The organism is Faecalicoccus acidiformans (assembly GCF_014202635.1).
In the GTDB taxonomy this organism is placed as follows: Bacteria; Bacillota_I; Bacilli_A; order Erysipelotrichales; family Erysipelotrichaceae; genus Faecalicoccus; species Faecalicoccus acidiformans.
Window position 1 is genome coordinate 1 of sequence record NZ_JACHHD010000008.1, and the last position, 57,671, is coordinate 57,671.

General features: G+C 39.4%; 52 protein-coding genes and 2 pseudogenes (1 of these 54 running past the window's edge). 28 read left to right on the top strand and 26 right to left on the bottom strand.

The genetic code is table 11. The annotated features are described in order from the left end of the window. Positions 1-292: 292 nt before the first annotated feature. Both HNQ43_RS04730 and HNQ43_RS04735 read right to left on the bottom strand, forming a co-directional pair. Positions 293-466: a hypothetical protein gene (locus tag HNQ43_RS04730; RefSeq protein WP_183375452.1), complete on the bottom strand. Its 174-nt coding sequence runs from the start codon at positions 464-466 to the stop codon at positions 293-295. A 57-nt stretch (positions 467-523) separates the two neighbouring features. Then, complete coding sequence (locus HNQ43_RS04735; protein WP_183375293.1) at positions 524-1,399, bottom strand: MerR family transcriptional regulator; 876 nt, start codon at positions 1,397-1,399, stop codon at positions 524-526. Positions 1,400-1,906: 507 nt separating this feature from the next. Here HNQ43_RS04735 and HNQ43_RS04740 point away from each other — a divergent pair. Further along, positions 1,907-2,047, top strand: coding sequence for a hypothetical protein (locus HNQ43_RS04740; protein ID WP_183375295.1), 141 nt, complete (start codon positions 1,907-1,909; stop codon positions 2,045-2,047). Positions 2,048-2,223: 176 nt separating this feature from the next. Here HNQ43_RS04740 and HNQ43_RS04745 read toward each other — a convergent pair whose 3' ends face one another. The 5 genes from HNQ43_RS04745 to rpoN form a co-directional block, all read right to left on the bottom strand. Beyond that, a complete protein-coding gene (locus tag HNQ43_RS04745) occupies positions 2,224-3,117 on the bottom strand; it encodes a type II toxin-antitoxin system death-on-curing family toxin (RefSeq protein WP_244957038.1) in 894 nt (297 codons plus the stop codon). A gap of 251 nt (positions 3,118-3,368) precedes the next feature. After that, positions 3,369-3,572, bottom strand: a complete 204-nt coding sequence (locus HNQ43_RS04750) for a hypothetical protein (protein WP_183375297.1) — start codon at positions 3,570-3,572, stop codon at positions 3,369-3,371. Further along, entirely contained in the window at positions 3,572-3,844 is a 273-nt protein-coding gene (locus HNQ43_RS04755) for a DUF4314 domain-containing protein (RefSeq protein WP_183375299.1), read from the bottom strand. The genes HNQ43_RS04750 and HNQ43_RS04755 overlap by 1 nt, the downstream gene beginning before the upstream one ends. A 352-nt stretch (positions 3,845-4,196) precedes the next feature. Next, positions 4,197-4,958, bottom strand: coding sequence for an alpha/beta hydrolase (locus HNQ43_RS04760; protein ID WP_183375301.1), 762 nt, complete (start codon positions 4,956-4,958; stop codon positions 4,197-4,199). A gap of 532 nt (positions 4,959-5,490) precedes the next feature. Then, positions 5,491-6,738: an RNA polymerase factor sigma-54 gene (gene rpoN / locus HNQ43_RS04765; protein WP_183375303.1), complete on the bottom strand. Its 1,248-nt coding sequence runs from the start codon at positions 6,736-6,738 to the stop codon at positions 5,491-5,493. Between the two features lie 82 nt (positions 6,739-6,820). Here rpoN and HNQ43_RS04770 point away from each other — a divergent pair, with 82 nt between their 5' ends. From HNQ43_RS04770 to HNQ43_RS04805, 8 genes are all read left to right on the top strand, one after another. Further along, a complete protein-coding gene (locus tag HNQ43_RS04770) occupies positions 6,821-7,441 on the top strand; it encodes a YitT family protein (protein WP_183375305.1) in 621 nt (206 codons plus the stop codon). After that, entirely contained in the window at positions 7,442-8,338 is an 897-nt protein-coding gene (locus tag HNQ43_RS04775; RefSeq protein WP_183375306.1) for a sugar phosphate isomerase/epimerase family protein, read from the top strand. 25 nt (positions 8,339-8,363) lie between these two features. Beyond that, positions 8,364-11,108, top strand: a complete 2,745-nt coding sequence (locus HNQ43_RS04780; RefSeq protein ID WP_183375308.1) for a sigma 54-interacting transcriptional regulator — start codon at positions 8,364-8,366, stop codon at positions 11,106-11,108. A 182-nt stretch (positions 11,109-11,290) separates the two neighbouring features. Next, positions 11,291-11,707, top strand: a complete 417-nt coding sequence (locus tag HNQ43_RS04785) for a PTS sugar transporter subunit IIA (RefSeq protein WP_183375310.1) — start codon at positions 11,291-11,293, stop codon at positions 11,705-11,707. 1 nt (position 11,708) lies between these two features. Continuing rightward, positions 11,709-12,203: a PTS sugar transporter subunit IIB gene (locus tag HNQ43_RS04790; RefSeq protein WP_183375312.1), complete on the top strand. Its 495-nt coding sequence runs from the start codon at positions 11,709-11,711 to the stop codon at positions 12,201-12,203. Position 12,204: 1 nt separating this feature from the next. Next, complete coding sequence (locus HNQ43_RS04795; protein WP_183375314.1) at positions 12,205-12,984, top strand: PTS mannose/fructose/sorbose/N-acetylgalactosamine transporter subunit IIC; 780 nt, start codon at positions 12,205-12,207, stop codon at positions 12,982-12,984. Next, positions 12,981-13,823 (top strand): PTS system mannose/fructose/sorbose family transporter subunit IID, encoded by an 843-nt coding sequence (locus HNQ43_RS04800; protein WP_183375316.1) that lies wholly within the window; start codon positions 12,981-12,983, stop codon positions 13,821-13,823. The genes HNQ43_RS04795 and HNQ43_RS04800 overlap by 4 nt, the downstream gene beginning before the upstream one ends. A 151-nt stretch (positions 13,824-13,974) precedes the next feature. Continuing rightward, a complete protein-coding gene (locus tag HNQ43_RS04805; protein ID WP_183375318.1) occupies positions 13,975-14,490 on the top strand; it encodes a hypothetical protein in 516 nt (171 codons plus the stop codon). 226 nt (positions 14,491-14,716) lie between these two features. Here the strand turns inward: HNQ43_RS04805 and HNQ43_RS04810 are convergent, their stop codons facing one another. The 5 genes and pseudogenes from HNQ43_RS04810 to HNQ43_RS04830 all read right to left on the bottom strand — a co-directional run. Next, the gene (locus HNQ43_RS04810) at positions 14,717-15,235 is read right to left on the bottom strand and encodes a helix-turn-helix domain-containing protein (RefSeq protein ID WP_183375320.1); all 519 of its coding nucleotides are present in this window, start codon (positions 15,233-15,235) and stop codon (positions 14,717-14,719) included. Between the two features lie 114 nt (positions 15,236-15,349). Beyond that, positions 15,350-15,697, bottom strand: coding sequence for a GNAT family N-acetyltransferase (locus tag HNQ43_RS04815; protein WP_183375322.1), 348 nt, complete (start codon positions 15,695-15,697; stop codon positions 15,350-15,352). 305 nt (positions 15,698-16,002) lie between these two features. Continuing rightward, a complete protein-coding gene (locus tag HNQ43_RS04820; RefSeq protein ID WP_183375324.1) occupies positions 16,003-16,500 on the bottom strand; it encodes a ribose-5-phosphate isomerase A in 498 nt (165 codons plus the stop codon). Positions 16,501-16,517: 17 nt separating this feature from the next. Beyond that, on the bottom strand, positions 16,518-16,676 hold the full coding sequence (locus HNQ43_RS04825; protein ID WP_183375326.1) for a hypothetical protein: 159 nt from the start codon (positions 16,674-16,676) through the stop codon (positions 16,518-16,520). A 5-nt stretch (positions 16,677-16,681) separates the two neighbouring features. Continuing rightward, positions 16,682-17,611 (bottom strand): annotated as a pseudogene (locus HNQ43_RS04830) (FAD-dependent oxidoreductase); the annotation flags it as partial. Positions 17,612-18,534: 923 nt separating this feature from the next. Here HNQ43_RS04830 and HNQ43_RS04835 point away from each other — a divergent pair. The 3 genes from HNQ43_RS04835 (at position 18,535) to HNQ43_RS04845 (ending at position 20,089) form a co-directional block, all read left to right on the top strand. Further along, positions 18,535-18,786 (top strand): hypothetical protein, encoded by a 252-nt coding sequence (locus tag HNQ43_RS04835; RefSeq protein WP_183375328.1) that lies wholly within the window; start codon positions 18,535-18,537, stop codon positions 18,784-18,786. A 219-nt stretch (positions 18,787-19,005) separates the two neighbouring features. Continuing rightward, on the top strand, positions 19,006-19,743 hold the full coding sequence (locus HNQ43_RS04840) for a DUF3784 domain-containing protein (protein WP_183375330.1): 738 nt from the start codon (positions 19,006-19,008) through the stop codon (positions 19,741-19,743). A gap of 1 nt (position 19,744) precedes the next feature. Continuing rightward, positions 19,745-20,089: an SdpI family protein gene (locus HNQ43_RS04845; RefSeq protein WP_183375332.1), complete on the top strand. Its 345-nt coding sequence runs from the start codon at positions 19,745-19,747 to the stop codon at positions 20,087-20,089. A gap of 136 nt (positions 20,090-20,225) precedes the next feature. Here the strand turns inward: HNQ43_RS04845 and HNQ43_RS04850 are convergent. The 4 genes and pseudogenes from HNQ43_RS04850 to HNQ43_RS04865 all read right to left on the bottom strand — a co-directional run. Next, positions 20,226-20,549: pseudogene (locus HNQ43_RS04850) on the bottom strand (carboxymuconolactone decarboxylase family protein); the annotation flags it as partial. Between the two features lie 13 nt (positions 20,550-20,562). Next, positions 20,563-20,994, bottom strand: coding sequence for a cupin domain-containing protein (locus tag HNQ43_RS04855; protein ID WP_183375336.1), 432 nt, complete (start codon positions 20,992-20,994; stop codon positions 20,563-20,565). Between the two features lie 147 nt (positions 20,995-21,141). After that, positions 21,142-21,996, bottom strand: a complete 855-nt coding sequence (locus HNQ43_RS04860) for an aldo/keto reductase (protein ID WP_183375338.1) — start codon at positions 21,994-21,996, stop codon at positions 21,142-21,144. Position 21,997: 1 nt separating this feature from the next. Next, positions 21,998-22,465, bottom strand: coding sequence for a flavodoxin (locus tag HNQ43_RS04865; RefSeq protein WP_183375340.1), 468 nt, complete (start codon positions 22,463-22,465; stop codon positions 21,998-22,000). Positions 22,466-22,567: 102 nt separating this feature from the next. Here HNQ43_RS04865 and HNQ43_RS04870 point away from each other — a divergent pair, with 102 nt between their 5' ends. Together HNQ43_RS04870 and HNQ43_RS04875 are read left to right on the top strand one after the other, a co-directional pair. Further along, positions 22,568-23,404: a LysR family transcriptional regulator gene (locus HNQ43_RS04870; protein WP_183375342.1), complete on the top strand. Its 837-nt coding sequence runs from the start codon at positions 22,568-22,570 to the stop codon at positions 23,402-23,404. A gap of 36 nt (positions 23,405-23,440) precedes the next feature. Then, positions 23,441-24,334 carry a hypothetical protein gene (locus HNQ43_RS04875; RefSeq protein WP_183375344.1) on the top strand — a complete coding sequence of 298 codons (894 nt, stop codon included), beginning with the start codon at positions 23,441-23,443 and terminating at the stop codon, positions 24,332-24,334. 74 nt (positions 24,335-24,408) lie between these two features. Here the strand turns inward: HNQ43_RS04875 and HNQ43_RS04880 are convergent, their stop codons facing one another. From HNQ43_RS04880 to HNQ43_RS04905, 6 genes are all read right to left on the bottom strand, one after another. Further along, a complete protein-coding gene (locus HNQ43_RS04880; RefSeq protein WP_183375346.1) occupies positions 24,409-25,986 on the bottom strand; it encodes a hypothetical protein in 1,578 nt (525 codons plus the stop codon). After that, positions 25,979-26,689, bottom strand: coding sequence for an ABC transporter ATP-binding protein (locus tag HNQ43_RS04885; RefSeq protein ID WP_183375348.1), 711 nt, complete (start codon positions 26,687-26,689; stop codon positions 25,979-25,981). Before HNQ43_RS04885 ends, HNQ43_RS04880 begins: the two co-directional genes overlap by 8 nt. Before the next feature lie 141 nt (positions 26,690-26,830). After that, complete coding sequence (locus tag HNQ43_RS04890; RefSeq protein WP_183375350.1) at positions 26,831-28,237, bottom strand: CotH kinase family protein; 1,407 nt, start codon at positions 28,235-28,237, stop codon at positions 26,831-26,833. 1 nt (position 28,238) lies between these two features. Beyond that, positions 28,239-28,913 carry a DUF4956 domain-containing protein gene (locus tag HNQ43_RS04895; RefSeq protein ID WP_183375352.1) on the bottom strand — a complete coding sequence of 225 codons (675 nt, stop codon included), beginning with the start codon at positions 28,911-28,913 and terminating at the stop codon, positions 28,239-28,241. 9 nt (positions 28,914-28,922) lie between these two features. Continuing rightward, a complete protein-coding gene (locus tag HNQ43_RS04900; protein ID WP_183375353.1) occupies positions 28,923-29,588 on the bottom strand; it encodes a polyphosphate polymerase domain-containing protein in 666 nt (221 codons plus the stop codon). Then, positions 29,581-30,675: a PepSY domain-containing protein gene (locus HNQ43_RS04905; RefSeq protein ID WP_183375355.1), complete on the bottom strand. Its 1,095-nt coding sequence runs from the start codon at positions 30,673-30,675 to the stop codon at positions 29,581-29,583. The genes HNQ43_RS04900 and HNQ43_RS04905 overlap by 8 nt, the downstream gene beginning before the upstream one ends. A 464-nt stretch (positions 30,676-31,139) precedes the next feature. Between HNQ43_RS04905 and HNQ43_RS04910 the strand changes: the two genes are divergently transcribed. Continuing rightward, positions 31,140-31,427, top strand: a complete 288-nt coding sequence (locus tag HNQ43_RS04910) for a hypothetical protein (RefSeq protein WP_183375358.1) — start codon at positions 31,140-31,142, stop codon at positions 31,425-31,427. 128 nt (positions 31,428-31,555) lie between these two features. Here HNQ43_RS04910 and HNQ43_RS04915 read toward each other — a convergent pair whose 3' ends face one another. Further along, the gene (locus HNQ43_RS04915) at positions 31,556-33,184 is read right to left on the bottom strand and encodes a Na/Pi cotransporter family protein (protein ID WP_183375360.1); all 1,629 of its coding nucleotides are present in this window, start codon (positions 33,182-33,184) and stop codon (positions 31,556-31,558) included. Positions 33,185-33,381: 197 nt separating this feature from the next. Between HNQ43_RS04915 and HNQ43_RS04920 the strand changes: the two genes are divergently transcribed. Further along, positions 33,382-34,752 (top strand): polysaccharide deacetylase family protein, encoded by a 1,371-nt coding sequence (locus HNQ43_RS04920; protein WP_183375362.1) that lies wholly within the window; start codon positions 33,382-33,384, stop codon positions 34,750-34,752. A gap of 32 nt (positions 34,753-34,784) precedes the next feature. On the opposite strand, the gene HNQ43_RS04925 is transcribed toward HNQ43_RS04920, so the two are convergent. Beyond that, a complete protein-coding gene (locus HNQ43_RS04925) occupies positions 34,785-35,291 on the bottom strand; it encodes an ANTAR domain-containing response regulator (RefSeq protein WP_183375364.1) in 507 nt (168 codons plus the stop codon). A 59-nt stretch (positions 35,292-35,350) separates the two neighbouring features. Further along, positions 35,351-36,568 carry a glutamine synthetase family protein gene (locus HNQ43_RS04930; RefSeq protein ID WP_183375366.1) on the bottom strand — a complete coding sequence of 406 codons (1,218 nt, stop codon included), beginning with the start codon at positions 36,566-36,568 and terminating at the stop codon, positions 35,351-35,353. Between the two features lie 213 nt (positions 36,569-36,781). On the opposite strand from HNQ43_RS04930, the gene HNQ43_RS04935 reads away from it, so the two are divergent. The 12 genes from HNQ43_RS04935 (at position 36,782) to HNQ43_RS04990 (ending at position 57,103) form a co-directional block, all read left to right on the top strand. Next, positions 36,782-38,878 carry a glutamine synthetase III family protein gene (locus HNQ43_RS04935; protein WP_183375368.1) on the top strand — a complete coding sequence of 699 codons (2,097 nt, stop codon included), beginning with the start codon at positions 36,782-36,784 and terminating at the stop codon, positions 38,876-38,878. Positions 38,879-38,962: 84 nt separating this feature from the next. Further along, positions 38,963-40,546 carry an asparagine synthase B gene (asnB, locus tag HNQ43_RS04940; protein ID WP_183375370.1) on the top strand — a complete coding sequence of 528 codons (1,584 nt, stop codon included), beginning with the start codon at positions 38,963-38,965 and terminating at the stop codon, positions 40,544-40,546. A gap of 13 nt (positions 40,547-40,559) precedes the next feature. Then, positions 40,560-45,041, top strand: a complete 4,482-nt coding sequence (gene gltB / locus HNQ43_RS04945; protein ID WP_221247996.1) for a glutamate synthase large subunit — start codon at positions 40,560-40,562, stop codon at positions 45,039-45,041. Between the two features lie 12 nt (positions 45,042-45,053). Further along, entirely contained in the window at positions 45,054-46,508 is a 1,455-nt protein-coding gene (locus HNQ43_RS04950; protein ID WP_183375374.1) for a glutamate synthase subunit beta, read from the top strand. Positions 46,509-46,522: 14 nt separating this feature from the next. Beyond that, complete coding sequence (locus HNQ43_RS04955; protein WP_183375376.1) at positions 46,523-48,139, top strand: CTP synthase; 1,617 nt, start codon at positions 46,523-46,525, stop codon at positions 48,137-48,139. Beyond that, a complete protein-coding gene (gene purF / locus HNQ43_RS04960) occupies positions 48,139-49,569 on the top strand; it encodes an amidophosphoribosyltransferase (protein ID WP_183375378.1) in 1,431 nt (476 codons plus the stop codon). The genes HNQ43_RS04955 and purF overlap by 1 nt, the downstream gene beginning before the upstream one ends. A gap of 262 nt (positions 49,570-49,831) precedes the next feature. Beyond that, entirely contained in the window at positions 49,832-51,550 is a 1,719-nt protein-coding gene (locus tag HNQ43_RS04965) for an ammonium transporter (RefSeq protein ID WP_183375380.1), read from the top strand. Positions 51,551-51,662: 112 nt separating this feature from the next. Further along, on the top strand, positions 51,663-53,336 hold the full coding sequence (locus HNQ43_RS04970; RefSeq protein ID WP_183375382.1) for a hypothetical protein: 1,674 nt from the start codon (positions 51,663-51,665) through the stop codon (positions 53,334-53,336). A 27-nt stretch (positions 53,337-53,363) separates the two neighbouring features. Beyond that, positions 53,364-54,359: a DUF3089 domain-containing protein gene (locus HNQ43_RS04975; protein WP_183375384.1), complete on the top strand. Its 996-nt coding sequence runs from the start codon at positions 53,364-53,366 to the stop codon at positions 54,357-54,359. 119 nt (positions 54,360-54,478) lie between these two features. After that, positions 54,479-55,708 carry a nicotinamide riboside transporter PnuC gene (gene pnuC, locus HNQ43_RS04980; RefSeq protein WP_183375386.1) on the top strand — a complete coding sequence of 410 codons (1,230 nt, stop codon included), beginning with the start codon at positions 54,479-54,481 and terminating at the stop codon, positions 55,706-55,708. Positions 55,709-55,778: 70 nt separating this feature from the next. Then, positions 55,779-56,336: an elongation factor P gene (gene efp, locus HNQ43_RS04985; protein ID WP_183375388.1), complete on the top strand. Its 558-nt coding sequence runs from the start codon at positions 55,779-55,781 to the stop codon at positions 56,334-56,336. A 20-nt stretch (positions 56,337-56,356) separates the two neighbouring features. Then, a complete protein-coding gene (locus HNQ43_RS04990; RefSeq protein ID WP_183375390.1) occupies positions 56,357-57,103 on the top strand; it encodes an SDR family NAD(P)-dependent oxidoreductase in 747 nt (248 codons plus the stop codon). Here HNQ43_RS04990 and HNQ43_RS04995 read toward each other — a convergent pair. Continuing rightward, a protein-coding gene (locus HNQ43_RS04995; protein ID WP_183375392.1) for a hypothetical protein crosses the window boundary here: on the bottom strand, positions 57,100-57,671 show its 3' portion. The gene runs 535 nt beyond the window's last position; only the last 572 of its 1,107 coding nucleotides appear in the window; its start codon lies beyond the right edge, outside the window; its stop codon occupies positions 57,100-57,102. The genes HNQ43_RS04990 and HNQ43_RS04995 overlap by 4 nt on opposite strands.

The following is a 57,671-nucleotide window of genomic DNA, read 5'->3' on the forward strand; positions in this document are numbered from 1 at the left end:
ATTTCCTTTTCTCCTTCTATGATAGCATGAAGCTATAAAAAACCGTGTGAGCTGAGCCGTACGCTCTCAACTTACACGGTTTATATTACACTCTCGGGCATTTTGCACAAGTGCTATTTCAACCGTTGCAATTGTTCCCTTTGGCTAGTAGCTTGAGGATAATTTATAATATAATAACTGAGTTTCTGCATTGTATGCAGAGGCTCTTTTTTGTTCCGCTCTCATTAGATTTAAACACAAAAAATCCTCTGAATTGAAGTTCAAATATCTTCAAGACAGAGGACTGTTTCAATTAGAAAGTTACTTTCTTATATCTAAGAGATTTGATGAGAATAACATCAACGGTATCGATATATCTTCCTTGTTTGATGAAATTGTTCTTTAAATCGATCAAACAATGGATGATCGGATTGTATTCATCTTTAGTCAGATTCAAGCGATATTTCTTGCCAAAAAACATCTTCATCACTTCTTTTATGCTTACATTATAACTAGGTAATACAAGAGTGGAAAATATGCGGTTTTATAGCTTTCTGATTACGAGATTAAAGTTCGAATCATAATGGAGCCCAAGTTCTCTGCATATCCTATCATTAACGCTATCTAAAGCTCTTTTATACTCTCCATATTTTGGTGATAATATCATAAGATTAGGAATGAATATATCGTTGTATCCTTTGTTTTGATATTCCTTCATCATTTTTCTTTGGGCTACGTATGACGGATGATATTTCAAAATACCTGATTTTAATTTATCTCCTTTTAATACACCATTCTTTAATCTTTCATATTCTTCTTCACTCATATCGCGATAATAAGAGATCATTTCATCTGCTGTTCTTGTTTCTTTAACGATACCGCCGGAAAGCTTGATACCTAATTTCATCATAAACGGTGTTTTTAAAGTGGTATTCTCACAAAATTCTAATATATTTATTAAAGCTTGTTTTTGCTCCGAAGTGTTGATTCTTACATTGAGGAATGGCTTGAAATGACTGATCAAATAATCGGCCCATTCTTCCTCAGGAAGCATAGATTCTATCGCATTTTCAATGGTCTCATAATCAAGTAGCTCATTTGCTTTGTCAGGATCACCATCATCGATATATTCTTTTAATGCTTCAAGTTCAGATTCATGGATTTGTTTTTCTTGTAATTTTTGATGGTATACATCTAGAAGAATTCTCTTGTCATTAGTTTCTAAAAGCTTTTTGATATCATCGATACAAATACCTAATTTTCTATATATGGAAATCTTTTTTAATGTTTCTACATCTTCTTTCGTGTAATTACGATAACCATTATTATCTTTCTTAACAGATAATAATCCTTTTTCTTCGTAATACTTGATTGCACGTTTGGTCATGCCAACTTCTTTAACTATCTCATTTAATAACATACCAAAGAACCTCCTTACACCTAAAGCATAGGTGTGTACGTCACGTACAGGTCAATACTTGTTATCGAATTTAGCACAATATTTCTTATATTATATCATCCGTCTATAAAGTTATTTATATGTCTATCCATATATACCAGCATTAAGAAATAATTGCTTACAATATGGTGCTTTAGAGCTTGAATCGATTAAGGAGTCCGTCCTCATAATTTAAAGTATTAGATTATTACTCAATAGGAATCTATAAATATGAGGTTGTCATGACGATGAGTGTCAGGGAATTATGTGAGAAATTGCGAAACGGATATTTGTGAATCACTGGGGAACAATCTTATCCTAAGAAGAAATCAATTTGGCGTCTGATGAGTACCGAATTATGGATGGAAGCATAGATGTTGAATATCTTGGCGAATCGAAATCTCTCATTCAGTATACGCGCGAAAAAAGCAAAAACAATTTGGTGAGGTGAATGATTATAGATAGAAAAGAAACAAGATAAATGGCAATATGTATCTAGAATTAGCGACGTATGCGCCCACGATTCTAGATGAAAGAGGGGTTTGTATGATCAAACGTGATTTTTATCTCCATCAAATCATTCAAAGTATGTGGGACGGGAAGATCAAAGTCATAACCGGACTTAGATGATTATTTCGTTATGGCGAAGTTTTGATTTCATAAAAATATGGACCAACATTTCGCATGTTTTTATACCAGCATCTGACTGGATGATGGCAAAGCCTGAAAATTGTGAATAGTTGTATTAAAACTCTTTCTATAATGGGTTCGGATATGGTTATATCCACCTGTACAGAAAGGAGTTTTTATGGTGAAAAGGTACAAGGGTATTTTGTGTTAACATTCAAATTATAATTTCTGTTTGATAAGAAATTCATCACTAATTTGACCATCGTTTCCTTTTCTTCCGGTCTTGATTCAGCGATCATCAAAGTGATTGCTACTAAGGCACTGTCCGATATGGTCTGTCTTCCATCGATGATCAAATGATGGTTCTTATTTAAGAATTCCAAAAAGATCGTTGCACCAATGCGTTTAAACCCATCAACAAAAGGATGGTCTTTGATAAGAAAGTAAAGCAGATGGGCTGCTTTCTCTTCAATACTGGGATAGAGTTCTTGGCCAAAGACATTTTGATATACAGCCGCTAAAATACCATTCAATTTGCCTTCTTCTTTTTCCGCGCCAAAGACAGCAGAGTTGAATTTCATCTTATTAATGAGTTTTCGACATTCTTCATAGGTCAGACGATAAATAGAATCTGTTCCTTTTGGTTTTGATATAGAGCCATGATCATAATCATCAAGTAGCGATAGAGCATTTTGATAAGCTTCTATGACATCTAATAATTCCTTTTTATCGAGTTCATATGCCGCAGCCAGCATCCTGGATTGTATCTCTACGGTCTTATTAAGAATTTCTAATCGCTTCTTATTAACTGCATAACCCTTGATCATGTAGTCTTTTAAGATCGAGGTAGCCCATTTACGGAAGATGATACCATTTGACGATTTCACGCGATACCCCACTGCTAAAATCATGTCGAGGCTATAGATCTTATTTGAGTATTTCTGAACGCCCAAACTACCCATATGTGCGTTTTCCGCACACGTGCTCTTTTCATCCAGTTCACCATCTTTATAAGTGTTATTGATATGCCTAGTTATTCGCGTTCGATCCACATTAAAAAGTTCTGCCATTTGGCGTTGTGAAAGTCATACATTTTCACGATCTTCACTAACGGTAACTTTTAATTCAAGCTCACCATTTTTAAATATTACAATATCATTTGTCATTTTATAACCTTCTAAATTAATAGTTGTATATAGGGTTTATGCAGTGTTTCTCAGAGCTAATCACTTGTACAAAACAGGTTTCTAGGGGCATCCCAGAAGGATATTTGAATAATGGTGGGGCCATTATTTAGTGCTAGCTGCAATTTTAGACATACTCATTTTGTTTTTGTCTCTTTTTTTGTCGAAATTAAACTCGATGCTTCTGTGCTCAATTTCTCAAATTGATTTTTGAGTTTATAAAGTTCTTTCAATTTGTCAGATAACTTACTGTTTTCTTTTTCCAGCGTTTTGATATGATCTTGATTACTGGATTTCTTCTTTTCAAAGATCGAAATATTATGAATAACTTCTTTATACATCAGCGTTCCGGACCTTTCGATTTTACTCTTTTGGATTTTCCAATAATCTTGAAGCGATCTTCGCCAGGAATCAGTCCTAGACTTGATCCGTTCTCCCAAGACATGTGGATCGTACCGGCATCATCAACATAATCAACTGTGCCGATGGAACCTGGAGCAATAGCATGATAAGGACCATCCATTTTGATGCACTGAATCTTTGTTCCCGGAGGATAGAGTTCTCTTAATCTTTCTACTTGCCTTAATTCATTATCAATTGTGTATTTGTTCATATTCTAAAAATCTCCTTTATATACTTATACGTTTGAAAATAGAAAAATCTTAAAAAATTCTATTATAATAATAAAAACGGGCTGGTCATTGGATCGGACTCTACATATTTTGGCCAGGGTGACACCTGCTATATTCTATTGATGAAGATACATCCGGATATCAAATGAGAGAATTAAGAATATTTATAGATGAATTAAGTGGATTATCGTTTTTCTTTCTAAATGATTTTTCGATATGAAAAAAGCCCCCTTTCGGGTGCTGTCGCACTCTTCATAGAGTGCGTGGATTGAAATCCAAAATGGGAGAGTTTTTTTCAAAGAACGAGTGAAACTCTTGATTGAGTCGACCTTTTTATGCCTTTTTTATCCAGGCATCACGCAAAGCGTGACTGCGACATGTAAGCATAGTTTGTACAACTTTGGCTTTATGAAACAAATCAAATCCATGAAAAGTACCTTTTACTTCTTCTAATTGTACACAAACTCCAGCATTTTTAAGGCACTTGGCATATTCGATACCCTCATCATGCAGGCAATCGAATTGCTCTACTTCGATATATGCATTGGGAAGATCCGAAAGATCTGTTGATAATAAGGGGACTGCCCAGTTTGAATTTTCTTTGATGCCGTCGCGTAAATAAAACTGCCACATTTGCCTGTTGAGCAATGCATTCCAACAAGGGGTATCTTTTCCATAGCGCATAGAGTTTGTCTGCATTCGATTATCAGTAACAGGATAGATCAACATTTGAAATCGTAGTTTTATTTCCGTGCATTCTTTTACCCATTGACAACAAGAAGCTGCAAGAGCACCGCCTGCACTGTCTCCGCCCAATGCGATATTATCTTTATCTACATTAAGTTCTTCGGCATGATTCCAAACATATTTGATTGCTGAGCAAGCATCCTGAAATGGTGCAGGGAAAGGAGCTGCATCTGAAGTGCGATAGTGTACAAATACAATTTGGCAAGAGGCATTTTTGGCGTATTCCATCACATTTTTATGAATATATGGTGCATCTTCAAAACAAAATCCTCCACCATGATAATAGATCAGACAAGGTAAAGGTCCCGGGACATTTTTAGGGATATATACTGTTAATGTCAAAGGCATATCTTTGTCTGTTGAGATTAGAATTTGATGGCGAATCAGAGATGGATCAACTGGGGGCAGAGGTGTCTTTCGCAAAATGAAGTTGCCCATTTTGATGATTGATTTTGAAAGAAAAAAACCAGGGATAACGAATAATTGCAAAGGCGGAAGACCAGAGCGTAAAGGATATTTTCTATATCGTATGATTATCCATACGATGAGTACTGCCATTATCATTATTATCCAAAAGACCATGTTCAAAACTATCATCTCCCTTTCATATTTATTATAATTCATCGGGAACAGATGATGTATGGAAAACCAAATCCCGGCATGTACTTTTTAAAGCTCCAGAATTATTTTTATCTATAGACAAAAGGGCTGTAAATCAATGCAAACTTCTAAAAAGATCGTTTCGCTATGGGTTGTGATGATGTTTATAATAATAAAGACATAAATGAACAAAATTAATTAAAATATAATTAATTTTACAATTCTAATTTGATCCAACACAAAAAGATTAATCCTTTTTCAATATAGACCGGCTGATTTCTTAGTCTTTTCTTTTCCGCTTAGAAGAAGAAGGAATATTCATTTTTTCACGATATTTCGCAATGGTCCTTCTTGATATTTGATAGTCAAGCTCTGCAAGCATTTGAGATATTTTTTCGTCGCTTAATGGATGGTAAGGATCTTCTTTTCTGATTAAATCATGAATCAGCTCTTGTATCTCGATAACGCTGTCATCGGCGAGCCCTCTTGGGAAGAAGTATTTTAGTGGAATAACCTGATTATTGAAAATCATGGATTTGTCCGCCACACACCGACTAACTGTTGATTCATGGACATTACAAATATCTGCAATTTGTTTCATGGAACAAGGTTTTAAACCGGTGGAATATAGAAAATAATCCTTTTGAAAATCGCATATTGCATTTCCTACTTTAAGCAGAGTCTGGTTTCTTTTTTTGATTGCAGAAACTAAATTTGTGGCATTACGATACCATGACCGACATTCTTCGTAATCGGTCTTTGGCAATTTATTAACGTGTAATCCGTAAGTATCATTCATTAATTCTAGATGAATTTTGCTATCTTCAATAAAACAAAATAAATCAGGATACAAGTAAGATGCAGTATTTGAATACTTTGATCCCGGTTTTGGATCTAGACTTTTTATAAGATCAATTGCCTTTTGTATATTTGCTGTTGTAGTGTTGATTTGTTTTGCAAGTAAATCAATATGATTTAATGCCACTTCTTCTAAATAACCATCAGCTATTTGTTTTGCGATCTCGACAATTGTTCCTTCCATTTTAGAAAGTTGAATTATAAGACATTCAGATAAACTACGGGCAGCAACCCCGGCAGGCTCCATTGTTTGAATTATTTTTATTGTTTTTTCTACTTCTTGGATATCGTATTGTGGGAAGTATTTTAAGAGCTCTTGATTTGTATAATTTAAATATCCATTGGAATCGAGCATATCGGTAATGAAGATTGCCAGGTCTATATGTAAATCTTTGTCGTACCAACGAACCTGCTCATGCAACTCTTCACTTAATGTTTTTTCTTTTACAACATAATTGAGCAATAATTCAAAATTCGTTTCTTCTTTTTGGATATGTCCCGTTTCAAGACACATATCCTGTTCTAAAAATGGGTTGGATTCTAATTCTTTTTGAATCATCTCGTTTAGGTCCATGTTCGAAATTTCTAAAACATCCAGTTCAAAACGTTGATGATAAGACAATTGTTGTTTTTGGTAAAGTATTTGTCGAGAATCAATATTTTGTTGCATATTTTAATTTTACTCTTTAAATTACTTCCTTTCTACTAAATTGGCATATTTCTTGCGTATGAAATAAGTGAGGAGGTATTATATGAATTCTATTATAAAGATTATTCTTGGTAATATGTTGATTACTGGTGCGTATGCATTTATTACGGTTCCCAACGGGATTGTTAATGGAGGAATCACATCGTTTTCTATGATTCTTTCTTCCGTTACTGGGGTAGATATTTCGATTTATACAAATTGTATAACTATTCTTCTATTGATTTTATGTCTGATATTTCTAGGGAAGAATTATTTTGCTAAATCAATTGTTAGTAGTGTTTGTTATATGTTGTTTTTCTCTATTTTTAATGGGCTGAATATTGAATTTATCCAATTACCTATTTTAGTTGATGTGTTGTTAGCAAGTGTACTTGTTGGTATCGGATATTATTTTTGCCTTTCAGCAAAATCTTCTACGGTTGGCTTTGATGTAATCGCTTTGATATTGCATAGTAAAAACGAAAACATTCAAATTTCGAAAGTGATGCGTTATATTAATTTTATTGTTATTTTATTTGGACTGTTTTCTTATGGGATTTATTCTGTTTTATTCGGCATTCTTTTTACTTATATTCAAACAGCTGTAATCCATCTGCTTTTAGAGCAATCCAATTTTAAAGTTAATGTATATCAATTCATTAAACGATTTCGGGAGGTATTTTAAATGAGAACAGGAATCACTACTGAAGAACTAAGCTATTTGTACCCAGACGAAAAAAAGGCTATTCAAAAATATGCAGAAATTGGCTTTGATGCACTTGATTATAGTTATGATATGTATGCCTATCCAGGTTCTGTTTACACAAAAGAAGATTATTTAGAACATGCAAAGATGATAAAAGAAACAGCAGATAAAAATCACATTGTAATCAACCAATTGCATGCACCGTTATATCATCACAGGGTCGACAAAGAGATGACAGAAAGAGAAAAGAAAGAGGAAGAGTTCTTAAAAAATATGACTTTTCGAAGTTTTGAAGTTGCTCAAGTTCTAGATTGCCATTACATTGTTATGCATCCTAGAAAATATCAGCATTATAAAACATATGAAGAACATTTGGCGTTAAGGAAATACAATATTCAAATGCTGAAGGAATTCATTCCTTATGCTAAAAAGTATCATGTTCAGATTGCTTTAGAAAATATGTTCGTATTTGATGCAAAAACTCATTCAGCAACGGATACTGCCCTTCGTACTGCAGAAGAAATCGTTTCCTATATCGAGGAATTGGGAGAAGAATATTTTGTAGCATGTTTGGATACAGGACATGCCAATATCAATGGAATCGATCCGAGTCTGATGGTTAAGGTATTGGGTCGACACTTAAAAGTACTACATGTAAATGACAATTTCACACATATGGATCAACACTTGGTGTGTGGTTTAGGAACTATCGACTGGGATATATTCGTAAAGGCGTTACAAGAGATTTCGTTTGATGGTGTATTTTCTTTGGAAACAAATGGCATGGTAATGAATTTAGATGCAGAGGCATGCGAAGATTGTGTTCGATTTGAGTATCAGGTAATTAAAAAATTATTGAAAAAATTTGGCGAATAGAATAACAGTTTTCAGGAGGAAGGGTATGTTAAGAAAAGAAAAAATCAATAAGATAATCATTGATTTTAGTAAACAGTATATTGCAGACGATTTCAAGCATGAAATAGAGGGTATTACTTCCTATAAAATAGCAGAGAAACTTCATATAGCCAGAAACAATGCCAGTACAGATTTAAATGAACTTTGGGAAGAAGGAGAAATCATCAAAATTACCGGAAAGAAAAAATTTGAATTCTTTTCTCAGCCAGTTTTTTCCAATCTAACAGGTATTCATTTACAGAAGAAAACGGTTTGTTCTTCGTTGAATGATTTGGTGAAAGATAATGTTTTATCTGTGAAAGCAGACGATCCATTTGAAGAATTGATTGGTGCACACGATAGCTTGAAAAATGCAATTGTCTCTGCGAAAGCTAGTATTCTTTATCCTGGCGGCACTATGCATACATTACTTTTAGGTGAAAGTGGTGTAGGAAAAAGTCTATTCGCTAAAACAATGTATCAATTTGGGAAAAACGAAAAAGTTTTTCGAGAAGATTCTCGATTTGTGGTTTTTAATTGTGCTGATTATGCAAATAATAGCCAGTTATTGCTAAGTCAACTTTTTGGCAGTTTAAAAGGATCTTATACAGGTGCAGAGCAGACTAGAGAGGGATTGATTGCTCAGGCAAATGGTGGAGTTCTGTTTTTGGATGAAGTACACAGGCTTCCGCCGGAAGGTCAAGAAATGTTGTTTTATTTTATAGATACTGGAATGTATCGAATGTTGGGAGAATCTGGAATTGAGCATCACGCAAACGTATCTCTGATTATGGCTACTACTGAAAATCCTGATAATCATTTATTGACAACATTCATGCGTCGGATACCTATGGTAATACAAATTCCAAATTTGTCCGCAAAGAGCATTGAAGAAAAGAAAGAGTTAGTCCTTCATTTATATAATTTAGAGGCAATAGCTACACACATGCCAATAATGGTGGATAGAGAAGCTCTGATGGCCCTTGTATTGTACAATCCCCCAGGTAATATAGGACAATTAAAAAATGATATTCGATTATCAGTGGCAAGAAGTTATCTAGAACAAAAGCATAGATCGTTTGAAGAGCTTAGTATTCATGATTATTCTTTATCCCAGTTAGTACAAAGTAGTGTCAAAAGTTTAGATAGTAAAACTAAAGAGACATATACAAAACAATTGATCAAAGATGCTTACTACGTTCCTCCTTATGCATATCATTTCAAGGAAAATGATGTAATAATTCCTGTTGTCTTACCTCAGCAAAATCAGACAGATGTACAGAGCCAGTTTGAAGAATATGTACAGGAGATTGCTGCGTCACTGGAGGATTCATCTCATCCTGCATTTATTATTGATGACGAAATCCAAGAAATCATGACATTCATACATGAATGGATTTTATATCATATGAATTTATTGTTGGAAAGAAGTCAAAGTGCAGGTTTTGCTTTTTATCTAAAGAGTATAAAGGATAAGAATAAAAATAGTATTAGTTTTGTCTCCAATGAAGCTTCTGAAGGAATGGTGGAAATCAGTCGTAATTTGATCAAGGAAATTGAAACGCGATTCCATTTCCAAATTCCTGACACTCAGATAAAGACAATAGCCTCGATTCTGCAAACATTTAAAAACAATGAGCCTAGAGTATCAAAAATACATATGTTTGTGTTAGCGCATGGAGACTCTCTGGCTACAAATATTGCGGGAGTAGTCAACACTTTGTTGAATGGATCTTTTTTGACTCCAGTTGATATGTCTTTAACAAAAAATGTTAATGAAATACTAGAGGATCTGGTTGTTGCTATTCAAAAAAAATCTAAAGATGCAGATGTGATTTTGTTTGTAGATATGGGATCTTTGACAAGTATTGAGGGTGTTTTGCAACAACAGATTTCTCAACGTGTTTTCGTTGTTCCTACGATTAATACTGTGATATTACTAGAGGCAGTTCGAAAAGTTTATTATTTAAACTATACGGCTGAAGCAGTGTTGAATGATGTGGTTCGTATGACTAAAAGGCTAGATCATTCTTTAGAACATCACATCAAAGGTTATATTAAACAATATACAGAGAAGGTAATCTATACAATTTGTTATTCCGGAGAAGGAACTGCGCAATATTTAGAATTATACTTAAGGAATATTTTAGAGAAAAACAATATTTTTAATATCGATATTATTTCTCTTTCCAATGATTCACCTAAAAAGATTAGCCAAATGATTCAGGATACTTCCAAGAGGAAAGAAGTTCTCTGCATTATAGGAAATATTGATCCTAAAATTGAAGAGTACCCGTTCATATCTCTTGAAGATATCTTAGTTCGAGATGGTGTTAATAAAGTCTTTCGGCTTTTGGGCAGCGAACAGTTACTGCAAGATAAGAAAACAATCGTCAATTTTAAAAGAGATGTATTCATAGATGTTTCTTTGGAAACTGTTCAAAAGTATCTTCTTTATCTTGATGCACAGAAAATATCTCCTGTGATCTTGGACTTTATCAAGAAAATAGAAGAAGCAGATGGAAAACAATGTGATAACAATGTATTGATTCGCCTGGTTGTTCATATTTGTTGTATGATTGAACGATTAATGCTTGGGGAATATAGTGCGCCAGATGATTTGGGAGAGCAACCAACGGAGTTGTTTGAAATCATAAAAACTAATAAAAGTATTTTAGAAAACGCATTCCATATAAAGATATCTTATGGTGAGTGCAATTTTATTGCAGATATATTTCAAAATGAAAATTAAGTTTTGTGCCAAGGCGTGATTTAGATAAAGAGGCTGGTGTATAACTTTACTGATCACGCCTTTTTATGTGTCTTGCCATGTGTCTTATGCTGTCTCGATATTTATGAAAATACAATAAATATTATAAGTTTATAAAATTGGCACGCGAATTGCGAATATAAAGGTGAAAGGATGTGAATAGCGTGGATCAAAAAATTGGAATCATCATTACAAGTCATGGGAAGTATTGTTTTGGCGCAGTTGATAGCTTGAACATGATAATAGGAAGGAGTGATTACATTAAAACGGTGTCAGTGACACCAACATCTAGTGTTCAGGATATCGAGGAGCAAATGAAACATGCTTATGATGAACTTTCTCAAGACTGCAAAGAAGTTCTGATTTTTACAGATTTAATTTGCGGTACGCCGAATAATGTTGCCGTAAAGCTTATGATGGAAAAAGACAACATTACAGTTATAACAGGATATAACTTGGCAATTTTAGTGGAAATTATCAATAAACGGAATTGTGGATGTAATGATGTATCCGAGTTGTTGAGAGATGAAGAAGAACTATTTAGAAATTCAAATCGTATTTTGAAAAAGGAGGGAGAATAACATGGCTATTGAACTGGTTAGAATTGATGATCGACTCATTCATGGGCAGATTGCCACTACGTGGATCAATGATTATAACATTGAACAAGTTTTGATTATTAATGATGATGTGGTCAAAGATAAGATGCAACAATCCGTGATTTCTATGACTGCACCTGCAAATGTTAAAGTAAAGGTATTTGGCGTAGACTCTTTTATTAATATTTATCATAAAAACCCTATTAAAAGGCGTACGATGATTATTTTAACAAATTCTATTGATGCTTATAAACTCGCAAAGGGTGGAGTGAAATTTCCGTACCTAAATGTTGGAGGTATGCGTTTTATCAATGGACGCACGAAAATTGCCACGGCTGTTTCAGTAACGCCAGAAGAAAGACAAGCATTCAAAGATATTATTGGTTTAGGAATCGATGTGAAAATTCAAATGATTCCTAGAGACGATATTGTCAATATGGAAGATGTAATTGATAAGGATGTAGAAGGAGAAAGATGATATGTTAGTACAGGCTTTGTTAGTTGCTTTGTGGGCTGGGTTATGTTCTTTAGACGATGGAGGAATTCAGTTACAGATTCGAAAACCTTTATTGGCAGGTACTGTTACAGGATTGCTTTTGGGTGATCTTGAACAAGGCTTGATTATTGGTGGTACTTTGGAATTGATGTGGTTAGGAGTAAACTCTGTGGGTGCTTACAATCCGCCGGATATTACTGGAGGAGCCATTATTGGAACTGTTGCAGGAATCACTAGTGGCGGCGGAGTTTCGGTTGGTGTTGCATTTGCGGTTCCAGCTGCAACGCTTATTCTTCAATTGGTAGTTCTTTTACAAACTTATTTGTCTGTACACATTCACAGAGCTGAAGCTGTGGCAAAGACAGGCGATTTTGACAAGGTGAATCGTTGGCATTTGCTAAGTGGCGTTTTCTTGTTTTTAGTACGAGCCGTTCCTTGCTTTATAGCTGTTTTCTTAGGAAATACTGTTTTGCAAGATTTCATAGATTGGTTACCGACATTTATTACAGATGGGTTAACAGTTGCTAGCGGTATGATTCCGGCAGTTGGAATCAGTATGTTGTTAACAATGATGTTAAAGAAAAATATGTGGATGTATCTTGTTGCCGGATTCGTTTGTGCGGCTTATTTAGGTCTACCTATTTTGGGAGTTTCCTTGGTCGGATTAGTATTTGCTGGAATCCATGATTATAACTTTGTACAGAATAAGAGAATAGAAGAATCTATTAATTCTATGGAAGTTGAAGGAGGTATCGATCTATGACAACAGCTCAAAACAATCAATCAGTTCCATCAACAGAATTCCAAATGACAAATAAAATTTATCGGGAAATGTTTATTCATCATCTAACTTATCAATGGAGCTGGAACTATGAAAGACAGCAAGCGGCTGGTTGTCTTTATACAATGACACCTGTATTAAAAAGACTTTATAAAGATGCTCCAGCCGAAGTGAAAGAGAAAACGGTAAAGCGTTATCTGGAATTCTTTAATACGCATGCTACATTAGCTCCGTTATTGTTTGGCTTGCTGGCAGCTTTAGAAGTATCTACACCAGAAGAGGAAAAGGATAGTATAACTTCTATTAAAACAGGTTTAATGGGACCTATTGCAGGTTTAGGTGATGGTCTGTTTTGGTTTACGATCTGGCCAATTTGTGCCAGTATCGGCGCTTCTATGGCTGTGACAGGAAATGTATTTGGGGCAATTTTTACGTTTGTTGTTTTCAATATTATTAACCAGGGCGTGAAATGGTTCGGTTTCCGAGTTGGATATACAAAAGGTATGGATATTATCAACTCTGGAAAAAGCGATGAAATCATTCAAAGAATTTCGGGCGCAGCTACTGTTCTGGGATTATTTGTCGCCGGGTGTTTGGTATCCACGACTGTTAGTTTGACGATTCCGCTTGAATTTGCCAGTGGAGAAGGTACGATTGTTATCCAAGACTTAGTTGACCAAATTATGCCAAAATTATTATCTGTATTGTTGACGGCATTCTGCTATTGGCGATTGAAAAAGACAAATGGAAAAGAAACTGTCCTTTTGATTTTTGGTATTATGATCGTATCGATTGTTTTAACCTATTTTGGAATTCTATAAATGAAAGTTACCTTGGAGATGGCCCCAGGGTAACTTTCAACAGGTGATAGAAGTAGGAGATGGTTTTATGAATTCTGTGAGCAATACTTTACTAGTATTGATTCTATTATGCATTCTTTTTTATATCATACTTTTGTTTGTCAAAAGTTCGATGCAAAAAAAATTGGTTCTAGCAATAAAACAGAAGGATTTTCAATCTTTTGATACACTAATAAATCGTTCATTGATCCGGGCGTTATTTCCTCCTTACAATTTAGAGTATTTAAAATTAAATCGCTATCTGTTGGAAGATAATAAAGGAAAAATTGACCAACAGTTTGACTTGCTGCTACGAGCTTCAAAGAAAAGTCAAAAAGAGGATATTTTCTTAAAAGCGTTTGAATACTATGCTTTTAATCAGAATAAGAAAAAGGCAAGTAAATATTTTGAAGAGCTACAAAAGCTAAAAAATCCAAAAATCACAAAATATGTCAATCTTATCTATGATGTTTTCGTTCTAAATCAATCAAATCATATAGAGGAATTAGAAAAGGATTTTGAAAATGTGTCACAGGATCAAAAGAGATTTTATGCGCAGCTCTTATACGTGCAGTATAAGAATATAAATAATGAATTAAAACAGAATTACTATAAAGAATTCTTAAAGGCATCTTATGAACATTGTTAAATAAAAACTGGATCGTGTTAATTTGCCAGTACAGGTCTGCGCAACACGATCCTTATTTTTTTAATCAAATGAACATGATTCTTTTTACAATCGATTTGATGGAAAAAGTCTAACCATATCGAATACAGAGATGAATAGAATGTAAATTTCTTTCAGCTTCATTCTGACTGATTGATAGAAGTGCACGAAATGTATGATTACTAACAATTACAAGTATCTTGATAATCTATGATCTTCTTTTATTGGTGAGAACAATTCCTATAACTGCAGCAATAAACATAAATGGAGCTATCCTGACAAAGATCCAACTCATACCATGAAGGATAGTACCGGCAACAGCTAATTCTGGATTATTATAATTCCAAGTCATAAATTCATTGCTAGTCAGCGCTATCATAATAAATCCCAATATAATGAGTATACATATCACCATCAGTATGTAACGAATCATTCTGATCCTAGTTTCATTTCTTTTAGCTAGTTGAAGATTGATGGCTTCAAGTTTTTCTGAGAGGACTTTTAGATCCTTGTCATTTTTACTATCATCAACCAGTGTATCACCTAATAGAACACTAACGGAAGTATCCAGTTCGTTTGCTAGATGGATAAGCATGTCAGCATCGGGAACCGATAGATCTTGTTCCCATTTTGAAATCGTTTGTCTTACTACATTTAGCTTGACTGCCAGTTCTTCTTGTGAAAGACCTTTTGCTTTTCTTAGAGTTTTAATATTCTTGCTTAACATACTTTAGATCTCCTTGTTCTTACAAGTTCATTTAATATCAAAACTATCGCTGTTACAAGCAACGCAGATTAACATCGGTTCTATTATATCTCCATTTTTATCCTTTTTAGATTTTTATAATTTTAATTTCAACTGAATATTCACCCGATTATATTCCATATTGTCTATAGGAACAGGCTGGAAACCAAATTTAGTATATAGATGCATGGCAGAATCCAAGATGGTATTCGTTACGATTATGATTTTTTTCGCATGATGAATCTTTGCATAATCAAGGCATTTTTCAAAAATCAGTGAACCAGCGCCATTTCTTTCATAGTGCTCATCTGTCGCAAATTTACATATTTCCCATGTATCAGCACCTTTGGGAACGATCATGCATGTAGATATGACTTGATTTTTGTATAGGGCTACATAAATCCCAGCACCAGTTTGAATATAGTCCTCTATATGATCTAACATTTCTAAATCCTGAGGCTAAACTTCAAAATATTTTTTTATCCACGCTATATTTAGGCATATGAATTTTTCTTTATGGCTTGAATTGTAAGGGATGATTTTGATATCTTCTTTTCGCATTATATTCACCTAGTCTATATAATGAATCATTCATTTTGAAAAAGTCAAATGCATAAGAAATAAAGCTATGACGATGCGCATGTTTTCTAACACCTTAGCTTTATTATATCCATTGAAAAGTTACAGGATCCTGCCATATTGTGGCATAGTGCAAAGATTAGAAATATCCTATATATTGGATACAATCTTTATTCCTGTTTTTCTTTGGTTTTATGTACGATTTTTCCGTTGTCCATATAGACAATGTCGGTTACTTCTTTTACAAATAGGCTTACCTCAATAACACCAACAATAGATTTTAAAGAATAATAAAGAGAACAAGGATCTTGATACGTCTCGATTTTAACATCCACTAAGATATTTCCTGAATCGCTTAGAAGCAAACCATCTTTGTTTGGAGCCTTACGATAATGGTAAGAAAGCCCCATTTTTTCCAGTTGTGAGCATACAAGGGCATAGGAACTCTTGATGATCTCCAAAACAACTGGATGTTGATACGTTAATCGAGGTTGATATTTATTTAAATCCACTAACAAAACATACCGTTTCGCCATAGAACCAATAATTTTTTCTTGTGTGTGGATTCCACCTCCGCTCTTTAATGCGATAAAATTTTCGTCGATTTCATCACAGCTGTCAAAAGCAATATCAATAGAAGAAACTAACCAGGAAGGCAGAACCTTCAATCCAGCGGACTGATAAATCAGTCCGTTTCACTAGAAGGCGTAACAATAGAAATATCTTCTTTTTCAGGAAGCAAGGATGCCAAAAGTCGAATCGTTTGCCCTCCGCCCAGGCCGACAACAGATCCGTTTTCAATCAAAGATAATGCATACCTGGCGTTTTGTTTTCGTATATCCATGTTTATTAGCTCCTGTTCTTCATCTTGGCATCAATGGCAGCAGCCGCCTTTTTTCCGGCCCCCATGGCATTGATGACAGTGGCCGCTCCACTCACGGCATCCCCGCCGGCATAGATGTTCTCTCTTGATGTCATTCCTTCTTCATCACAGATAAAACATCCTTTCCGGTTGACCTCCAGACCTTCCGTCGTATGTCGGATCAGAGGATTCGGACTGGTCCCGATCGCCATGATCATACAGTCGATATCGATCGTAAAATTCGATCCCTCGATCGGTACCGGACGTCTTCTTCCGCTGGCATCCGGTTCTCCCAGTTCCATTCGGATGCATTCGATCTGCGTACACCATCCTTCTTCGTTTCCTATCACCTTCACCGGATTGCATAGCAGATCGAAAACGATCCCTTCTTCCTGTGCATGCTCGACCTCTTCTTTTCGTGCCGGAAGTTCTTCCATGCTCCGGCGATACACGATATGGACCTCTGCCCCCAGTCGTCTGGCACATCGTGCGGCATCCATGGCCACGTTCCCGCCGCCGACAACCACACATCTTTTGGGATGCTGGACCGGTGTATCGCTCTCTTCTCTATATGCCTTCATCAAATTGATCCGTGTCAAAAACTCGTTGGCTGAATAGACCCCTTTACAGTTTTCTCCCGGCAGCCCCATAAAGTTCGGCAAACCAGCCCCCGAACCGATAAATACGGCTTCATAGCCCTGTTCCATGATGGAATCGATGGAATCGCTTCGTCCCACGACAAAATTCGTTACGATCTTGACTCCCATCTCCTTTAAATGACCGATCTCTTTTTGAACGATCTCTTTAGGCAAACGGAATTCCGGGATCCCGTACATCAAGACCCCTCCCGCTACATGCAGCGCTTCGAAGATCGTGACCTCATATCCGGCCTTCGCCAGATCGCTGGCACAGGTCAATCAGGCCTTCGCCCGTTTGGCCATAAACGGTGCTTGAACGACCATTCGGATCACTGTCGGTTCCAAGTTCTCTTTTTTCTCAATTTTATACATTTTTCCCTCGTTTATACATTCGTTTTTAAGTTTGATAAGTAATATTGTTTTTCTAACTACATTGATCCATGACTTTTTTATCCTCTAAAGTCACATTACCAGTTTTCAAGCTAAAGATGTCATTCTATAAAATCTTTTTCTTGTCGAATACAGGTTCTCAAAGAAAATCCTTAAAAGAACATCATGATGTTTTATAACATTACGTGGAGCTGATAGACATGTAATGGTCATGTCTGCAGGTGCAAGGATGCTTTTTCTTTAAGGAAATATTATCCAATTCCAATCTTTTGTTTTCATACGAAACCTCCTTTGTTAACTAAAATATAGCTATATGTAATGAATATGGCAATATAAATATAGATATTATGATAATAATATGTAATGTTATTTTTGTTCGGTTGCTATTCAAGGAAATGATATAGGAAGATGGGTTTATAAAAAGAATGATTCGGGCCAGGATCAGATCAATTAGTTATCGGGTTCGATAGAGATGGAAGACAGTATAAAACGAGCCTATGAACTAAAGCAGAAAAACTTCATTTTGTCCATAGACTCGTTTTTATATCATATGGTTTTTCCAAAACTTGATTGCCTGGTTGATCCAGCCTTGGGCTGCCTTTTTCTTTGCAGCATCTTAATGCAAAGGGGGTTTAATTTTTGTAGGCCAGGCATACAATTTAATTAGAAATACAGAGAAGATGCCAAGGTATAAAGATAGTTTTAAAAGCTTTTGTATAGGAGTTGGCGCAAGCTTTTAAGATTTGGTCATGCTTGCATTCTTTTGCAGCACGATTTAGAAAGAAACATTATTTTTAAAGGGGTTATAAGCAATGAAGAAACTAATCTTGAGCATATTATTCCTAACTATAGGAATGTCTATTGCGATTTTAGTCATGTATCAAGAAGATATCGTGGTTCATTACGATGCGTTTGGGAAAGCGGATGGTTTTGCTCCTGCTTATCAAGTTATCTTCTTGCCGGTGTTTGGCGCTTTGATGCATTTTTTATTCTCTGGAATAAACAAGATTCATATAAAAAAGGCGAACCCATTCAATTGTTCCAATATCGTCTTCCTATCGTAGTAACGGATCAAAATGCAACTAGAATACAAAAAGCGGTTTCGGATTTTCTTTGGAGTATTGATTTATTCATTCAGCTCATTATGTTGTGGGTGGTTTTTATTCTTATGATCCAAAAAAACCTATGTCCCTGGATGGGGTATGTCTTTATCTTGCTCATCATAACCAGTTTGATTCGATTTATATATCGTTTATATCGGTTGCAGTAAAGGAGTTTTTTGTATGTTTAGAGTATTTTTAGTTATTGTATTTCTTGCGTTAAGTTTGGTCTTTTTTATGGGGAAGGGCAGTTTTCTGATTGCAGGGTATAATACTTCCGGAAAAGCAGAAAAAGCGAAATATGATGAGAAACGATTATGTAGATTTGTTGGGATTGCCACTTTGATGTTTTCTCTTGGTTTATTGGTTACTGTTCTAGACGAAGATTTAGCCTGGCTGGAGTTGATTTTATTCTTTGGCGGAATCACAACCGCAATCATAGGAGGGAATTTTTTCTCTAAGAAAAAAACAATGAATGCAGATGAGCCAGAGATTGGGCAAGAGGATGACAGAACTTCTAAAATTATCAAGAGGGGCAGTTTGATTTTTACGCTTATTGTTTTGGCTGGTATTGGCGGACTTCTTTTTGCCGGGGATGTGAACGTAAATGTGGGGGAAGATTCTGTAGAAGTGAATGCGTTTATGGCTGGGGGTTCAACGATAAAATATTCGGATGTAGAGGAAGTCTATTTGACGGACGATGCCGATTATGGATCTCGTGTTTGGGGCTTTGGCGGATTGAAAATCAGTTCGGGTAATTTTGAGAACGATCAATTTGGTAGATACAAGCTCTATGTTTATAATGATAACGATTCTTTGATCGTATTAAAAACAAAGGAAGATCAATATATCGTTTTCAATTTACAGAGTCAAAAAGACACAGAAAAAGTGTATGACTCCATTGCAGAGAAGGTGAACTAAGATGTTCTGGTTTATGTTGTTGATGAATTTATTGATTCCTTTGGTCATGATTTTAATGGGGATTTATTTTAAAAAAGCAAAATTATCTGAAATCAATCCATTGTTTGGATATCGAACCAGGCGTTCAATGGCTAGTTTAGAAGCATGGCAGTTTTCAAATCGTTTGATGGGGTCGTACTGGTTTCAATTTGGTTGGGGACTGGGCGCAATATCGATTATTCTTTCTTTATTATTGAAAGATCAAATCGAATATGGATCTCTATTTATTCTGTTTGGGCAGATGTGTGTAATGTTCTATACGATTTATTTGGTAGAGAAAGCTTTGAAACGAAAATTTGGAAATTAAAGACGGATAAAATGTATAGTTAATCTATGTTGAAGAGGTTATAAGAAGTTATCAAACCAAAATGTAAAGCGGAGATGCCCTGAGTACATTTCTCCGCTTTATTGTTTGTCAATGGATGTGTTTTTTTAGTTTATTGTTCTTCGTTCCAGATTTCTTTTGCCATACGGAATACCGCCCATGCTTTTGGCCAGCCACAATAGAATGCCGCATGGGTGACGATTTCGGCAATTTCTTCACGAGTGATGCCGTTTTCTTTGGCGGACATCAGGTGATAACGAAATGATTCATCTGTCAGACCCTGAGCCATCAGAGAAATGATGGTCACTAAAGATCGGTCTCTAAGAGATAATTTATCTTCTCGGCTCCATACTTTTCCAAAAAGCACATCGTCATTCATCTCGGCGAATAAAGGAGCAAATTCTCCTAAAGCATCTCTTCCTGCAGTTTGTTTTTTTGCCATGTTTGATTACTCCTTACAGTTTTTCATATTCTTCATCGCTGATGGGTTCACACCATTCATTCTTACAGTTTTCACCAGGAACTTCTATGGCAATGTGTGAGAACCAGCTGTCTTTTTTTGCGCCATGCCAATGCTTGATGTTGGGCTTGATCATGATGACACTGCCAGCCTCAAGACTGACAGCAGGTTTTCCTTCTTCTTGATACCAGCCCTCACCGGCAGTACAGAGTAGAAGCTGCCCGCCGCCTTTTGTCGCATGATGAATGTGCCAGTTGTTGCGGCATCCAGGCTCAAACGTAACGTTGGCAGCGAAAAGTCCGCTTTTTGGATCTGTCAGGGGATTCAGGAACGAATCTTTGATAAAATATTGGGCATATGCTGTATTGAGTGTACCCATGCCAAATGCATTTTGTTTTTCAAAAACTTCCTTGTCTTCACATTTCATTTTGTCTGCCTCCTGTATTTTGTTTTCGTCTCAGTTGAGTTCATCAAGCCAAGTGACGATTTCTTTCTTCTGGGGACATCATCTATCCGGCCGGGACAGATTTAATGAACATTTTTTGATGTTATGAGAAGAAGATCTCTGAATGGTTTATTTTCTTCTTTCTTTGATCAATTGACCAAACCATTCGATGATGTTTGGATCCTGATGGCTGAAAAAAGAAGATGTTTTGGTATCCAGTGTTTCGATTTTTTTCATATCCTCATCATCGAGTTCAAAAGAATAGATATCGAAGTTTTCTTTGATTCTTTCTTCGTGTACAGATTTTGCCAAAGACACGATGCCTCTTTGATATAGCCATCTAAGGATGACTTGTGCTGCACTTTTGTCATGTTTTTCACCGATAGAGAGCAGTACTTCATTGTGGAACATATTGTTTTTACCTTCGGCAAACGGTGCCCAGGCTTCAAGAACCACTCCATATTTATCGGCCCATTTTTTTGCTTCGATCTGTTGATTGAAGACATTGACTTCGATTTGATTGACCATTGGCTTGATCTTTGTTGATAGGCAAAGATCGACTAAACGATCTGGATAGAAGTTCGATACGCCGATTGCTCTTACTTTTCCTTCTTCGTATAATTTTTCCAGATCGCGGTAAGCGCCGTAATAATCGCCCACAGGTTGATGTAAAAGAATGAGGTCGAGATAATCTGTCTGCAATTTTTTTAATGATTCAATTACAGATTGATACGCTTTGCTTTCACCATAGTTATCGATCCAAACTTTTGTCGTCAGGAAGATCTCGTTTCTTGGAACATCGCTTTCTTTTAAAGCTGCACCGACTTCTTCTTCATTGAAGTAAGACTGTGCCGTATCGATATGACGATAACCGGTTTTTAGAGCTGTTAAGACACTTTCTTTGCAGTCTTCTTTGCTGACCTGATAAACACCAAATCCGTTAGCTGGGATCTCTACACCATTATAAAGTTTCATCATTTCCATGTTACAATTCCTCGCTTTCTATAAATTGAATGTGTTCATTAAAATTCTTATTGAATAATCCTTCTGTAAACGCAATAGCAGGATCGATCTTTTTGAGATCATTCATACTGTTGATCATGTACTGCGGATCGTTGGTATAGCTATTGGCAAAGATATACACTGTTCCTCGATAGCCTTTGAGTTTTTCGATAAAGGAGCCGATGGGCATTGGGAATGTGTACCACCAGATTGGGAAAAAAAGCAAGATTCGATCATAATTATTCAAATCGATATCTATTGACTTAATGGCTGGATGGCTGTTTTTTGTCACTTCTTCTTTTGCTTCTTTATAAGCGCAGATATCATAGTCATCAGAATAAGGAATGGCTCTTTCGATGCGGATGACATCATATTTTTTCTTTTCGTTGATTTTTTCAATCAATTTTTTGGTATTGTTTGACCAGCTGAAATAAGCTATAAGCGTTCTCATCTCTATCACCTCCATTTGCATTATAGTTTATTTGCACGCAAATGATTTATATCGATTAGGAAAGATAGTATAATAAAATCGAATACTAAAAGGAGCGTAAATATGATTGATTCGCAGCTTTTATATTATCTTCTTGTCTTTTCTGAAACGGGTTCACTATTAAAAGCCAGCGAACTTCTTCACATATCGCAACCTTCTCTGTCAAAAGCGATGCAAAAGCTTGAACGAGAACTGGATCTTGTTATTTTTGACAGGACCGGCAATAAGATAACTCTCAATGATGACGGCAAAGAAATTCTGTATTATGCCAAAGATATCATGATGATGATCAATAAGCTGGAGGCAAAAGCCAAAGATCTAAAAGAGAAAACGCAAAGTATAAACATAGGGCTCACCGCACCAGGACCGATGTTTAAATTTCCCTCTTTGTTTGCACCGGGCGGGATGAATAAAAAGGTTTCTGTTTCAACAGAGGGAGAAAAGGATCTTTTAAAGAATCTTTTGAATAATGTCTATGACATCATTTTTATTAATAATTCGGTCCATGCGGATAACTTAGTATGCAAAAAGATCATGACAGAACATCTGTATGTTTCGGTGCCAAAAACACATTTTTTATATCAGTATAAAGACAACATTCATTTTAGTGATATCGATGGTCAAACTTTTCTATTATCGTCCGATATTGGATGCTGGACCGCCGTTTTAGACAAACATATGAACAGGTCCCGCTTTTTAAAACAAAGTGATCCCGGCGAATTAAAAGAAATAGCTGAATACTCATCCATTCCCAGCTTCGTTACCAATATAAGCATAAGCACAAACTCCATTCACAATCGAATCAATATTCCCATTGTCGATGAGGATGCTTATATGGATTTTTATGCAGTATGCAAGAAAGAAAAACTGAGATTGTTTGATTTTTTAGCACAAAAGTAGAAAACTTCATTGAAAAATAGACGAGGAGAAATCAGTATGAAACGTAAATTCGTTTGTGTTTTTGTTATCTTATTCTTTATGATAAGCGGGTGCCAAAATGAACCGGTCAGCGAGTACGTGCTGCCTGTAGAATCACAGTATTTTCTCGGCAAAGATTCTTATGCCAGTGTAAAGGATCATGATGTAGATGATTTTCATCTTGATTCTGCATATGCCGATGAAGTGACGGTTGAAGAAGACTGTCTGATTCTAGAAGCCAGTGATTCACAGATTAAAAATCTGATAGAGAATAATAGAATGATCTTAAAAGAAATAGCTCGAGAATATGAATCTATAAAGGATGACTATTCAGTCGAATGGACTGACGATTATTCTTCTGTAACCTTTTGTGTGGATGATGAAGGGTTGTTTTCGGGGAATATGACAGAAGCTTTAGAAAATATGAATCATACTTTCTGGATCAGTACCATTTTGCAGACCAATTGTGCTTTGATTGACCAGGATTGCGATACAGCCGTCAATGTGACTTATAAAAATGTAGAGAGTGGGTATGTCCTTTCCGAAGGTTTATTTCCCTATGAGCCATTTACGATAACGCAGGAAGATTGGCAGTTAAGCCAAAGCCAAGACGTGATCCGGAGTTTAGAGTATGACGGATATATCGATATGAAAATGACTGTCAAAGAAGCAGACGAGGATAAGCTTATATTTACACCGCAAGATAAGGATTCATTTTATGCCGATGATGAAAACCTGTGTCTTTGTTTAGATAGTGTTTATGCGGATGAGGTCACATTGCCTCATTCTATTGAAGAAGGAGATGTGTTTGTAGTCAGAGTCGATGGAAGCTATGCCTTGCATGAGGACGGGGATGATATTCCTGATATTGCCCCGGTTGCGGTGATTCCCGAACGATATTATGAAAAATGATTCTCAAACAAAAAATCGCATGAATTTAAGAGATTTCTTAAGTTCATGCGTTTTTATGAAAAATGCTCGCTGCCTTATGTTCTGATCTTAAATGTCTTAGGCGCAAAGCGATAGACCAGGAAGCTTGCGATAATACTGTATAATGCACAGAAAACGATTGCCATTACACCAAATAACAGAACCGGCATACGAAGCTGCATCATCGTAAAGCATATAAAATAGGTTACACTCGTAACAATGCGATAAGTCCCGCTTTTCAGTTCTGTTGCTGCGTTGTAAGGCTGCAGCAGATAGTAGATCGTTAAGTAGTGAATGGAGAAAAACAGGCTCATGCTTAAAATAGAGACAATCAGTACTCCGTAATTGAGCGGATTGTCTGTTCCGCCGCTCGCAAACAAGATCAGTGCCAAGCCAAGACCGATCACAAGGGCCGGAACCGCATTGATTTTCATGATTTCACGCAAACGAATCTGAAATAGCTTTAATATGCAATTTGGCTGTTTATAAAATGAATAAGTCAACAAACAATGATCACAGTTCATAAACAGAGCTTGCGTAAAGTTGGTTCCGCGATTAATGGCATACATGATAAAAACAAAATAGGGCAGATATTCCATTACGATCTTATTAAAAACCGGTTTGATGCCTGGCGACATATAAAGAATCAAGAGAACGGCGGCTATAAGAAAAGTGCAGATGTAAGAAATCTTTTTGGTCGAGTTCCAGAGTATCTTTTTATGTCTTTTGATAAAAAGTTCGTTTAAAAATTCAAAGCCGTTACGTTTACTGGTGATAGATGTATCTGTTGATATTTTCTTTTCATTAGCCTGTTTTACGACCTGAGCGATTGTCGTATTGTCCATTTGACACGTTAAGGTTTTGAGCAGTTCCTTATTGATGGCGTAATACTCTTTGAAGTTCACTACCTTTATAAGACCTAGGATACCAAGAGGAATACAAGCCAAAAAAAGAATCTCTGTTATGGTTTTGGGTACAAAATATCCTAAAGCAGGCAAGGCATAGGCAATGGCCAAAAGGATGGCGATAAACCCCCATACATATTTGGATAGTTGATTTTCGTTATAGCCGGATCCTCTTCTTTCATAGTCCCATAAACTGCATGCGACAAAGATCAGCTTCATGCCTGCGATACAAAAAGGCAATGCGATACATAGCCATAAAGGAATGTTTCGATTTATGCCAAATAAGAGCGTAAACGGCATAAAGCCCACTAACGTCTTAAGCAAGGTGTAAAAATAGTTTGTTAGCGTATATTCTTTAGCGTTCATTCGCATCAGGATCAGCGCATAGTATTTATCTTTGCTTGGATTAAAGAGATGAGTGTTTGAAAAGCTGCCGATCACTGTAAGAAAGAACAGGATATGCAAAAACAAATCATCCGCCGGGATTCCTTTATAAAGAATAGAAACGATCTCTATCATGCAATAAAAATACAAGAACTTTCCAAGGAAGATGGAAATGATTTCCCATAAGGCAGATAACAGGTTCGCTAAGATTTTGAGTCCTTTGACTTTATAGAGTGTTGAGGGAAGCAACCTTTTTAAAAGAGGAATCTGCTTTAAGGAGAACAAGATGCTGTTGACGCGATACGTGTTCTTTAAGGAAAAAGAGATCTTGAGAGTCTTATTCATTGGTCTTCTCCCTTAGTGTTTCGATGATCTTGTCTTTAAACTCTTGACTGTTAAGGTCTGCTTTATCTACGACCTCAAGTTCTCCGTGACTTAAAAGTACGATTTCATCACAAAGATCAAGGGCCAGATCCATGATGTGCGTAGAGAAAATCGTGATGCGGTCTTGTTTTAAAGAGCGAAGCAACTGTTTCATTTCTTCGGCGACGACCACATCCAGCGACGTCAATGGTTCATCCAGTAACAAGATATTAGGATGTGTAATGATGTTGATCAACATCTGCATCTTGTTTTTCATGCCGTGGGAGTAGTCTTTGAGCAGTTTGTCTCTGTCTTCTGGATCGATGCTCATATAGTCAAAATATTCATCGATACTTTTTGGATCTTTGATGGATTTCTCGTTGATATCCATAAAGAATTTTAAAAACTCTCGCCCGGTTAAAAATTCTGGGACCGTTGGAGTCGACAGGACATAACCGATATCCGTTGCGATCACTTTGCGTCGATGCCCGAGCTCATCTTCTAGATAGAAATTTCCGCTGTCTGTTTTTAAATCGCCGTTGACGCAATTAAAAAGCGTTGTTTTACCGGCCCCGTTTCTTCCCAGAAGCCCATAGATCTTTCCTTCTTCAAATGTAAAATTGATATCTTTGAGAACTTTTTTGGCCTCAAAGTTTTTAGATAAATGTTCAATAATAAATTTCATATTTGTTCCTCATATTTAATAATATAAATCAAGACAAGAGAGAGAATCAAAAAAGTTTTTGTCGAAACTCAACAAAAACTTTGAAACTTTAATAAGTTTTTCACCGCTTTAAGTAGAAGCGTTGATAATTTCTTAAAGGAATCAATCTTTTGGGGAAGTTGACAACAGTTTTTCCTTTAATATCTGATTTTTGTCATAGGCGTTCTCAAGATCCTGCAGATTGCCAAGATCTGGGATATTCACGGAAGTTTCAATTTGTTTAGGATTTTCTTCAAGATCATTTAAAGAGATTGCGGAGGATCCTTCAAGCTGGCTGCGAATACTTTTGGAACGGTCTACACATAGCTGATATAAAGTGCTGACCGCAAGTTCATGCTCCTCAAAAGATACATAGGCGCTCGGATCTTTTTTGACATAGGGCGCAATCATCGAAGATTCTTTTAAAAACCAAGTTTTGAGCCATTGACTATCTATATTTTGGGTCAGGAAGGTGTCAAATAAATCAAGATATTCATCCTGATAGGATTCTACGAGATTTGTAAACAAAGGCCGGTTTTCCAGAACGTTTTCATACCAGGGCGTTAAGATTGGAAAGTTGATCAGATACGTATTGTCCTGTATCGGATCGGTCATTTCAAAACAATACGTTCCAAATCCAAGATTTTGATCCCAAGGAAGTATTTGTATTTTTCCTTGCTCTTCATAAAGATAGTAATTATGACCGGTCGGACCCATGTAACTGTCCCAATTCATGATAAAAACCAAGACGACAAAATATCGCAAGGTATGATCGACATCGACATATTGTTCGAGGTCTTTGTTTAAGTTTAGCTGACGGATGCTTTCGATCAGATTCTTTTTATCTTCTGGATCTGCGTTCGTTTTCGCATGATCAAAGATTCCCGGATAGGATGTGCTCATTTCTCCCAAGTAACATAACCCGATATCTCGATTATCGTATTCCAGGCGTTTGTAGTCAGGCTTATACAATTGGCCATGAGAATTCCCGTACTGGCGTTTTAAAAATCCATCCTCAATTTCTTCAATAACGACATAGAGCCCGATGGGTTCCTGATTGATCGTGACCCACGCAAAAGAACAAAGAGGGCTTAAGACACCCATCCGTTGATAAAGATCATAAGCCAGTTTGGTTTTTAAATAACTGTTATCTTGAAAAGAAGCATCCAAAGTAAGTTTGTCCAGGCCATGATACGTCACGCCATCTTCATAATGATCAAATTCAATTTTATAGCTGTAGCGTGACAATCCATATTCTTTGCTTAGGGAAAGCGAGTTGTTCCCTTTGATTCGCAAGCCGACTCCGGCGATGGTTTCCTCATCGATTTTTATATCTGCCATTACGTATTCTTCTTTTTCCCATAATGCGGCCACATCATCGACCTGAAGATTGATTTGATGAACATACGAGTCATCAAATAATAATTTTTCATAGCCCATAACAGGGGTTGTTTTCCAAAAAAGGGCAATGACCAAACCGATGGCAAATACAATCAAAACGATCTTGTCAAAGTATTTCTTTGTATACATATCAGCCTAAAAATTCACCATTATAAGATATTAATGAAGCTTCTTTGATTCCGTCTGATTTTTCTAAATCAGAAACGATATTCAGGTCTTCTTCCGGCGCGATGCGGACTTCATAAATCAGTTCGATTTCATTTTTGTGAGCGGTACGGCTCTTGAGCCGGGACTTTTTGGTCTTGTCCTTGATTTGTTTCGATAGATCAGCAGCACTTTGACTATCCTGTACTTTTAAGATCAAAAGATAAGGCGTATGAACATAAGTTCGATCCCGAAGACAAAGCAGAACCAAACTGATGAGCAAAGATCCTACAAAAGCGAGGATATAGCCTCCGGCTGCCAAAATGATGCCGCCTGCCAAGCTCCAAAATAAGAAAACGATATCCATCGGTTCTTTGATTGCGGTACGAAAACGGACGATGGAAAGAGCCCCTACCATACCCAGCGATAAAACGACATTCGAAACAACACACATGATCAGCATGGCGGTGATCAAACACATCGCAATCAATGTGATCCCAAAATCTGCACTGTATAATACACCGGTATGTGTCCGTTTATAAATGACCGCAATGGAAATTCCCAAAATGAATGCCAATCCCATGGTGATCAGAATTTGAGAAAGGGTCTGGGTCGGAAATTGGTTTAAGAAGTCGGTATTAAAAATATCGTTGAATCCCATAAAGGCCTCCTATTCGTAGTAACGGGACATGGCATATTTTGAATAAGCTTGTCTATGCGGATTGATTATATTTAATAAATCGGCAAGAAAATCTGGGAAATAGCCATCGTATTTCACTTCCATGATGACATGATCTTCTATGGAAAAATGCTTGAATTCATCTAAGAAACAAGAAATATCATGAGAAGTTTGAATGTTAGAATCCAGGGTGATACGGACATTTCCATAAGGGTAGACAAAAGCTTTTCGTTGATACGATACGATGACCTTGGGTCTCATTCCGCTGTTCCATGCCATTAGAAATGCCTTGGCGAGAGGTTCTTTTTTTTCGGACAGAAAATGGATGTCACCATTTAAAAGGTCGTTAGCCTCCGCTTTGCTGAGGATGATGGAACGCTTTTGACCATGAGGGCCATGTTTTCGTTTGTTTTCCAAGCGGATAAAGTCCGGCTTTTCCCCATAATAACGGAGTCGAAATTTCTGACGAATCAAGTAGCCTTGGAGCTTTTCTTTATAAAATTGATCAAAAGGCGTATCGAAATAAAGAGAGTGGATCCAATATCCGTTTTCGTCTCCGTGCTTGTCCATCGTTAAGAAAGGCCGCAGACGCCTTTCAATCATCAACGCCTGCGGCTTGGTCAAAGTGTATTTACATTCTTGACGCCAATCAGTCATAATCTGAGTTTCCGTAACCGGAGTTGCCTCCGTATCCGGAATTTCCTCCATAGTTTGAGTTGTCCCCGTAATCAGAATTATTATAACTTCCTCCGCCAGAACCTCCAGAATTCGCAGGAGGAGTCGTGTTGACTGTCGGAGTCTGCTGCTGCACTGGAGCTTGTACGGCAGGAGCACTAGGAGTTGTATTTGATGTTGGCGCTTGCTGCTGTACAGGAGCGTTGTAGTCGGTTTGTTCGTAATCCGTGACCCCATCATTGAGAGGCCCGTAATCGGTATCGTCATAATCTGTGATGCCGTCACTATAAGGACCATAATCCGAATTTCCAACATCTGTCACTCCATCACTGTCTTTTCCATAGTCTGTGGAATGATAATCTGTGACCCCGTCATTCAGCGGACCATAATCGGTGTCATCTTTTGGGATGTCTTTTGAATTATGTCCGGCGACCACGACCCCTGTACGCGCATCTACATCGTATTTGTATTCAACGCCATCAATCGTGAATTCTAATTCATAGATTGCCAGTCCATCATCGAAATCGAATTCTTTCTCTGAAAACTGAGCTTTCGATGCATCCACCTTTGCCTGGGTCAAAGCAATCTCTTTGGCCTTGTCTAAGGAAATATATGTATTATCTTGATAGTTTGTATCGTAGTCATCACTGTCTATGATCACAATTCTCTCTTTCTCAGATACATGCGTACCGATGATATCTTCTAAATCGCCTAAAAAGGATCCGCTAGGCAAATAAGAGCCAGGCATCAATTGTAAGACTACATTTCTTTTTTTACCATCGATCGTATCATCCAAGTAGCCTGTTGATTTGATCTTGGTCATCGCATCATTCAAAGCGGTCTCACAATCTTTTCCTTCGAATTCGTACTCATCCACCATAGCTTGTCCATCTTTGTTCAAGCCTATCAGCGAAGTGACGTTGCCTTGCTCATCGTAGCGAAATTCGATCTGAGGATTTAGACTCAGTACCAGAGTCCCTTCTTTAGGGGTCTGTGCACTACTGCATCCAGTCAGAAGAATTGCCAGCGAACAGGCAACAGAAGCAACTGTTAAATAAATCTTTTTCATCTTCTGGTTCTCCTTTTCTCTTTATTTAATTGTACTAAAATACATCGACATCAAATGTTAAGAAAAAGAAAAGAAAATGTAAAAAGAACGTAAAATAAGCAAAATAAAATCTTCGGAATCAGAATTTAAACAAATATTCGGAAATATCTGAACTGAAAAAAGAATATATGTTTTTATGCATATTTGAGATGGGAAAAAGTTATCGAAATTCGATATGCATTACAGTGTTTGTATGAGGAAGATATTCAATGAAAGCTCTTATGTTTCTGTTTTGATCGCACTGCTCTTTTCCTAGATCATAGGTGTTTTTATTCAGGGTGAAGGAATAAAACTTGCGGTTTTTATCATAACCTTCTACATTGTAGAAAATGGAATATTCATAATTAGAATCGAAATCAAATTTCAGTTGCGATAAATATACTTCCTCATAATCAAAAAGATACGGAATGTCCAGGATGAAACTTTTGATTGACCAAATGCAAAAAAGCGATCCCAAAATCAAGCCAATCCCCCATGCGATTTTCAACCGTATCTTGTTTAGTTTTGTGACGGAAGTGATGATGATCGCAAGAAAAAATATTGTCAGCACAATAGAAGACATGCCAGATTTTATATATCCGGCAACCCCCTCTTCGAATCCCCCTTGGAAGGCGAAAACAAAAAAAGTCGGGATCCCTATAAAGAATAAAATACCAAACAGAATAAAAATGAAAAAAGCACATTTATATCTTAAATCTTTATTTTTTTCATGATCTAAATTCATTGTATGAAATTCCTTCCTCTGCGAATATCTGTATATAAAATATCATGATGGATTCTGAAAATTACTCGCCTGGTAAGGAATTTACAAAGATTTAACGGTAAGCTGTATTGCAGTTTTTTAATCCGATATCATGGGCTGAAAAAGTTCGTTATCGATTTTATCGATTTCTTCGGCAAGGTTAAGAGCGTGATCGTTGATGCGGTCATAGTCTGTCAGAATGCGGGAAAAAGAGATTCCTAATTCGCTGGATATTGTTTTGTTTTTTAATCCCTGGATCTGCATATTTCTCCATTCCTGGGTGTTTTCATCGATGTGGTTGTTATATTCACCCGCTTGTTTAAGATCAAAGATCAGATCATGCATCTTGAAAGTTCGGCTTTTCATCTTTTTTAGAATCTTTCTTTCTTCGTCTGAACTTCTTTCTTTAGAGATCACGATAGCTTGGCGATCCATATTGATGGCATAATCGGAGATTCGTTCGATATCGACCAACATAGTGTAGTAAGCCGTTAAATTTTGAGACGTTTCCTGATTAAGATTCCCATTTCCAAAGACTTCCGAAATATAATGGGAGATCGCATTATTTAAAAAGTTCACTGTCTTTTCTCTTTTTTGGATGGATTTAGAACGCTCTTCCTGATAATGGATCAGCTGATCAAAGGCATCGCTGACATTGGCATAGGCTAGATCCATCATCCGCATGATTTCATCATGGACCTGCTGCACATTGATGGCCGATAACCCTACGATCTTATTGGCTTTGGGAAGCGGCTGTAAATACATCAAGCCTTCAGAATCCATGGCCATTTTTTCACCAGGCAGAATCCGTTGGGCAAAATCTGCAAGATAGGTTCCAAACGGCAATAGAACGATCGTGGTTACGACATTGAACAAAGTGTGCATGTTGGCAATCTGCTGCGGTGCATTGCCCGGTGTCCAGCCTTCTACTAAAGTTGTCAAAGGAGTCAGGATGCAGATCGTTGTGAATAAAATCGTGCCGATGATATTAAAGCTGAGATGGATGATCGTAGTTTGTTTCGCTTCCCGGCTCGTTCCGATTGAAGCTAATACCGCCGTGATGCAGGTTCCGATATTTTGCCCAAACAACACAAAGACAGAGCCTTGCAGCCCAATCACACCGCTTCTGGCCAGCGCCTGCAAGATTCCTAAGGAAGCGGAAGAGCTCTGAATCAAGGCGGTAAATAAAGCGCCGACAAGAATACCGATGGCCGGATTGGCAAACTGTGTGATCATAGAGATAAACAAAGCAGATTCTCGTAAAGGTTCCATGGATGTAGACATCATATCCATCCCGATAAATAAGATTCCTAGACCAGAAACGATAGAGCCTAGAGAATGAAGCCTTGGATTCTTTAAAAAGACGATCATCACAACACCCGCAAACGCAAATAACGGAGCGATCTCACTGATATTTAACGCAACCAGCTGGCCGGTGATCGTGGTTCCGATGTTGGCGCCCATAATGATCCAGACCGCTTGGCGAAGAGTCATCAGTCTGGCGTTGACAAAACCGATGACCATGACGGTAGTGGCACTGCTGGATTGGATAATGGCCGTGATTACGGCTCCGACAAGGACACCTAAGAAGCGGTTGGATGTCAGTTTTTCCAGAATGGATTTTAAACGGTCTCCAGCCGCCTTTTCCAAACCATCGGACATCATCTGCATACCATACAAAAACAGGGCGAGCCCGCCAAGAAGGCCCAAGATCAACGATAGATTCATATACATCTCCCCAAAAATATTTATACACGCATTTAGGCCATTTTCTCAGTAAATGAGATAAAATACAAATCTTTTTAATATAATCCGAAAAAGTTTTTGTTTTTATTTAAAAAATATTAAGAACTAAGATTTAAAATGAATCAGAATGGCAGATATATAGCTGTTTTTGTATAATAGTAATTATAAAGGACTATAGCATGAAAAGAAAATTGTATGGCATCGTTGTTGCGGCATTATATATTTTGTTTGGCGTCTATTTTTATCACGATCCCATGATCTTAAAAAATACAAGTTTAACAGTGGAAATGGGCAGCCATCTTGATCCTTATGACAATATTCAAAACATCGTTTTTGGAACAAAAAAAGATGTGGACATCAAAGGAGAAGTTGATTTAAAAAAGCCCGGAGATTATGTGATCACCTATGTGTTTAAAGATAAGGCAAAGACCGTGAATGTTGCGGTTCGTGACACCCAGGGACCTCATTTGGAAGTGGCAGATAAAAAGTTTGATTTAAATACAAAGATTCGCCCGGAATGTTTTGTGACTAAAGTTTCGGATGCATCCGAATTTGAGGTTTCTTTTGATAAAAAGCCCGATCTAGATCGTGTGGGAGAACAAAAGCTTAAAATTGTAGCCAAGGACATTTATGGAAACAGCACGGAAAAAGATGTCGTGTTAAATCGTATACAGGATAAGAAACCGCCGGTATTCCCAAAGATAGATAAATTGAAAGTGATGCAGGGAACATCCGAGGATATCAGCTCGCAAATAAAAGTTAAAGATGATCTGGATCCAGAACCTAAAGTAAAGATCGATACCAGTTCGTTAGATATCTTTACTCCGGGCCTATATACAATTACCGCCAAAGCCTCAGATCGATCCGGAAACGACAAAGATCAATCGCTGGAAGTCGAAGTGGTGCCAAATCCTGAATATTCAGAAAAGGTGGTCTATTTGACTTTTGATGATGGCCTCAGCGAAAACACGAAAGAAGTCTTAGATATATTAAAGAAACATAAGGTGAAGGCCACGTTTTTTGTGACGGGACATGATGAAAACCACAGAGAGTATATCAAAGAAGCCTACGATCAAGGGCACGCGATCGGTCTTCATTCATATACGCACGACTATGCGAAAATCTATTCTTCTACGGATGCCTATTTTGCGGACCTTGATGCGGTTAATGATATGGTAGAAGAAATAACTGGTCAAAGATCAGATATCTTACGTTTCCCGGGAGGATCTTCTAACCGCGTCAGTGCCAATTATAGCAAGGGCATCATGAGTCAGCTGACTGATCGCGTTATAAAAGAAGGTTATCAGTATTTTGACTGGAATGTGAGCTCGGGAGATGCCGAAGGAAATGATGTACCTAAAGATAGGATCATTGAATTGAGTTGTACGGATGCATATGATCATGTCAACCTGCTTTTCCATGATTCCAGTCCGAAAGATTCTACGGTTGCGGCGCTGGATACTATTATTCAATACTACAAAGATAAGGGATATAAGTTTTATCCATTGACGAAGGACTCGTATATTTGTCATCACAGCACTGTAAATTAAACAAAAATAACCTCTGGAACTCCGGAGGTTATTTAAGTTTCAATCATAGATTTGTCCACGATCATTTGTGCTACCGCTGCCTTTTTTTGACTTGAGTTCATCGATAGCTGTTCAATGTAGTGATGGGCTTTTTCTTCGCTCCAATGGTATTGTTCGATCAAGATCAGTTTTGCCTGATAAATCAAGCGGTCTTCACGAATGCGTCTGCGGAGCTTTTGAATCTGTAAATTTGCCTTTTGTACCTGAAGACAACTGGCATGCAGGCAACGCAATGCCTGATAGATGATTTCCTTAGAACAAGGCAGACCTAAGACGAAGATGCCGTCTTCTTTTACCTGGTAGGCGATTTGGTCATAAGTTTCTTTTTTCGACAACAACAAGACGCCAATTGGATATTGGGTGGCACATTGCCGGGCAAAGCGAATTCCAAACTCATCGGGAAGGGGCAACTGAATGACGCAGAGATCAAAGACTTGTTGCCGCAAATAGGTTTGTGCTTCTTGGGCAGAAGAAACACTGATTTGTAGAGCCTCTGGCATGAGCTCATGCAGGAGTTTGGAAAGCTTAGGCGATCGCGAGGCGACTAATATCTTAAGCATTACTCTTGAAAGGATAGATAGGCTTGCCAGATTGCTTCCGGAAGAGTTCGTTTCACAAAATCGCTGGATCTTGCGAGTTTAGAAGCCTCTTGAAGATTGCGGGGCAAAGGCTGTAGTTGCGATAAGATTTCTTCGCCGGCTTCGAATAAATTAACATCGACACTGGGCTGCGGTTCCAAGTTATCTTGAACGCCTTCTAAACCGGCTTCGATCAACAGCAGATAGGCAAGGTAAGGGTTGGCCAAACAATCGGGGGAGCGAAGCTCGATTCGTTTTGTTTGATTCCGGGTTGCCGGGATACGGATGGCTTGGGAACGGTTCTGAATGGACCAGCTGACATAGCCTGGCGCTTTAAAAGAACCCAATCGCTCATAGCTTTTTGGTGAAGGGTTCAAAAATAAGGAGATCTCAGCTAAACGGCGAAGGATCCCTGCCATAAAAGACTTTGTAAGATTATTTGTGCCGTTTTTATCAGAGATAGAAATGTTGATATGCATGCCGTTGCCGCTTTCTTCTTTTAATGGTTTTGGACTGAAATCTGCCACCAGACCATTGGCTTTGGCCGTCGTTTTTACCACCCACTTAAAGGTGGCCGCATCATCGGCAGAGCGCAACGGATTCGAATGCAAGAAGTCGATCTCGTTTTGACCGGGCCCTTCTTCATGGTGGCTTGCCTCGGGGTATAGACCCATTTCTTCTAATGTCAAAGAGATATTTTTACGGACATCTTCGCCGCCGTCTTCGGGGGATATATCCATATAACCGGCATTGTCTAATGGAATATAGGTGTTGTTTCCTGCTTCGTCCGCTAAAAACAAATAGAATTCAAATTCAGAACCAATCTCGATTTGATAACCTTTCTGCACGGCTTTTTCCATAGCTTTTTTCAGTAAGTATCGGGTATCTAATTCGAAAGGAGATCCATCCGGATATTGGATATCGCAATACATTCGCAATACCGCCCCATCCAGGGAGCGCCAAGGTAAAATGGCCATCGTATTGGGGTTGGGAACCAAGAACAGATCGCTGTGGACATCTTGGCAAAATCCATCGATGGCACTGGCATCAAAACTGATGCCTTCTTCGAAAGCGCGTTTTAACTCTCTGGGCAAAATGGAAATATTTTTTTGTTTTCCAAAAATATCGAAATACGCCAAACGAATAAACGTTACATTTTGTTCTTCAACATAATCGAGTATATCTTGTTTTGTATACATGTTCTCTCTCCCTTTTTTTTATGATTTGGTTATACAATAAATTACATTTTGTTTCAAATATTTTCAAAAATTTTCATCAAGTGTTGACTTTCCGCTGATTTTGGTTAGAATAAAGACCATAGAAAACGGCAAAGATGCCAGAATCAAGAAATCCTATCGGGTTTTTTGTCTGCTCTTGCCGTTTTTTTTTATTTTCTTAAAGGAGAGATCGATATGACAACTGACATCACAAAGATTTTTGGTTCGAAAGTTTTTAATGAAGATTGTATGCGGGAAGGATTAGCTTCGGATACATATCGTGAGCTGCAGAAAACGATCCAGGAAGGCAAACCGTTAAATCCGAAAATTGCCAACGCGGTTGCGCATGCGATGAAGGAGTGGGCTTTATCGCAAGGGGCTACGCATTATACTCACTGGTTTCAGCCAATGACCGGCGTGACTGCGGAAAAACACGATGGATTTATCAATCCTATTGAAGGGGGAAAAGTTCGTTTAACTTTTTCAGGAAAAGAATTGATCAAAGGCGAACCGGACGCCTCCAGTTTTCCTAACGGAGGACTTCGAGCTACGTTTGAAGCTCGCGGGTATACGGCCTGGGATCCGACTTCTTATGCGTTTATCAAAGATAATATTCTCTGTATTCCAACCGCATTCTGTTCATATACCGGGCATGCCTTGGACAAAAAGACTCCTTTATTACGAAGTATGGAAGCCATCAATACTCAGGCATTGCGTATCTTAAAACTCTTTGGAAATGAAGAAGTAACATCTGTGAAAACAACCGTTGGTCCAGAACAGGAATACTTTTTGGTCGATAAAGAATACTATTCCAAACGAAAAGATTTGATTTATACGGGACGAACACTATTTGGAGCACCTTGTCCAAAAGGACAGGAAATGGAAGATCACTATTTTGGAACAATCAAATCCCGCGTGCAGGCATTCATGAAAGATTTGAATGAACAATTGTGGGAGTTAGGGATTTCTGCCAAGACCGAACATAACGAAGTCGCTCCGGCTCAACATGAATTGGCACCTGTCTTTTCTACGACCAACATTGCGACTGATCATAACCAGCTGACCATGGAATTGATCCAGCGCATCGCGAAGAAGCATGATATGGTTGCCTTGCTTCATGAAAAGCCATTTGAAGGAATCAACGGCTCAGGAAAACATAATAACTGGTCCATTTCCACCAATACAGGTAAGAATCTCTTAGAGCCAGGAGATACACCTTATGAAAATGCTCAATTCTTATTATTCTTAGCGGCCATCATCAAGGCAGTCGATGAACATCAAGATCTGCTGCGTTTGAGTGTTGCCAGTGCCGGAAACGATCATCGACTAGGAGCCAATGAAGCGCCGCCAGCCATCATTTCGGTGTTTTTAGGAGATGAGCTGAACGCTGTGTTAGAAGCGATCATACATGAAACGCCTTATGATGGAGCTGAACATAAATTGATGAAGATTGGGGCAAGCGTGCTTCCTAAACTTCCTTTGGATACGACAGATCGAAACCGTACTTCACCGTTTGCGTTTACCGGAAACAAATTTGAGTTCCGGATGCCGGGCTCTAACTCCTCCATTTCTGGCTGTAACTTTGTGATCAATACGGTCGTTGCGGATGAACTTCGACAGTTTGCGGACGCTCTGGAAGGAACTTTGGATTTTGAAGCAACCTTGCACGATTTGATCAAAAACACGCTGAAGCATCATAAACGAATCATCTTTAATGGGAACGGATATGATGATTCATGGATCGAAGAGGCAGAGAAGCGTGGTCTTCTAAACCTTCATACAACTCCCGATGCTCTGCCTTACTTCATCCATGAAGAAAATATCGAACTCTTTGAAAGGATGCACGTTTTAGATAGAGAAGAAATGATGTCTCGCTATGAGATCACGATGGAAGAATATACAAAGATCATCAATATTGAAGCATTAACGATGATCAACATGGCAAAAAAAGAAATCTTGCCGGCGGCAACGAAATATGCAAAACAATTATCGGAAACGATCCTTAGCCAAAAATCTGTTTGTGAAGATATAGAGACAACGTATGAAAGTCAAACCTTAAAAGAGGTTTCTAAGCAGATTCAAGAGGGGTATCGCGCTTGCCAGGCATTAGAGGAAAAGGCAGAATGTCTGCATCGCATTAAGGACTTTGAAAAAGCAGCATTCTTTGTACGGGATGAAATCTTATCGGCGATGGATGGCTTGCGTAAACCATGCGATCTATTAGAGAACTTGGTGGATGAAGCTTTGTGGCCGTTCCCGACCTATGGCAAGTTGTTGTTTGGAATTTTATAGGATCTGAATCAAATATGTTCTCAAAGAATTCCGGCAGTAGAGAGTACTGCCGGATTCCGTAGTTTTAGAAGGAAGGATGATTTTATGTGTACGATCTTCGGCTATTTTAGTCCTGAGGCTGCACCCGAAACAGTAAAACAAGCTTTAGCGCCGACGACATCCCGAGGCCCAGATGCGATGAAGATTCAAAAGGTCAAAGGCGGAATTGTAGGCTTTCAGCGCCTTTCGATCATGGGATTGACGCACAGCGGAATGCAGCCGTTTTCTTATCAAGGAAATTGGATCGTCTGTAATGGAGAGATCTATGGATTTCGATCCATCAAGCGCCGCTTAGAAGAGAATGGAATCCGTTTTGAAAGCGATAGTGACTGCGAAATTCTTTTGCCGCTTTATGAAGAACTGGGCTGTGATATGTTCAAAGAACTGGATGCGGAATTCGCTTGTATTCTTGTGGATACGAAACATCATCATGTCATTGCGGCTCGTGATCCCATCGGGATCCGTCCTCTTTATTATGGATATGATCAACACGGCGATATCGTTTTTGCTTCTGAACCGAAAAACCTAGTCGCTCTTGTACAGAAAATTTTCCCTTTTCCACCCGGGCATTACTATAAGGATGGTCATTTTGTCTGTTATCGGGATCTGAGTCAAGTTGATACGATACGACATGCTTCCTTAGAAGATACTTGCGCACAGCTGCGGGAATATTTGGTGGATGGTATCCAAAAACGACTGGATGCCGATGCTCCGATCGGATTTTTATTGAGCGGAGGATTGGATTCTTCATTGGTTTGTGCCATCAGTTCAAAGCTTTTGAACAAACCGATCCGCACTTTTGCGATCGGGATGAAAAGCGATGCGATCGATCTGAAATATGCCAAAGAGGTTGCGGATTATATTCATAGTGAACATCATGAATTTTTGATTGATGATCAAGATGTTTTAAAAGCAATCGATCCTGTGATTCAAGTGTTGGCGACTTATGATATCACCACGATCCGCGCCAGTATCGGCATGTACCTTTTGTGTCAGAAAATTCATGAGCAGACCGATGTTCGCGTCTTGTTGACGGGAGAGATATCCGATGAGATCTTCGGCTATAAATACACTGATTTTGCACCCGATGCCCAGGCGTTCCAAAAAGAAAGCGAGAAACGCATCCGGGAGCTGCATATGTATGATGTGCTTCGGGCGGACCGCTGCATCTCCTCCAATTCGATGGAGGCGCGGGTTCCTTTTGGCGATTTGGCCTTTGTCGATTATTGTATGCACATCGATCCGTCTCAAAAGTTGAATACTTATCATAAAGGAAAGTATTTGCTGCGGCATGCCTTTGAGAAGGATGATATTTTACCGCATGACATCTTGATGCGGGAAAAAGCCGCATTTTCCGATGCCGTAGGACATTCTTTACGCGACACGATCTGTGCCTATGCCGACAGCCTTTATACCGATGAAGAATTTGAAACGAAAAGGAAACTGTATCTTCATGCGGCACCTTTCACTAAAGAGAGTTTATTATACCGGGAGATTTTTGAGAAATACTATCCCGGACAATCACAGATGATCATTGATTTTTGGATGCCAAACCGTACCTGGAAAGGATGCGATGTCCAAGATCCTAGTGCCCGCGTCCTTTCAAACTATGGACAAAGCGGAGAGTAAGGAGGAAGAACTTATGTTTACACCAATGGAACACGATGCTTGCGGGATCGGTACTGTAGTACAGATCGACGGCAAGAAAAGCTACGATGTCGTAGATAAAGCTTTACACATTGTCGAAAAGCTCGAACACCGGGCAGGAAAAGATGCGACCGGTCAAGTGGGAGATGGTGTAGGTGTCTTATTGCAGATTTCCCACTCGTTCTTTAAAAAAATAATGCAGAAGCAAGGTGTCGATCTTGGCGAAGAGCGGGGCTATGGGATTGCCGTGTTCTTTTTCCCGCAAGAAGAGTTAAAACGAAATCAACATAAACGTCTGTTTGAGACCATTGTCAAAAACGAAGGCGCTCAAGTCCTTGCGTGGCGAAAGGTTCCTTGCGATCCTTCGATCTTAGGACAACCGGCTCAAGAGTGCATGCCTTATATAGAACAGGCATTCATTCAAAAACCGGAAACGGTAAAAAAAGGCCTGGATTTTGATCGAATTTTGTATTTGATTCGCCGTCAGTTTGAAAAGAGTTGTCCAGAAACGTATGTTGTTTCTTGTTCCAGCCGTACGATCGTATATAAAGGGATGTTTTTGGTCAAACAGCTGCGTCTGTTTTATCTGGATCTTCAAGATACGGATTATCAAAGCGCTATCGCAATTGTGCATTCACGCTTTTCAACGAATACAACACCTTCTTGGCAGCGTGCCCATCCGAATCGTCTGATTGCGCATAATGGTGAGATCAATACGATTCGCGGGAATATCGATCGCATGCTCGCACGAGAAGAGAGTATGAATTCGGATTTCCTGGATCAAAATCTGAAAAAAATCTTACCCGTCGTCAGCACTTCAGGTTCAGACAGCGCCATGTTGGATAATACTTTAGAATTTTTGATGATGAATGGGATGGATCTTGCCAAAGCGATCTTGATTACGATCCCGGAGCCATGGAAACATGTTCCGATGTCGCAAAAGAAAAAAGATTTTTATCATTATTACGCCACGATGATGGAACCTTGGGATGGCCCGGCGGCAATCTTATTCTCGGATGGCGATCAGGTCGGAGCAGTCCTGGACCGCAATGGGCTTAGACCTAGCCGCTATTACATCACCAAAGACAATATGCTTGTTCTCTCAAGCGAAGTGGGAGTTTTAGATTTTGAACCAGAACAAATCGTGAAAAAGGCCCGGTTAGAACCCGGGAAAATGTTATTGGTAGATACCCAATCTAAAAAACTGATCACGGATGAAGAGATCAAAGATCGTTATGCTTGCGAAAACCCTTATGGAGAATGGTTAAGTCTTCATTTGCTGCATTTGAAAAACTTGAATGCTCCAGATAAAAAGCCACATAAACATACACAAGAAGAACGCGATAAACTATATAAAGTTTTTGGCTACACATACGAAGATATCCAAGATGAGATCCTTCCCATGGCTAAAAACGGGGCAGAGCCCACGGCATCTATGGGAACGGATATACCTTTGGCGGTATTGAGTGATCGGCATCCATCTTTATTCCACTATTTTAAACAACTTTTTGCCCAGGTCACCAATCCGCCAATTGATTCTTTGCGAGAAGAAGTAATCACCGATACGACAGTGTATATCGGCAGTGACGGGAATTTATTGGAAGAAAAAAGCGAAAATTGTATGGTCCTGGAAGTTAATAATCCTATTCTGGATTCCCGGGATATGGATAAGATCCGAAGCCTGCATCAGGAGGGGTTTAAAAATCATACGATCTCGTTGTTGTTTTATCGCGGGATGCCTTTAAAAGATGCTTTGGATCATATGTTTATTGAATGTGACCGCGCTTATCGCCAAGGAGCCAATATCTTGATTTTAAGTGATAAAGGGGTCGATGAAAGCCATATGGCGATTCCCAGTCTTTTAGCAGTATCCGCATTGGAACATCATCTGGTACAGACAAAGAAGCGCACAGCCGTTTCGATTATTCTGGAAAGCGGAGAACCGCGGGATGTCCATCAGTTTGCTTGCTTGTTAGGCTATGGAGCTACAGCTATCTATCCTTATCTGGCTCATGAATGCATTGAAGAAATGATCGAGAAGGACATGATGGATAAGGAGCCTTCCATTGCGATTCACGATTATAACGAAGCTATTCTTCATGGAATCGTCAAGATTGCAGCCAAGATGGGAATCTCGACTTTACAGTCTTATCAATCGGCACAGATCTTTGAAGCAATCGGAATTGCCAAAGAAGTGATCGATTCCTATTTTACGAATACCTTGTCGCGAGTCGGCGGCATCGGTCTAAAAGAAATCGAAGAGGACTTGATCTACCATCATGATCATGGCTTTGATCCGTTGGGATTATCATCCGATACGACATTAGACAGCTATGGTTTTCATAAACTGCGCTCCGGAAAAAGAAAAGAAGATCATCTTTATGACCCTAAAACGATCGTTACTTTGCAGGAGGCAACGCAAAATAATGATTATGAGCTGTTTAAAGAATACTCCGCCATGGTCAACGATCAACAGCGCCCCCACACTTTAAGGGCTTCCTTAGACTTTGTCCATGAACGACCCAGTGTGGCAATCGAAGAAGTGGAGTCGGTCTATGATATCGTGAAACGCTTTAAGACCGGTGCCATGTCTTATGGCTCGATCTCCGAAGAAGCACATACAACGATGGCGATTGCGATGAACCGGCTGCATGGAAAATCCAATTCTGGAGAAGGCGGTGAAAAGCCGGAACGATTGGGAACAGAGAAAAACTCTGCCATCAAACAAGTTGCCAGCGGACGCTTTGGTGTGACCAGTGAATACTTGACCAGTGCCAAAGAAATCCAAATCAAAATGGCACAGGGTGCAAAACCTGGAGAAGGAGGACATCTTCCGGGAAAGAAAGTCTATCCTTGGATTGCCAAGACTCGCTACAGCACACCAGGTGTGACTTTGATCTCACCGCCGCCACATCACGATATTTATTCAATTGAAGACTTGGCTCAGCTGATCTATGACTTAAAAAATGCAAATCAGAATGCCAGAATCAGTGTCAAGCTCGTTAGTGAAGACGGAGTGGGAACCATCGCCTGCGGTGTAGCTAAGGCAGGGGCGACCGTCGTTTTGATTTCCGGATACGATGGCGGAACGGGAGCAGCTCCTCAGTCAAGCATCCATCATGCCGGACTTCCTTGGGAACTGGGGTTGGCTCAAACCCATAAAGATCTGATCGCAAACGGGTTGCGCACCCGTGTTATTTTGGAGACGGACGGGAAACTGATGACTGGCCGGGATGTGGCGATTGCCTGTTTGCTGGGGGCAGAAGAATTTGGATTTGCGACGGCTCCATTAGTTACGATGGGTTGCCGTATGATGCGTGTTTGTAATCTGGATACTTGTCCTTTCGGCATTGCCACACAAAATGAAGAATTACGGAAGCGCTTTAAAGGGAAACCCGAATATGTGATGAATTTTATGTTGTTTATTGCCCAGGAACTTCGGGAAATCATGGCAAAGCTCGGATTTCGCTCGATCGATGAAATGGTGGGACATACAGAATGTCTTCAAGTTCGCCCAGCGTTGAAAAATCGCCAGAAAATGCTGGATCTAAGCGATCTTTTAGGGCAAGCGCATCCAGTACACTACCAGCCCTGTGATGCTTATGATTTCAAGCTGGAAGAAACGTTGGATCATAAAGAGATCTTGCCGCGATTTATGCCCTATCTAAAGAAAAGACAACCCCATGAAGAAACTTTCAAGATCTCGAGTACGGATCGGACGATTGGTACTTTATTTGGGTCCCAGATCACTCGAACGGCAAAAAACAGCCTGCCGGAAGATACGTTCAAGATCCACTGTATTGGGGGAGCCGGCCAATCTTTTGGAGCTTTTATTCCCCAAGGACTGACGCTGGAAGTGATTGGTGATTCGAATGACTATTTTGGAAAAGGGCTATCAGGCGGGAAACTGATCATCAAACCGGATCCTCGCTCTTCCTTTGTGCCGGAAGAAAATGTGATCATTGGCAATGTGGCTCTTTATGGGGCAACAGGCGGCAAAGCGTTTATTCGCGGCAAGGCCGGGGAGCGCTTCTGTGTCCGAAATTCAGGAGCCACCGCTGTTGTAGAGGGCTGCGGAGATCATGGGTTGGAATATATGACAGGCGGAATTGCCGTTATCTTAGGTAAAACCGGTAAAAATTTCGCTGCCGGGATGTCTGGAGGGATTGCATATGTCCTGGATACCGATCATGATCTTTATTTGCGGATCAATAAAGAACTGGTTTCCATGGAAGCTGTCAAAGGAAAAGCCGATATCGAAAAACTTCAGGAACTTTTGCGAGAACATGTTGCCGCAACGGATTCTTCCGTTGCGAAAAAGATTTTGGATGATTTTGAAGGAAATCTGAAAAACTTTAAAAAGATCGTTCCTAAAGATTATCAGATCATGAAAGATTCGATCAAAGCACTGCAGGATAAAGGCTTTCATAAAGAGGAAGCCGAATTAAAAGCCTTTGAGATGGCTTTTCAAAGATAGGAGGGGACGAGCATGGGAAAACCAACAGGATTTTTAGAATATCCTAGAGAAGAAAATCTGTCATCATTACCGCTCGAAAGAATTCAAAACTTCAATGAATTTCATGAAGAACTTGATGAAAACCAACGGCGCCGGCAAGGTGCTCGCTGTATGAATTGCGGCGTTCCTTTCTGTCAGTCGGCTATTCAATTAAAGGGGAAGGTGACCGGCTGCCCTTTGAACAATCTGATTCCAGAATGGAATGATGAAATCTATAACGGTCATGATCTTCAAGCATTATCTCGATTGCTCAAGACGAATCCCTTTCCGGAATTTACCGGGCGGGTATGTCCGGCTTTGTGCGAGAAGGCTTGCTTGAACGGATATGATCAAGATCCGGTAACCATCAAAGAAAATGAGTACTATATCATCGAAAATGCATATCGCTTGAAAGCAATGCAACCCAAGCTTCCAAGGCAGAGAACAGAAAAGAAAGTGGCGGTCATTGGATCGGGTCCCAGCGGTCTGAGTGTGGCATATGAGCTGAATCAACGAGGGCATCAGGTCACGGTCTATGAACGAGAGGACAAACCCGGGGGTTTATTGATGTATGGAATTCCTAATATGAAGCTGGAAAAAAGCGTGATCGATCGGCGGGTAGACTTATTAAAAAAAGAGGGTATCCAATTTAAATGCGGTATGGATGTCGGTAAAGATATCTCCAAGGAAGAGCTTTTGAAATCCTATGATGCGATCGTGCTTTGTGTGGGTTCTAAACAAGCACGAGATCTTGCGCTTAATGATCGTGAAGCCAAAGGAATTTATTTTGCGGTCGATTTTTTAGGATCCGTCACAAAACATCTTCGAACAGGATCAAAATGTGAATCGGCCAAAGGCAAACATGTAGTGATCGTTGGGGGAGGCGATACGGGAAATGACTGTGTAGGAACCTCCATTCGGCAGGGATGTAAATCGGTCACTCAGATTGAAATGATGCCTGAACCGCCAGCCCAACGGTTAACTTCTAATCCTTGGCCTGAATGGCCCAATGTTTTGAAGACTGATTATGGCCAGGAAGAAGCGGTTGCGGTTTTTGGTCATGATCCGCGAATCTATGAACGGACGATCAAGTCAATCGAAGTAAAAAATGGAAAAATCAAAGCGGTGATCAGCGTACAAGTGCGCTTTGTGAATCGTAAGATGGAGTTTGTCGAAGGCAGCGAAAAAAAGATTCCTTGTGATTTGTTGTTGATTGCGGCTGGTTTTACTGGAGTCGAATCGTATGTCAAAGAGGCCTTTGGTCTGACAATGACGAATCGAAACACTTTTGAAACAGAACCGAATCATTATCAGACAAAAGAAAAACCGATCTTTGTGGCTGGGGATGCCCGCCGCGGACAGTCTTTAGTAGTATGGGCCATACAAGAGGGTCGGGAATGTGCGAAAGAAATCGATTCGTATTTAATGGGATATACCAATCTTGAATAAAAAGAGGCAGAAAAATGACAAAATATATATTTGTGACCGGAGGAGTCGTATCGGGTCTAGGCAAAGGGATCACGGTGGCTTCTTTAGGAAGACTGTTAAAGGCAAGAGGATTAAGAGTGGCAGCTCAGAAACTCGATCCTTATATCAATGTGGATCCCGGGACGATGAGTCCATATCAGCACGGGGAAGTCTTCGTGACGGAAGATGGTGCGGAGACGGATTTAGATTTAGGACATTATGAGCGGTTTATTGATGAGGATTTGAATCAATATTCCAATCTGACGGCCGGGAAAGTATACTGGAATGTCTTGAACAAAGAACGCCGCGGAGAATATTTGGGGTCTACTGTTCAGGTGATTCCGCATATTACGAATGAAATCAAAGAATTTGTGTATTGTTTGGCCAAACGCACCGATGCGGATGTCGTGATTACGGAAATCGGCGGAACGATCGGAGATATTGAATCCCAGCCGTTTCTGGAAGCTGTTCGTCAGATATCTTTAGAAGTGGGAAAAGAAAATAGTTTGTTTATTCATGTCACACTGGTTCCTTTTTTGAAAGGATCAGGAGAACATAAATCGAAACCGACCCAGCATTCAGTGAAAGAACTGCAGGGGATGGGTATCAATCCGGATATCATCGTTTTGCGTTGTGATGAACCGTTAGAATCTTCAATATTTCAAAAGATCGCCTTGTTTTGTAATGTGAAACCAGACTGCGTGATTGAAAATATTACATTGCCTTGTCTGTATGAAGCTCCTTTGATGTTGGAAAAGGCAAATCTTTCAGCGGTGGTGTGTCGAGAACTGGGGATCCAGGCGCCTGGTTTAGAATTGGGCGAATGGACCTCTATGGTTCAACGGATCAAGAACCGTTCCAATCACGTCAAGATTGGACTGGTCGGGAAATATACCGAGTTGCATGATGCCTATCTTTCCGTAGCAGAAGCTTTAAGGCACGCAGGGTATTGTTTTAATACACACATTGACATCCATTGGATCGATTCTGAAAAGATCGATTCAAACAATCGAGATCAAATCTTATCGAATCTGGATGGAATTCTGGTTCCTGGCGGCTTTGGCAGCCGTGGCGTGGAAGGAATGATCTTAACGGCTCAGTATGCCCGCGAAAATAAGATTCCTTATTTTGGGATCTGTCTTGGCATGCAGGTGGCTGTGATTGAGTATGCCCGAAATGTCCTTGGAATTCCAGATGCGAATTCTGGTGAATTTGACGAAATGACAAAACATAAAGTTATCGATTTTATGCCCGGGCAAAGTAACGATATCGATAAAGGAGGAACTCTTCGCTTGGGGGCTTATCCATGCATGATCAAATCGGACACGATCCTGGCTAAATGGTATGGTACTTCCAGTATTCGGGAAAGACATCGCCATCGTTACGAATTGAATAATGAATACCGTAAACAGCTAGAAGATGCCGGAATGATTCTAGGAGGGATATCGCCGGATGGAAGATTGGTGGAAACGATTGAATTATCGTCCGATCAATTTTATGTTGGGGTTCAGTTCCATCCGGAATTCAAAAGTCGCCCGAATCGCGCTCACCCTTTATTTAAAGGATTTATCCATGCAGCTTTACAACAGGCAAAAGCGAAGGAGGACAAGTGATGAATACAGAGATCCATGAGGAATGCGGTGTTTTTGGCGTTTTGTCCAGAACTCCTTGTGATTTGGCCCATCTTTCTTATTATGGGCTTTATGCTCTCCAACATCGGGGACAGGAAAGCTGCGGCATCGTTGTCAATGATGACGGCATTTTTGTTTCGCATAAAGATATGGGGTTGGTCGGAGAAGTCTTTTCTGAAGATGTTTTATCACGTTTTCCACAAGGCACCATGGCGGTGGGACATGTTCGCTATGGGACGACCGGAGGATCCAATCGCAAAAATTGCCAGCCTTTGGAAGTCAATCATCAAAAAGGAAAAATGGCGTTGGCTCACAATGGCAATTTAAGCAACGCTCTTGAATTAAGAAATCAGCTGGAGCTGACAGGGGCTATTTTTCATACGACCAGCGATACAGAATTGATTGCTTATTTGATTACCAAAGAAAGACTGAAAACGCCTTCGATCGAAGAGGCGTTATCTTCGACAATGAATATCTTGGAAGGAGCTTATTCGCTGGTTTTGATGTCTGCGCAGAAACTGATCTGTGCGCGGGATCCTTATGGATTTCGCCCTTTATGTTATGGAAAGACCGACGATGGAAAGATCGTGGTCGCCTCGGAAAGCTGCGCCATTAAAGCCATCGGGGCAAAAGTCGTTCGTGATGTGCAGCCTGGAGAGATCATGATATTTAGTCAGGACGGCATGATTTCAAATCAGGAGCATTGTCACAAACGGCCTAAAAAATTCTGTATTTTTGAATACATCTATTTCTCTCGTCCTGATTCGGTGATTGAAGGAGTTTCAGTTCACGCTTCTCGCATCAAGGCTGGAAAGATCCTGGCTCAAAGACATCCGGTTGAAGCCGATGTCGTAGTGGGAGCACCGGATTCGGGTCTGGATGCGGCCTTAGGCTTCAGTATGGAAGCGGGAATTCCTTATGGGATGGGATTTATAAAAAACAAATATATCGGAAGAACCTTTATCTCTCCGGGCAAAGGGGAACGCCTGGATGGGTTAAAGATCAAACTGGCCGCAATCGAAGAAAGCGTAAAGGGAAAACGAGTCGTTTTAGTGGATGACTCCATTGTTCGCGGCAACACCATGGGGCGTATAGTCGGCTTGCTTCGGGAAGCCGGGGCACAGGAAGTGCATGTTCGCATTTCGTCGCCGCCTTTTCTGCATCCTTGTTTTTACGGAACAGACATCGATTCTCAGGAGCATCTGATTGCCTGTCAATATGATATCCGTCAAATTTGCCAAAAGATCGGGGCGGATTCTTTGGGATATCTGCCGATCGATGCTTTGCATGAGCTTGCCGGAAACAACGGATTTTGCGATGCTTGCTTCAGCGGATGTTACCCGACAAAGATTCCTGAGGATCCGCGAAAAGATCGATTTGAACAAAGGTTATCCGAAATCAGGCGTTCATAAACTTGAAAAACTCATTGACAATTCGCAAAACTCATAGTATAAACTTCAGGTATAAAGGCAAGGGCGTCTTTAAGCATAGGCTTAAAGACGTCCTTTTCTTTGATAGAATGAAAAGATAAAAATTGAAAGGCAAAGAAGTCTGTCGTGTTGATCGAGGGCATCTTTGCCTTTTCTTTTAGAAGGAGGAGATACAGACACAATAAGGAAGGATATTGGTTGTTGGATCATTTTATATCGGAGAGAAATAAGGAGGGATCGATTTATGGAAATGACGATGATCATAGACACATTTTGGGTCTTGGTGGCAGCTGTTTTGGTTTTCTTTATGAATTTGGGCTTTGCGTCTTTAGAAGCAGGAATGGCCAGATCGAAGAATACGGTAAATATTTTATCGAAAAACTTTATTGTTTTTGCGGTATCCTCACTAGGTTTCATGTTGTTGGGATGGGGATTGATGTTTGGAGGCGATAATGGTTTTATCGGGACAGATCATTTATTTATCCTAGGTTCTAGCGATGTATCCTTCTACAATGATACATTGACATCGAATGTGCCGTTTTGGGGAAAATTCTTCTTCCAGCTGGTATTTTGCGGAACGGCCGCAACGATCGTTTCGGGAGCAGTAGCAGAAAGAATCAAATATGTTTCTTTCATCCTCTTTTCATTTGTATTAACTTTGATTATTTATCCTATCGTGGGTCACTGGGTCTGGGGTGGCGGCTGGCTTTCGGATCTGGGCTTTCTGGATTTCGCGGGTGATACCGTTGTTCATTCGCTGGGAGGATGGGCCGCTCTAGCGGGGGCGCTTATTTTAGGACCTCGAATCGGGAAATATGGAAAAGATGGCAAACCTAAGGCCATACCCGGGCATAATATGTCTTTGGCTGTCATCGGGTTGTTTGTATTGTGGCTAGGCTGGTTTGGGTTCAATCCAGGATCTACGATGAGTTTTCAAAATCCTTCGGATGTAATGCACATATTGATGACAACGAATACATCGGCCATCATGGCGGTTTTGACATCAACGATCACTTCTTGGATCTTTATCGGGAAACCGGATCTAGGCATGACGATCAACGGCTGCCTTGCGGGATTGGTCGCAATTACCGGAGGCTGTGCTTATATTTCCGTTGTCGATTCTTTGATCATCGGTGCTATGGCAGGGGTACTTGTTGTAGTTCTTGTGTTGTTTTTTGACCGAATCCACGTGGATGATCCGGTCGGTGCCACATCTGTCCATCTGGGATGTGGAGTTTTTGGAACGATCTGCGTGGGATTGTTTGCCCAAGAGGGAGCTACGACTTTGTCGGCAGTCAATGGATTATTCTATGGCGGCGGATGGGGATTATTAGGAATCCAACTTGTAGGAATTCTTTCGGTAGGTGCTTTTGTTTTTGTGAGCACTTATATCTTTTGGTGGATCTTGAAAAAGACAGTAGGGATCCGTGTATCTAGAGAAGAGGAAATTGCCGGACTGGATATTGGAGAACATGGCAATTTTGCTTATCCGGATTTTGTTCAGGCGGTTGAGAATATAGATTATGATCTGGAAGAAAAACAAAGCGAGAAGTTAGATGATATGCCTGTCTTAGAAACAAGGCCTGTTCAAGAGAGAACACAGAGCAGTTTGATCAAAAAGGTAGAGATCATTTGTAAAGAATCGCGATTAGAATCCTTGAAATCAGCTATGGCTTCGATTGGAATCACTGGCATGACCGTATCGCATGTTCTCGGTTATGGAGTTCAAAAAGGCAAACTGGAATATTATCGCGGAGCGCCTGTTGAAGCAAATCTTCTGCCGAAAGTCCAAGTGGATATTGTTGTCGGCAGCGTTCCAGTCAGCACGGTGGTTGCAGCCGCCAAAAAGGTTTTGTATACCGGTCATATTGGAGATGGCAAGATTTTTATCTATGATGTTGAGAATGCGATCAAGGTACGTACCGGTGAAGAAGGGCAGGATGCCTTGCAAGGCGAGGAGTAAAGCAGCTAGAGAAAGGATCCCATTTTATGGATCCTTTTCTTTTGGGGATTAATACCATCTTTAGATGGAGTCTGGTACAATGATTGTAAAGTGTAGGAGTGATTGTTGTACTATGAAAAAGAATTTTAATTTTCATGTTCATTCAAATTTTAAAAATTCGATACCTCGTCCGCAAAAAAAGAAGACAAAGGTTCTCCTGCTGGCGGGCTGGATTATAGCTGGAGCAGTTTATTACTATTTCAATCATCCGGTCTTGAATATCAAAACGGTTTTTTTCTTTTCCTATGTTTTTTATGGATTGGTTTTGATTTGGATTCTTTCTTTGTTTTTTGAGCCGAAACAAATTGTATATGATTCGAAAAAGAAATCGTTTTTCGGAACAGTTTTTACGGTTGTGATCTTGGCTGGTGTATTGTGGGCCGGCGGATCGATGTTGATCTGCAGTCCGGTTTTTATGGCAAAATCCTTTGCGAATCGAATCGAGATCCAAAATGTGGATTTTGATAAAGTAAAGGAAGTCGACTTCACCAAGACACCGATCATCGATCGTGATTCTACGATTGTTTTAGGTGACCGTGTTATGGGGGAGATGCCGGAACTGGTATCACAGTTTGAGGTCAGTACGGAGTATACGCAAATTTCGTATAAAGACAGCGTTTATAGAGTGACGCCTTTGGAATACGCAGGATTTTTTAAGTTCATGGGAAATTATAAAGAAGGAATACCGGCGTATATCTTGGTTAATTCTGTGACCGGAGAAGCAGAACTGGTTCGTTTATCTGATCTGGGACTGGATGGGATGAAGTACGTACCTTCTGGTTATTTTAATTACGACTTGTATCGAAAACTGCAGATGCAGTATCCAACCACAATTTTTGGGGATCCATCTTTTGAAATTGATGAGGAAGGTCATCCTTGGTATATTTGTACAACTTATGATTATGCGGCTTTTGAAAGTCGAAAAATGGTATCGGGCGTGATCTTGTTTGATCCTATTACAGGTGAATCGACAAAATACGATGATGTTCTGGATGCGCCGACTTGGATCGATCGCATTTATCCGGAATCTCTGGTAACGGAACAAGTTGATCAGAACGGATCTTTACAGAATGGGTTTATCAATTCGATCATCGGCCAAAAGAATGTTACATACACCAGTGAAGGCTATAATTATTTAGAACAAGATGGCGATATCTATATTTATTCTGGAATCACATCGGCCAATAAAGATTCTAGTAATTTAGGGTTTGTCCTTGTGAATTTGCGCACGCACGAAGCGATGAAGATCACTTCGCCGGGAGCCAACGAAACCAGCGCCATGGCCTCGGCCGAAGGGGAAGTCAAGAATTACGGATACACTTCGACATTTCCGCTGTTGGTGAATGTCAATGGACATCCGGTTTATATGATGGCGTTGAAAGACGACAGCGGTTTGATCAAAATGTATGCGATGGTAGATGCCAGCGATTACCAAAAGGTAGCGACGATCTCTTCCGATGAGGGATTTGAAAATCTGAAGAAGAATTTTATAGCTCTTGAAGGAGGCAATGCGCCAGATGCAGAAGATTTGCAGACAAAAGAGATCACGATCAATACGGTACAAATTTTGACTATTGAAGATACGACCAAATGTTTTATGACAGATAGTGAAAACAATCGTTATAAGATTACATTATCCACTAAAAATGAAGATGTTGTGGCGTTCTTAAAAGCCGGAGATGAAGTTTCGATTACTTATATTCCGGCAGAAGATGTCAATGCGATCCAGAAGATAGAAAGAAAGTAAAAGGCGATTCTGAAGAGGTTTTTGGTTATGTCTGGAAAGAGTATTCGTTCTATCCTGATCGTCTTTTGTCTTTGCCTGGGTCTTAATCTTTACGGATGTTCTGTTGATCCGGAACTTTATTCTCAAGAAGAGAATTGGGCTTATTTAGAAACAGAGGTTTCGGATCCTAAAGCTGATGTGTTCTTTCTTTGTCCCTCTGTTTATAGCGGGGATGAAGATTCCTATAACATGTCTTTGCGGGATAAGGAAACGAAAGCAAGTTTTGTGGGTGCCATCAATATGGAAAAAGACATCTATGATGATGAAGATACGCGTTTCTTTGCGCCCTTCTATCAACAAATAGGCCTGAATGTTTACGAGATGACACCGCAAGAGAGAGAACCTTATTTAGAGATTGCGTATCAAGATGTGAAAGAAGCGTTTTTATACTATCTGGAACACTACAATGAAGGCAATCCCATTGTGTTGGCCGGATTCTCTCAAGGTGCAGATATGTGCTTGAGATTATTGAAAGATGTTTTCGAAGATGCTTCTTTACAAGAGCGTTTAGTTGCATGTTATGCGATCGGGTGGCAAATCTCGGACGAAGAGCTGGAAAACTATCCTCAATTAAAAATGGCACAGAACGAAACCGACACCGTAGTCATCATTTCTTTTAACAGTGAAGCGGAGGAGATTGAGGATTCTTTGATGATCCCGGAAGGGTCGCGCTCCTATGCCATTAATCCGTTGAATTGGAAAACCGATAGTACATTCGCAGATCGATCCTTGAATCAAGGCGCCTGTTTTACAGATTATGACGGGCAGATCAACCAGGAGATCCCCGCATTAACGGGCGCTTATATCGATGAAGAACGAGGGGCCTTAAAAGTGATCGATGTATCGGCTAAAGAGTATCCGGCAGGTCTTTCGATCTTTGAAGAGGGAATCTATCATTTGTATGACTATCAATTCTTCTATAGAAACTTACAGGAGAATGTAGATAAGCGCATTGATGCTTATCTGGATCAATCGGCCCTTTGAGGGCTTTTTTGTTTACTCAAGCGTGGTCTTTTCTTGGATAAAAATTTACAAAAATGTTGATATTTATTATAATAAACCCGCTTTAGAAAATCGGAATTTTGATTAAGAAGGGAGCTTTTATGAACACTTTTTTTCAAAAAAATATGGAACCAAATAAAAAAATCAGAACGATTGAGATCCTGATCTTGATTTTATTGATTATTGGTTCGATTGCTTCTTTTGGTTGGGGTGTTTCTAAGGTCAATACTCCGGTAGAGCAGCTGACTTACGTTCGATCTGTGGAAATGACACGAGATACGAGTCTGGAAGATTACGATGGGGAAGAAAATGCGATGTGTGATGTCACCTATCGAAACGGCGACCAGACCATGGTGATCACCTATCCATATGAAGAATACGAACAGTTGGATGCACAAACCATCACCGCCTATGAATTTAAAGGACCGAACGATACGAACCTTTATTTTGATCATCAGGATGTATCTCTATCGCAAGCGCAATACGCTTATGAACAAACCATAGCCAACGAAACGATGCCGGTTTTCAACTTTGCGAACGCGGCAGTGATCCTGGTGTTGTCGGTTTTGATCATGATGCTCTTTTCCCGGCAGTTTACGACCTATGAAAAATCATGGTTTTTATCCATCATGGTCCTGGCCACGATCTTCTCGGTTCTGTTTCCGGAAGAAAGTGCCAACGGGATCAACGGCATTCTGATCATGTGGCTGTATCTGCTGGATACGTTCTTAAATATTTTATGTGAATTATTGATTTCGAAACAATCCAGATACAACTTCTTAGTCTCCGTACTGGTGGAGATCACGGAGATCGTGATGTCACTTGTTTTGATGTATCGGTTTGCGACCTTGGCGACGACGTTGTTGTTCTGGCTGCCGATCGATATCATCAGCTACATCAACTGGTCGCGCCATAAAGACCAGCAGGAAGATGAATTGACGGTGGTACGCCGTTTAAAAGGATGGCAAGAAGTTCTGGTCATTGCGGGAATCGTCGTATGGACTATTGTGGTGGGCTATTTGATCAGTGGTTTGGATATTGCGACAGATTTCTATCATAATCAATCATTAGAAACCGCCATCATTTATATTGATGCTTGTGCTTCTGCGGTAGGGATAGCCAACGGATTGTTTATCTTTTTCCGCTTCCGGGAACAGTGGATCGCCTGGTATATCTGTGCTGCCTTGGAGGCTGTCATCAATGTGATCTCAGGACAATATGTCTTATTGATTTTGAAACTGGGCTATTTTACCAATACGACGTATGGTTATATCAAATGGAGCCAATATATCAAATCGCACCAGGAAGAGAAGAAGTTATCGATCTTCTGATAAATTCTTGAGGAAGTTGGTCAGGACTGTTACAATATAGCGTGTAAAACAAATATGAGGAGTGAATATTATGGCAATTTCGGCAGGAGATTTTAGAACAGGATTAACGTTGATCGTAGATGGAGATCCTTGGCAAGTGTTGGATTTCCAACATGTAAAACCAGGAAAAGGGGCTGCCATCTTAAAAACAAAGATGAAGAACTTAAAGACAGGAAATATTCAGGAAAGAAACTTTAATGCCAATACTAAATTTGAACAGGCAAATATTTCCAAGAAGACAGCTCAATATTCTTATTCGGCAGATTCGATGTATTATTTCATGGATATGGAAACATATGACACTTATGAATTATCTGAAGACCAAATCGGCTTCAATAAATATTTCATTGTAGAAGGAGCAGAGGTGTCGTTGATGTTCTTTGACGGCATGTTGTTGTCGGTATCGGTTCCGGAAAAAGTAGAATTGACCGTGGCAGAAACCGATGCCGCCATCAAAGGGGCACCATCAAACCAGACCAAAGATGCGGTAACCGATACGGGACTTTCTTTACGAGTTCCTCAGTTTATCGAACCGGGCGAAAAGATCGTTGTGTTCTCAACGGATGGGAAATACGCAGGAAGAGCTTAAGAGCTCTTCTTTTTCAAATTATGAACAAAGTTGTATTGATTACCGGTGCGGCACAAGGAATAGGGAAGGCCATTGCCTGGGAACTCGCAAAGCATCAGTATGATATCGTGATCAATTATCATACTTCCCAACAAGCCGCTGCCGATTTGAAATCTGAGATCATCGAGAACTTCGGGGTCCGCTGTTTAACGATCGGGGCGGATGTATCCGATCCCGAACAAGTGGATCAGATGATCACACAAGTAGAAGAACAGTTAGGCGGAGTTGATATCTTGATCAACAATGCCGCGATCGATCTTTCGAATTTATTTCATCTAAAAAATGCCGAGGAATTTCGAAGAACCTTGGATGTGAATGTCATCGGTGCTTTCAACTGCAGCAAGCGAGTCTATGAACACATGTTGAAACAAGAATATGGGCGCATCATCAATATCGCTTCCACCAACGGCATCAACACATATTATCCTATGTGTATCGATTATGATGCCTCCAAAGCGGCCTTGATTTCTTTGACCCATAACTTAGCTTTTGAAATGGGGCCTTATGTGCATGTCAACTGTATTGCGCCAGGATTTATCGGGACCGAGAATGAACTGGACGGCTATGATGAGGAATTCTTAAAGGAAGAAGTGGAAAAAATCATGGTCAAACGTTATGGCGATCCGCAAGAAGTCGCTTATCTGGTTCGGTTTTTGATCAGTGATCAGGCGGACTATATCAACAACACCGTGATCCGTATTGACGGCGGACAGATTGGCAGCTGTTAAGAAAGCCGATAAGAATCTCCCGTCAGTTCCTGGAACAGGTCTTGAAAAATCACCGGTTTATGATCCAATAAGATCTTTTCATCGTTTTTTGTATAATAGAAAACTTTTGAATATTGCCAATCGTTGTATGAAGTCGGGCTGCAAGCTTCCTGGAAGGAATAAGAAAATGCATAGCGGGAGCCATCTGTGGCAGTAAAGCTGAATTGGCTGGCAGATCCTTGGACTTCATATGAGCCGTCGCGTTTTAGTACTTCAAAGAAACATCCAAATGACAGATCACTTTCCCGCGTTAAAAAGAGATCGGCATATTGGATTTCAGTTTCATCGGATCGGACGATCGTTAAAGAAGATTGATCACTTTCAGTCTTCTTTTTTTTGAGCTCGTCTGGATAGCTTTCCAGCTCGATTTGATATGCCAGAGCATAGTTGGCAAAGGAGTTTTCAGACCATTCCTGAAGCAGGGAAGATAAGGTATCTTCTTTGAGTTGGGGATCATCATTTTCTAAGAAGATATAAGTCTGTCGATCGATAAAGGCTTCTTCTGAAGGCCCTCCATTATCTGCGATAA

Excerpts from the sequence above, each read along its gene's own strand:
- HNQ43_RS04730 (WP_183375452.1), bottom strand. The coding sequence starts at position 466 with ATGAAGATGTTTTTTGGCAAGAAATATCGCTTGAATCTGACTAAAGAT.
- HNQ43_RS04735 (WP_183375293.1), bottom strand. The coding sequence starts at position 1,399 with ATGTTATTAAATGAGATAGTTAAAGAAGTTGGCATGACCAAACGTGCA.
- HNQ43_RS04740 (WP_183375295.1), top strand. The coding sequence starts at position 1,907 with ATGTATCTAGAATTAGCGACGTATGCGCCCACGATTCTAGATGAAAGA.
- HNQ43_RS04745 (WP_244957038.1), bottom strand. The coding sequence starts at position 3,117 with ATGGCAGAACTTTTTAATGTGGATCGAACGCGAATAACTAGGCATATC.
- HNQ43_RS04750 (WP_183375297.1), bottom strand. The coding sequence starts at position 3,572 with ATGTATAAAGAAGTTATTCATAATATTTCGATCTTTGAAAAGAAGAAA.
- HNQ43_RS04755 (WP_183375299.1), bottom strand. The coding sequence starts at position 3,844 with ATGAACAAATACACAATTGATAATGAATTAAGGCAAGTAGAAAGATTA.
- HNQ43_RS04760 (WP_183375301.1), bottom strand. The coding sequence starts at position 4,958 with ATGCCTTTGACATTAACAGTATATATCCCTAAAAATGTCCCGGGACCT.
- rpoN (WP_183375303.1), bottom strand. The coding sequence starts at position 6,738 with ATGCAACAAAATATTGATTCTCGACAAATACTTTACCAAAAACAACAA.
- HNQ43_RS04770 (WP_183375305.1), top strand. The coding sequence starts at position 6,821 with ATGAATTCTATTATAAAGATTATTCTTGGTAATATGTTGATTACTGGT.
- HNQ43_RS04775 (WP_183375306.1), top strand. The coding sequence starts at position 7,442 with ATGAGAACAGGAATCACTACTGAAGAACTAAGCTATTTGTACCCAGAC.
- HNQ43_RS04780 (WP_183375308.1), top strand. The coding sequence starts at position 8,364 with ATGTTAAGAAAAGAAAAAATCAATAAGATAATCATTGATTTTAGTAAA.
- HNQ43_RS04790 (WP_183375312.1), top strand. The coding sequence starts at position 11,709 with ATGGCTATTGAACTGGTTAGAATTGATGATCGACTCATTCATGGGCAG.
- HNQ43_RS04795 (WP_183375314.1), top strand. The coding sequence starts at position 12,205 with ATGTTAGTACAGGCTTTGTTAGTTGCTTTGTGGGCTGGGTTATGTTCT.
- HNQ43_RS04800 (WP_183375316.1), top strand. The coding sequence starts at position 12,981 with ATGACAACAGCTCAAAACAATCAATCAGTTCCATCAACAGAATTCCAA.
- HNQ43_RS04805 (WP_183375318.1), top strand. The coding sequence starts at position 13,975 with ATGCAAAAAAAATTGGTTCTAGCAATAAAACAGAAGGATTTTCAATCT.
- HNQ43_RS04810 (WP_183375320.1), bottom strand. The coding sequence starts at position 15,235 with ATGTTAAGCAAGAATATTAAAACTCTAAGAAAAGCAAAAGGTCTTTCA.
- HNQ43_RS04815 (WP_183375322.1), bottom strand. The coding sequence starts at position 15,697 with ATGTTAGATCATATAGAGGACTATATTCAAACTGGTGCTGGGATTTAT.
- HNQ43_RS04825 (WP_183375326.1), bottom strand. The coding sequence starts at position 16,676 with ATGGATATACGAAAACAAAACGCCAGGTATGCATTATCTTTGATTGAA.
- HNQ43_RS04835 (WP_183375328.1), top strand. The coding sequence starts at position 18,535 with ATGAAGAAACTAATCTTGAGCATATTATTCCTAACTATAGGAATGTCT.
- HNQ43_RS04840 (WP_183375330.1), top strand. The coding sequence starts at position 19,006 with ATGTTTAGAGTATTTTTAGTTATTGTATTTCTTGCGTTAAGTTTGGTC.
- HNQ43_RS04845 (WP_183375332.1), top strand. The coding sequence starts at position 19,745 with ATGTTCTGGTTTATGTTGTTGATGAATTTATTGATTCCTTTGGTCATG.
- HNQ43_RS04855 (WP_183375336.1), bottom strand. The coding sequence starts at position 20,994 with ATGAAATGTGAAGACAAGGAAGTTTTTGAAAAACAAAATGCATTTGGC.
- HNQ43_RS04860 (WP_183375338.1), bottom strand. The coding sequence starts at position 21,996 with ATGGAAATGATGAAACTTTATAATGGTGTAGAGATCCCAGCTAACGGA.
- HNQ43_RS04865 (WP_183375340.1), bottom strand. The coding sequence starts at position 22,465 with ATGAGAACGCTTATAGCTTATTTCAGCTGGTCAAACAATACCAAAAAA.
- HNQ43_RS04870 (WP_183375342.1), top strand. The coding sequence starts at position 22,568 with ATGATTGATTCGCAGCTTTTATATTATCTTCTTGTCTTTTCTGAAACG.
- HNQ43_RS04875 (WP_183375344.1), top strand. The coding sequence starts at position 23,441 with ATGAAACGTAAATTCGTTTGTGTTTTTGTTATCTTATTCTTTATGATA.
- HNQ43_RS04880 (WP_183375346.1), bottom strand. The coding sequence starts at position 25,986 with ATGAATAAGACTCTCAAGATCTCTTTTTCCTTAAAGAACACGTATCGC.
- HNQ43_RS04885 (WP_183375348.1), bottom strand. The coding sequence starts at position 26,689 with ATGAAATTTATTATTGAACATTTATCTAAAAACTTTGAGGCCAAAAAA.
- HNQ43_RS04890 (WP_183375350.1), bottom strand. The coding sequence starts at position 28,237 with ATGTATACAAAGAAATACTTTGACAAGATCGTTTTGATTGTATTTGCC.
- HNQ43_RS04895 (WP_183375352.1), bottom strand. The coding sequence starts at position 28,913 with ATGGGATTCAACGATATTTTTAATACCGACTTCTTAAACCAATTTCCG.
- HNQ43_RS04900 (WP_183375353.1), bottom strand. The coding sequence starts at position 29,588 with ATGACTGATTGGCGTCAAGAATGTAAATACACTTTGACCAAGCCGCAG.
- HNQ43_RS04905 (WP_183375355.1), bottom strand. The coding sequence starts at position 30,675 with ATGAAAAAGATTTATTTAACAGTTGCTTCTGTTGCCTGTTCGCTGGCA.
- HNQ43_RS04915 (WP_183375360.1), bottom strand. The coding sequence starts at position 33,184 with ATGAATCTATCGTTGATCTTGGGCCTTCTTGGCGGGCTCGCCCTGTTT.
- HNQ43_RS04920 (WP_183375362.1), top strand. The coding sequence starts at position 33,382 with ATGAAAAGAAAATTGTATGGCATCGTTGTTGCGGCATTATATATTTTG.
- HNQ43_RS04925 (WP_183375364.1), bottom strand. The coding sequence starts at position 35,291 with ATGCCAGAGGCTCTACAAATCAGTGTTTCTTCTGCCCAAGAAGCACAA.
- HNQ43_RS04930 (WP_183375366.1), bottom strand. The coding sequence starts at position 36,568 with ATGTATACAAAACAAGATATACTCGATTATGTTGAAGAACAAAATGTA.
- HNQ43_RS04935 (WP_183375368.1), top strand. The coding sequence starts at position 36,782 with ATGACAACTGACATCACAAAGATTTTTGGTTCGAAAGTTTTTAATGAA.
- asnB (WP_183375370.1), top strand. The coding sequence starts at position 38,963 with ATGTGTACGATCTTCGGCTATTTTAGTCCTGAGGCTGCACCCGAAACA.
- gltB (WP_221247996.1), top strand. The coding sequence starts at position 40,560 with ATGTTTACACCAATGGAACACGATGCTTGCGGGATCGGTACTGTAGTA.
- HNQ43_RS04950 (WP_183375374.1), top strand. The coding sequence starts at position 45,054 with ATGGGAAAACCAACAGGATTTTTAGAATATCCTAGAGAAGAAAATCTG.
- HNQ43_RS04955 (WP_183375376.1), top strand. The coding sequence starts at position 46,523 with ATGACAAAATATATATTTGTGACCGGAGGAGTCGTATCGGGTCTAGGC.
- purF (WP_183375378.1), top strand. The coding sequence starts at position 48,139 with ATGAATACAGAGATCCATGAGGAATGCGGTGTTTTTGGCGTTTTGTCC.
- HNQ43_RS04965 (WP_183375380.1), top strand. The coding sequence starts at position 49,832 with ATGGAAATGACGATGATCATAGACACATTTTGGGTCTTGGTGGCAGCT.
- HNQ43_RS04970 (WP_183375382.1), top strand. The coding sequence starts at position 51,663 with ATGAAAAAGAATTTTAATTTTCATGTTCATTCAAATTTTAAAAATTCG.
- HNQ43_RS04975 (WP_183375384.1), top strand. The coding sequence starts at position 53,364 with ATGTCTGGAAAGAGTATTCGTTCTATCCTGATCGTCTTTTGTCTTTGC.
- pnuC (WP_183375386.1), top strand. The coding sequence starts at position 54,479 with ATGAACACTTTTTTTCAAAAAAATATGGAACCAAATAAAAAAATCAGA.
- efp (WP_183375388.1), top strand. The coding sequence starts at position 55,779 with ATGGCAATTTCGGCAGGAGATTTTAGAACAGGATTAACGTTGATCGTA.
- HNQ43_RS04990 (WP_183375390.1), top strand. The coding sequence starts at position 56,357 with ATGAACAAAGTTGTATTGATTACCGGTGCGGCACAAGGAATAGGGAAG.